Raw genomic sequence first — 57,671 nt, forward strand, 5'->3', positions numbered from 1 at the left:
TTCATCTTCCAGGCGTTCAACCTGCTGCCGACACTGAACGCGATCGAGAACATCACCCTGCCCATGGACATCGCGGGCCGCAAGCCCGACAAGGAGTGGCTGACCCGGGTCGTGGAGACCGTCGGGCTCGCCGACCGTCTCAAGCACCGGCCCACCCAGCTCTCCGGCGGCCAGCAGCAGCGCGTCGCCGTGGCGCGGGCCCTCGCCGCCCGGCCCGAGATCATCTTCGGCGACGAGCCGACCGGAAACCTCGACTCCCGCGCCGGCGCCGAGGTCCTGGGCTTCCTGCGCCGGTCCGTCGACGAACTGGGCCAGACCATCGTGATGGTCACCCACGACCCGGTGGCCGCCAGCTACGCGGACCGGGTGCTGTACCTCGCCGACGGCCGCATCGTCGACGAGATGTTCAAGCCGACCGCGGAAGCCGTCCTCGACCGCATGAAGGACTTCGACGCCCGGGGGCGCACGTCATGACCGTCATGAAGACCTCGATGCGCAACTTCCTCGCGCACAAGGGGCGGATGGCGCTCTCCGCGATCGCCGTCCTGCTGTCGGTCGCCTTCGTCTGCGGCACACTCGTCTTCACCGACACCATGTCGACCACGTTCGACAAGCTCTTCGCGGCCACCTCCTCCGACGTGACGGTGAGCGCCAAGGGCGCCTCCGACAGCGGTGAGACGACCGCGGACAACGGCAAGCCCCCGGTCATGCCGGCCTCCGTGCTGGGCGAGGTCCGCAAGGCACAGGGCGTGAAGTCCGCCGAGGGCACGGTGTTCTCCACCTCGGTGACGGTCGTCGACGGCGACAAGGACAACCTGTCGCCCTCCAGCGGCGCCCCGACCGTCGTGGGCAGCTGGAACGGCAACGACGCCCGCACCATGAAGATCACCTCCGGCGCGGCGCCCAAGGGTCCCGAGCAGATCATGGTCGACGCCGACACCGCCGACAAGCACGACCTGAAGCTCGGCGACGAGCTCGGCGTGATCAGCGCCATCGGCACCCACACCGCGAAGATCTCCGGCATCGCCGACTTCACCGTCACCAACCCCGGCGCCGCGATCTTCTACCTCGACACCAGGACCGCCCAGCAGACCCTGGTCGGCGAGAGCGACGTCTACACCAACGTCAACGTCACCGCCTCCGCCGGCGTCAGCGACGCACAGCTGAAGAAGAACGTCACGGCCGAACTCGGCGGCGACTTCCAGGTGAAGACGGCCAAGGAGACCGCCGACGCCAACCAGAAGGACGTCGCGAGCTTCATGAACGTCATGAAGTACGCGATGCTCGGCTTCGCCGGGATCGCCTTCCTCGTCGGCATCTTCCTGATCATCAACACCTTCTCCATGCTGGTCGCCCAGCGCACCCGGGAGATCGGCCTGATGCGGGCCATCGGCTCCTCCCGCAAGCAGGTCAACCGCTCCGTGCTGGCCGAGGCCCTGCTGCTCGGTGTCGTCGGCTCTGTGCTCGGCGTCGGCGCGGGCGTCGGCCTCGCCGTCGGCCTGATGAAGCTCATGGGCCAGATGGGCATGGAACTGTCCACCGACGACCTCACGGTGGCCTGGACGACCCCGGTGGTCGGCCTCGTCCTCGGCGTGATCGTCACCGTGCTGGCCGCCTACCTGCCCGCCCGGCGCGCCGGCAAGATCTCCCCGATGGCCGCCCTGCGCGACGCCGGAGCCCCCGCGGACGCCAAGGCCGGCTGGATCCGCGCCGCGATCGGCACGGTCCTCACCGGCACCGGCGGCTTCGCCCTCTACCTCGCGTCGGAGGCCGACAAGGCCAAGGACGGCTCCCTGTGGCTCGGCCTCGGCATCGTGCTGTCACTGATCGGCTTCGTCGTCATCGGCCCGCTGCTTGCCGGCGCCGTGGTCCGTGTCCTGGGCGCCGTACTGCTCCGCATGTTCGGCCCCGTCGGCCGCATGGCCGAACGCAACGCCCTGCGCAACCCGCGCCGCACCGGCGCGACCGGCGCCGCGCTGATGATCGGCCTCGCCCTGGTGGCGTGCCTGTCCGTGGTCGGCTCCTCCATGGTGGCGTCCGCCTCCGACCAGCTCGACAAGACCGTCGGCACGGACTTCATCATCCAGTCCGACAGCGGCCAGCTGATCACCCCGCAGGCCGTCAAGGCCGCCAAGTCGGCGCCGGACGTCGAGCGGGTCACCGAGTACAAGTGGACCAAGGCCGACTTCACCACCCCGGACGGCAAGACGCTCAAGGACACGGCGATCACGGCCGCCGACCCGTCGTACGCGACCGACCTGCGCACCGAGACCGTCGCCGGCAAGCTCCCCGACGCCTACAAGCCCGACTCGATGTCGGTCCACGAGAAGTTCGCCAAGGACCACGGCATCACCCTCGGGTCCAAGATCAAGGTCGCCTTCAAGGACGGCTCCGCGGCCGACCTGACGGTCCGGGCGATCACCAGCAGCGACGTCGTGATCGACGCGGGGGCGATGTACACCTCCATCGCGACGATGGCCAAGTACGTCCCGGCCGACAAGATGCCGCTGGACTCGCTGGTCTTCGCCAGCGCCAAGGAGGGGCAGCAGGACGCCGCCTACAAGTCCCTGAAGTCGGCGCTGCACGACTACCCGCAGTACATCGTGCGCGACCAGACCGACTACAAGGACGCCCTGAAGGACCAGATCGGCCAGCTGCTCAACATGATCTACGGCCTGCTGGCCCTGGCGATCATCGTCGCCATCCTGGGCGTCGTGAACACCCTGGCCCTGTCGGTGGTGGAACGCACCCGGGAGATCGGCCTGATGCGGGCCATCGGCCTCTCGCGCCGCCAGCTGCGCCGCATGATCCGCATGGAGTCGGTCGTCATCGCCCTCTTCGGTGCCCTGCTGGGCCTCGGACTGGGCATGGGCTGGGGCGCCACGGCACAGCAGCTGCTCGCCCTGGAGGGCCTGGTGGTCCTGGACATCCCCTGGCCGACGATCATCGGCGTCTTCATCGGCTCGGCGTTCGTGGGCCTGTTCGCCGCCCTGATCCCGGCGTTCCGGGCAGGCCGGATGAACGTCCTCAACGCGATCGCCACCGAGTAGCCGGCGCCGCCCGAGACCACCGCACACGGGGGTTGCGGGGGATGGGCCCGCCCCGGAGGTCTCCGCCTCCGGGGCGGGCCCGACGGCTTGCCGGGCGGGGCGCGTGCGCCGCGGGCCGCATCGGCGGGTCGCTCAGGCGCCGGGCCCGCTCCGCGGTGGATGCGGCGCCCCCGACGCGTCAGACCCCGGCCGTCGCCGTACGGCGCTCCAGAACCACGTACCCGGCCGCCTCGCCCGCGACCGCGTACGCGGCGAGGGGGTGCAGGGTCCGGGCGTAGCCCACGGGGTCGCGGTACCTGCCGTCGATGTTCTCCAGGGCGATGTACTCGGGGAGGACGCCCCGGGTGTCGCCGAGCCAGAAGACCCGGCAGCGCGTGGTGAGGCGGCTGATCGGGCCGATGTTGGCCTCGACCGTGGCGTCGTCGGGAATCCGCGCCAGCAGCCGTTCCACGTCGGACACCGCGGCCGGCCTGCGATAGACCTCGGCCTCGGTGAGCTGCGCCAGCGGCAGGGACGTGGTCAGCGCCAGTGCCGCCGCGGCGACGGCGGCCGGCAGGTGAGCGGCGTAGGAACGCAGCCACGCGCGCGTGCAGCGGCGAACGGCCGGGAGCGCGTCGGCGAGGGCGAGGAGGACGACCGGCATCAGCACCGCGCTGTAGTGCCAGTCGGTGCCCCAGTAGTGCTCGTCGCCGGAGAGGAACCGCCAGCCGAGCGTCGGCAGCGCGACCAGCAGCAGTGGGGAGCGCAGGGCGAGCAGGCCCGAGGTCGGGATCAGCAGCCAGGCGAGCGTGCGCAGCTTGCTGCCCGCGCCGTCGAAGGGACTGCCCGCACCGCTGACCTTGCTCCAGTAGTCGTAGCCGCCGTCGGTGTTGAACGCCGGGACGACCACCGTCAGGACGAGCACGGTCGCCGCCACGCCGAACATCGCCACGCCGAGCGCGTACCGGACCGTTCGCGGTGAGAGACCGCGCGCCCGCCAGGCGACGACGAGCGCGATCGCGGTCAGCGTCAGCCCCAGGTCCTCCTTCACCAGCACCAGGGGGAGCGCCCACCCCAGGGCCGCGCGCAGGCGCCCTGCGAGGAGGGCCTCCAGGGAGAAGGCGATCAGCGGGACGGCGAAGCAGATCTCGTGGAAGTCGAAGTCGACGGCGCGCTGGACGCCCCACGACAGCCCGTACGCGAGACCGAGGGCGAGCCCCTGCCGCCGGCCCAGGATCCGGGTGGCGGCCCGCGTCACCGGCACGGCGGACAGCGCGAAGAGCGCGGCCTGCGCGACCAGCAGCGTGACCGGCGAGGGGAAGAGCCGGTACAGGGGCGCGAGCAGGGCGGTCACAGGGCTGAAGTGGTCACCGAGGATGTCGAATCCCGGCCCTTTGAGGTCGGCCACCGGCGCCCGCAGCCACGCGTAGGAGCGCACGACCTGCTCGAAGATGCCCAGGTCCCAGGAGAGGGTGGCCATGTGCCGGTAGCGGCCGACGGAGACGACGGTGTAGGCGGCGAAGAGGGCCGCCGCGAGGACCCAGGGCTCACCTCGCGCGCGGCCTGGGTGCCGGTCGCTCCGGGGAAGGGCGACCGGCGCCGTTATGCGGGGCTGTGAGACCTGGACGGGAGGGGCAGGCATGCCGTGCCTTAGGGGTGCGGTGAACGGCCGGAAGGGCGTCCGACCGATCATGCCCGGGCGACATCAACGGGTGGGGATGATGCTGTGAAGGTTGGGCGGCCGAATCCCCACGCGGGCGGCAGCGTGCCGTGGGGCTGTGGGCCGTGGGGGCGTGGGCTGCGGGGCCGGGCTTCTTTCCGGCCGGTGCGCCCTCCCCGAGCCCCGCCGGACAGGACGGGTGTTCACCCCGGGGAGAACGGGCGTTATCCACAGGCCCGCCGCGCGGGCGCGCATCGTCGTACGCTGGAGACCCCCCGGCCCGCGGCGCGCGTCAGGCCCGTCGTCTTGCCCACCCTCTGCCCTCGACCAGCCCACCCCCGCCCGTCGACTGTTGCCCACCCCCCTGGACGGAAAGCCCCGAATGAGCCTGCACGGTCTGCTCGACGCCGTAGTGAAGGACGCCGCCCTCGCGGAAGCGATCAGGGCGGCCGCAGACGGCAACCGCATGCACGTCGACATGGTCGGCCCCCCTGCGGCCCGGCCCTTCGCCGTCGCCGCACTGGCCCGTGAGACAGGCCGCCCGGTGCTGGCGGTCACGGCGACGGGCCGCGAGGCGGAGGACCTGGCCGCGGCCCTGCGTTCCCTCCTCCCCGCCGAGGGAGTCGTGGAGTACCCGTCCTGGGAGACGCTCCCGCACGAGCGGCTCAGCCCCCGCAGCGACACCGTCGGCCGTCGCCTGGCCGTGCTGCGCCGCCTGGCCCACCCCCGCCCCGACGACCCCGAGACCGGCCCCGTCTCGGTCGTCGTGGCGCCCGTCCGGTCCGTGCTCCAGCCGCAGGTCAAGGGCCTGGGCGACCTGGAGCCGGTCTCCCTGAGGCCGGGCCGGAGCGCCGACCTGGGCGAGATCGTCGAAGCGCTCGCGGCAGCGGCGTACGCGCGCGTGGAGCTCGTCGAGAAGCGCGGCGAGTTCGCCGTGCGCGGCGGCATCCTCGACGTGTTCCCGCCCACCGAGGAGCACCCCCTGCGCGTCGAGTTCTGGGGCGACGACGTCGAGGAGATCCGCTACTTCAAGGTCGCCGACCAGCGCTCCCTCGAAGTCGCCGAACACGGCCTGTGGGCGCCGCCCTGCCGCGAACTGCTGCTCACCGACGACGTTCGCACGCGCGCGGCCGCCCTCGCCGAACAGCACCCCGAACTGGGCGAACTGCTCGGCAAGATCGCCGAAGGCATCGCCGTGGAGGGCATGGAGTCCCTCGCGCCGGTCCTCGTCGACGACATGGAGCTGCTGCTCGACGTGCTGCCCAAGGGCGCCATGGCCGTGGTGTGCGACCCGGAGCGGGTCCGCACGCGCGCGTCGGACCTCGTGGCCACCTCACAGGAGTTCCTTCAGGCCTCCTGGGCGGCCACCGCCGGTGGCGGCGAGGCGCCCATCGACGTCGGCGCGGCCTCCCTGTGGTCCATCGCGGACGTCCGGGACCGGGCCCGCGAGCTGGACATGATGTGGTGGTCGGTGTCCCCGTTCGCCGCCGACGAGGAACTGGACGGGGACACCCTCAAGCTCGGCATGCACGCCCCGGAGACCTACCGCGGCGACACAGCCAAGGCCCTCGCCGACACCAAGGGCTGGCTCGCCGACGGCTGGCGCGCGGTGTTCGTCACCGAGGGCCACGGCCCGGCGGCCCGCACGGTCGAGGTGCTGGGGAGCGAGGGCATCGCCGCCCGCCTGGACGGGGACCTCGCCGAGGTCTCCCCCTCCGTCGTGCACGTGGCGTGCGGCTCGATCGAGCACGGCTTCGTCGACGACACCCTCAGACTCGCCGTCCTCACCGAGACGGACCTGTCGGGCCAGAAAGCGTCCGGCCGCGAGGGCGCCCGCATGCCGGCCCGCCGCCGCAAGACCATCGATCCGCTCACCCTGGAGCCGGGTGACTACATCGTCCACGAGCAGCACGGCGTGGGCCGCTACATCGAGATGGTGCAGCGCACCGTGCAGGGCGCCACCCGCGAGTACCTGGTCGTCGAGTACGCCCCGGCCAAGCGCGGCCAGCCCGGCGACCGCCTCTACATCCCCACCGACCAGTTGGAGCAGATCACCAAGTACGTCGGCGGCGAGGCCCCCACCCTGCACCGTCTCGGCGGTGCCGACTGGACGAAGACGAAGGCCCGCGCCAAGAAGGCCGTCAAGGAGATCGCGGCCGACCTCATCAAGCTGTACAGCGCGCGCATGGCCGCCCCCGGCCACGCCTTCGGGGCGGACACCCCCTGGCAGCGAGAACTGGAGGACGCCTTCCCCTACGCGGAGACGCCCGACCAGCTCACCACCATCGCCGAGGTCAAGGAAGACATGGAGAAGACGGTCCCGATGGACCGCCTGATCTGCGGCGACGTCGGCTACGGCAAGACCGAGATCGCGGTCCGGGCCGCCTTCAAGGCCGTCCAGGACGGCAAGCAGGTGGCCGTCCTGGTGCCCACGACCCTGCTGGTGCAGCAGCACTTCGGGACGTTCAGCGAGCGGTACGCCCAGTTCCCGGTGAACGTGAAGGCCCTCTCGCGCTTCCAGACCGACACCGAGGCCAAGGCCGTCCTGGAGGGGCTGCGCGAGGGCTCGGTCGACATCGTCATCGGCACCCACCGGCTGTTCTCGTCCGAGACGAAGTTCAAGGACCTGGGCCTGGTCATCGTCGACGAGGAGCAGCGCTTCGGCGTCGAGCACAAGGAGCAGCTGAAGAAGCTCCGGGCGAACGTCGACGTGCTGACGATGTCCGCGACCCCGATCCCCAGGACCCTGGAGATGGCGGTCACCGGCATCCGCGAGATGTCGACGATCACCACACCGCCGGAGGAGCGCCACCCGGTGCTCACCTTCGTCGGCCCCTACGAGGAGAAGCAGATCGGCGCCGCGATCCGCCGTGAGCTGCTGCGCGAGGGCCAGGTCTTCTACATCCACAACCGCGTCGAGTCGATCGACCGCGCGGCGGCCCGGCTGCGCGAGATCGTCCCCGAGGCGCGCATCGCCACCGCCCACGGGCAGATGTCGGAGTCCACCCTGGAACAGGTCGTCGTCGACTTCTGGGAGAAGAAGTTCGACGTGCTGGTCTCCACGACGATCGTGGAGTCCGGCATCGACATCTCCAACGCCAACACCCTGATCGTGGAGCGCGGCGACAACTTCGGCCTGTCCCAGCTGCACCAGCTGCGCGGCCGGGTGGGCCGGGGCCGCGAGCGCGGCTACGCCTACTTCCTGTACCCGCCGGAGAAGCCGCTGACCGAGACCGCGCACGAACGGCTCGCGACCATCGCCCAGCACACCGAGATGGGCGCCGGCATGTACGTGGCCATGAAGGACCTGGAGATCCGCGGCGCGGGCAACCTCCTCGGCGGCGAGCAGTCCGGCCACATCGCGGGTGTCGGCTTCGACCTGTACGTGCGGATGGTCGGCGAGGCCGTCGCGGACTACCGGCGCCAGCTGGAGACCGGCGAGATCGAGGAGGAGCAGCCGCTCGAGGTCAAGATCGAGCTGCCCGTCGACGCGCACGTCCCGCACGACTACGCGCCCGGCGAGCGCCTCCGTCTCCAGGCCTACCGCGCCATCGCCTCCGCCAACTCCGAGGAGGACATCAAGGCGGTCCGCGAGGAACTCGTCGACCGCTACGGCAAGCTGCCCGAGCCGGTGGAGAACCTGCTGCTCGTCGCCGGCCTGCGCATGTTCGCGCGCGCGTGCGGCGTCGGCGAGATCGTGTTGCAGGGCAACAACATCCGGTTCGCGCCGGTGGAGTTGCGCGAGTCGCAGGAGCTGCGGGTCAAGCGGCTGTACCCCGGAGTCGTCCTCAAACCGGCGGTGCACCAGGTGCTGGTGCCGCGCCCGAAGACGGCGAAGGTGGGCGGAAAGCCGCTGGTCGGCAGGGAACTGCTGGCGTGGGTGGGGGAGTTCCTGACGTCGGTGCTGGGGTCCTGAGTCCGGGTGCTGGTCCCCGGGGCCCCGGGCCGGAGGTGACGCCCGAGGGACGGCGGTGCCGACGCCCGAACGGATGCCGCGCCGGTCACACGCGCCGGTCACACGCGCCGGACGCCGCACCGGTCGCCCGCGCCGGACGCCCGCGCCGGACGTCACGGCCCGGCCGGCGAGGTCCGATTGGCGAATTCCGGACATGGGAAGCCGCCCGCAGGAGACACGTCCGGGTCTCCGCGGACGGCCCCGGCCCCGGAACCGGCGGCCTGACGGGGGCCTGCCTGGGACCTGACTGTCGGAGGCCTTACTGCTGTTCGGGCCGGTCGCGGTCGCGGTCCATGCCCAGCGAGCCCTCGACGCGCTGCTGGCCGGAGTCGACCTGGTCCTCGTACTTGCCGCCGGTCCTCTCGTTGATCCGCTGTTCCGCGGTGTCAGAGCCTTGCTTGCCCTTGTTCCGCGCCTGGCTCTTGAACTTGTCGAAGATGCCCATGCAAAGCTCCCTCCGGAGGTGACTCAGAACCGACGATACGCGTGAGATGCGAAGTATGCGCATTGAGGCCCGATGTGGTCTGAACCTCTTCCTCGCTACCGTGGGACCCGGCACGGGCCACCCGTGCCGGAGCGGAACAGGCAGACAGAGGAGGGGCGCACGGTGACGCGTCTGAGGGGCGGGGCGGCACTGGCTGTCGCGATGGTGTTCACCGGTTCGGCGCTGGCCGGCTGCGAGGGCCTGGCCCCGCCCGTGGACGGCGGCGGAGCCTCCGCTTCCGGCGCCCCGGCCGCCGGCGACGGGCGGGCCGCGAACCCGCTGGACAACCCGGACGGCACCAAACCGGGGCTGGCGGCGATCACTTCCGGCGCCGACAAGAAGCGGGCGCGTGCCCTCATCGAGAAGGTGGCGACAAAGGGCCGCGGTCCCAGGACGGGCTACGAACGGGACAAGTTCGGCTACGCCTGGATGGATTCGGCCCCGCGCGACGTCCCCTTCTCCCGCAACGGCTGCGACACGCGGAACGACCTCCTGAAGCGGGACGGGGAGAAACTGCGCTTCCGGTCGGGATCGGACTGCGTCGTCACCTCGCTGACGCTGCACGACCCGTACACCGGGGAGGTCATCGAGTGGACCAAGTCCCACGCCATCAAGGTCCAGATAGACCACGTCATGCCGCTGTCGTACGACTGGCAGATGGGCGCCTCGCGCTGGACGGAGGACAAGCGGGAGTCCATCGCCAACGACCCGCTGAACCTCGTCCCGGTGGACGGACCGACCAACGGCTCGAAGGGGGACTCGGGACCGGCCTCCTGGCTGCCCCCGAACAAGCGGATCCGCTGCTCCTACTCCGTGCGCTTCGCCCAGGTGTCTCTGAAGTACGGGCTTCCCGTGACGGCGGCCGACAAGGACATGATGCTGAAGCAGTGCGGCGGGTAGGAACCTGCCCGCCGCCGCAGGGTGGTTGCCGCTCAGCGAGCCGGAGCTCACCGGGCCGCGGACAGCGTGCCCGCCCGGTCAGCCGGTTCCGGGCGGTCGCCCCCGTACCTACCCTGATCAGATGCAGCCGAAGATGCAGCCGAAGATATCGAGTCTCGCCGACCGCCCCGACATGCTGGAGCGGGTCGTCGAGATGGCGGACAGCTGGCCGGAGTTCGTGATCCAGGACCTCGTCGGCGCCGCCCACTTCCCGCGGATCGCCACCGAACTCCCGGAGTACGTCCTGTTCGCCGAGGACAAGCAGGGCGAGGTCGTGGCGAACGCCTACAGCGTGCCGTTCGCCCTCGGCACCGAGAGCCGCGGCGGCCGGCTGCCGGCCAACGGCTGGGACGCGACGCTGGTGTGGGCCTTCTCCGATCTGCGGAGAGGGGTCCGGCCCGACACGGTCAGCGCCGTTTCGGTCTCCATCGCCCCGCAGGCACAGGGGCGCGGCCTGTCCGCGCTGATGCTCTCGGCCATGCGCGACAACGCCCGGGCTCGTGGGTTCCGTGAGGTCGTCGCCCCGGTCCGCCCCAACGCCAAACACCTGGAGCCCCGTACGCCGATGGAGGACTACGCCCACCGCGTCCGCCCCGACGGCCTGCCCCAGGACCCGTGGCTGCGCGTCCACGCCCGCGCCGGAGCCACCATCGACTCGGTGGCACCGGCGTCCATGACGGTGTCCGCCCCGCTCGCCGACTGGCGCCGCTGGACGGGCCTGCCCTTCGACACCGACGGCGACATCGAGGTGCCGGGCGCCCTGGTGCCGGTGCGCTGCGAGACGGAGCGCGGGTACGCGGTGTACGTCGAGCCCAACGTGTGGATGCGGCACCCCCTGTAGAGCGCGCCGGGCGGTACGGCCCCACGTCCGCCCCACGTCCGCCCCACGACAGCCCTACGACAGCCCCACGACGAGCTGTTCACGCGAAGTGATCAGCATGACAACGGTTCGGTACAACCCGTGACCGGTGGTCCGTGTCGGGCTATACGCTCGGATTCCCCACCAGGGTCTGTCACTCGCACGTCCGTCCTCATCGGCCACCGGTCCAGGAGCAGTCATGTACGGCCACGGCGCGGCGCCGCCTCCCCGCAGCGCGGCAACGGTCATCTCCCTGCGCGTACTGTTCGCAGCAGCCGGTTTCCTCACGTGCGGCGTGCTGGCCTGCGTACCGCTGTTCCGGGTGGCCGTCCTGCGCGGCCGGGCCCTGGACTGGACGCTGGCCTGGGTGAGCCTGCCGCTGGCCATCGCCTGCTTCGCCGTGATCGGCGCGCTGCCGGAGGACGACTACCGGACCGACATCGCGCTGGCCATGATCCTGCTCCTCGGAGCGGGCGCCGCCATCTACTTCCTCGTCGTGGACATCGGCCACCACGGCGAGCAGCGCAGGCTCGCCGGCTACGCGTCGCCCCACGCGCAGACCGTCACGCACACCCCGTACGGCTACCCGCACCCCGCGCCGCCGTACTCCCCGGCGTCCACGCCCGTCCCGCAGCCTCCCGCACCTCACACGCCCGCACCTCACACGCCCGCCCCCCAGGACGCCACGCCCCGGACTCCCGGCCCGATCCAGCCGCCCCCCTCCCCCCAGCGCCCGGCCCCGGCCCGTATCGACCAGGTCCGCGCCGAACTCGACGAGCTCAGCGACTACCTGCGCCGGCACGAGAGCGAAGGCCACCGGGACGGCAACCACGAGGACGGAAGGTGACCGCGGCGGCAGGACGAGTCGTCGCCGGCCGCTACGAACTGTCCGCCGTCCTCGGGCAGGGCGGCATGGGCCAGGTCTGGACGGCGTACGACCAGAGGCTCGACCGGCGCGTGGCGGTGAAGCTGCTGCGCCCCGACAAGGTGGCAGGCCAGGACGTGGAGGAACTGCGCCGCCGTTTCGTGCGCGAGTGCCGGGTGACCGCGCAGGTCGACCACCCCGGCCTCGTCACCGTGCACGACGCGGGCAGTGAGGGCGAGGAGCTCTTCCTCGTCATGCAGTACATCGACGGGGCCGACCTCGCCGGCCACCTCGCCGAGCACACCCCGTACCCCTGGCAGTGGGCGGTCGCGGTCGCCGCGCAGTTGTGCGCCGTGCTGAGCGCCGTGCACGCCGTGCCGATCGTCCACCGCGACCTCAAGCCGCGCAACGTGATGATGAAGCAGGACGGCACGGTCGCCGTCCTCGATCTCGGCGTCGCCTCCGTCATGGACGCGGACACCACCCGCCTCACCCACACCGGCACCCCCATCGGCTCGCCCGCGTACATGGCCCCGGAACAGGCCATGGGCGGCGCGGTCGGCCCCTACACCGACCTGTACGCGCTCGGCGTGGTCCTGTACGAACTGCTCAGCGGCGACGTGCCCTTCTCCGGCTCCACGGCCCTCGGCGTCCTGCACCGGCACCTGTACGAGCCCCCGCTGCCCGTACGCCGGATCCGGCCCGAAGTCCCCGAGGCCCTGGAGGCCCTCGTCCTGCGCCTCCTCGCCAAGGACCCGCAGCACCGGCCCGCCTCCGCGCAGGAGGTCTACGAGCACCTGGAACCGCTCCTGCCCGCGCGCGGGACGCCCACCGGAGCGGCCCTGGATCCCACCCGCCCGTTCCTGCGCCCGCACGCCCCCTGGCCGGACCGTGCGCGTACCCCCGCTCCCCAGCCCACTCCGGCGACACCCGTCACCGAGACGCCGGGGCATACGGACATCGTCCGCGCCGTCGACGAGGTCAAACGGCTCCTCGGCGAAGGCCGCGTCACCCAGGCCGTCGACATCCTCGGGGCGATCCTGCCCGTCGCGGCCGAACAGCACGGCGCGCACTCCCCTGTCGTCCGCACCCTGCGCAAGCAGTACGCGGCCACGCTCCTGGACGACGGCCAGTACCGGCGCGCCCTGCCCGAGCTGCGCCGCCTCGCCGACGAACGCGCCGCCGAGGCGGGCCAGGCCGACCCGCAGGCCCTGCGCTACCGCTACGAGGCCGCCCAGTGCCTCGAACAGCTGGGCGAACCGGCCGCGGCGCTCGCCGAGTACCGGGCCGTGCTGCCGTACTACGAGAACCAGTACGTCGCGGCCGGCGGCCCGGAGCTCGCGCACGACGTCCGCCGCCGTATCGGACACCTCCTGCTCGCCCTCGGTGACCGGGGCGCAGCCCACGACACCCTGGCCCGGCTGCTGCACGACGTCGAACGCACCCACGGTCACGGCCATCCGCTCGGGGCGGAGATCCGCAGGACGCTCCAGTGGCTGGGGCAGGTCCGGGGCTGAGGACCGGTCCGGGGGCGGCGCGGCGGTGCCGGAAGTCCCGGTGAATCGTTGGTCGAATGGGTTGGCCAGAGCTTGCCCACTGCCTACCATCGATCACCGCAAGACCTTGTGCACCGCCGCACAATCTCCAACGGGAGGTCTCCTTGCACCGCCGCCGTCGCACCGCGCTCGTCCTCACCGCCGCGATCGCCGCCGCGGCGCCCCTGCTCACCGCCTGCGGAGACGAGGCGCATCCCGGCGCGGCAGCCGTGGTGGGCGGCGAGCGCATCACCGTCTCCCAGCTCGACGAGCGGGTCGGGGAGGTGCGCGCGGCCCAGCGGGCGGCCGTGCCGGACGAGACCCAGTACCAGCAGGTCATCGCCAGAACGGGCACCCTCACGCGCGACACCCTGCAGACCATGGTCCTGGACCGGGTGCTGCACCGCGCCGCCGAGGACGCCGGCGTGACCGTCTCCCGCAAGGAGATCCAGGCGATGCGGTCCGGCCTGGAACAGCAGGCCGGCGGCGCCAAGGCGCTGGAGAGGACCTGGCTCCAGCAGTACGGCATCCCTCCGCAGCGCCTCGACGAGAACCTCCGCCTCCAGCTGGAGGCCCAGAAGCTGGCCGAGAAGCTCGGCACGGACACCGGCCGCCCCGAGTTCTGGAAGGCTCTCTCCGACGCCTCCAAGGACCTGAACATCGACCTGAACCCCCGTTACGGCACCTGGGACGTCCAGAAGAGCAGCCGCGCGGACGCCAAGACGCCGTGGGTGCGGGACGTCACGGCGGCCCAGACCCAGCAGGGCATGTAGAACCCTCCGGGCCCGGCGCCCCTCCGGGCCCTGGCCCCTGTGGATGACTTCGGGCGCTGGCGGCGGCGTGGGATAGCTTCGAACCGTGAACGCCAACAGCCCCGAAGCCACCCCGGGCCCCGAGCGGACGGCTCCCGACGCGGCCGCCGCCCCCGGCCGCATCGTCCTGCTCACCACCAGCCACCGCGTCGCCCCCGGTCTGCTCTCCTGGCCCGCCTGGCAGGCACTGCACGCGGCGGACCGGGTGCTGTGCGCGGACGGCGCCCACCCGCAGCTGCCGTATCTGCGCGAAGCGGGGATCACCGTCGCGGAGGCGTCCCCGACCGCCCGGGAACTGGTCGACTCCTGCGCCGGCGGACACACGGTGGTCGTGGTGGCGACGGGCGAGGGCGAACCGGTCCTGACGGACGGCCTGGCCCGCCTCGCCGGCACCGGCCGTGTCGCCATGCCCGAGCTGGAGCTGCTGCCCGCCTCCTACGACCTCCCCGGCGCCCGGCTCCTCGACCTCGTCCAGGTCATGGACCGCATCCGCGCCGAATGCCCCTGGTCCTCCCGGCAGACGCACGAGGGTCTGGCCAAGTACGGCATCGAGGAGGCGTACGAACTCGTCGAGGCGATCGAGGAGGGCGACCGCGACGAACTGCGCGAGGAGCTCGGCGACGTCCTGCTCCAGGTCGTCTTCCACGCCCGCATCGCCGAGGAGGGCCGCCCGGAGGACGGCGAGGAGCCCTTCTCCATCGACGACGTGGCGGGGGGCATCGTCGCCAAGCTGATCCACCGCCACCCGCACGTCTTCGGTGACGCGACGGCCACGACCCCCGAGGAGGTCAAGGAGCACTGGCTGCGCACCAAGGCGGTCGAGAAGCAGCGCACCTCGGTCACCGAGGGCATACCCCTCGGCCAGCCGGGCCTGGCCCTCGCCGCCAAGCTGGCCTCCCGCACCCGCACGGCGAACCTGGACGTGCCGCTCCCACCCGTCGAGGGCATCGGCTACGACCTCCTGGCCCTGGCGGTCCGCGCCGAGTCGGAGGGCGTCGACCCGGAGGCGGCCCTGCGAGCGGCGGCCCGCGCGTACCGGGACGCGATCAGGGAGGCCGAGGGCTGAGCAAGCCCGGGGACCAGGACGGGGGCTCCCGCCGGCCGGATACGGTCGAGGCGTGACCGACCAGCCCCCGCCCAGCACACCCGAGACCGCTCCCGACCTCTTCACCTGGGAGTTCGCGAGCGACCCCTACCCCGCCTACGCCTGGCTCCGTGAGCACAGCCCCGTCCACAGGACGCGGCTCCCCAGCGGTGTGGAGGCCTGGCTGGTCACGCGGTACGCCGACGCCAAGCAGACCCTCGCCGACAGCCGGCTCTCCAAGAACCCCGCACATCACGTCGAACCGGCGCACGCCAAGGGCAAGACCGGCATCCCGGGAGAGCGCAAGGCCGAGCTGATGACGCATCTGCTCAACATCGACCCGCCGGACCACACCCGGCTGCGCCGGCTGGTGTCCAAGGCGTTCACCCCGCGCCGGGTCGCCGAGTTCGCGCCACGGGTGCAGGAGCTCACCGACACCCTCATCGACGGGTTCGCGCGGAAGGGATCAGCCGACCTGATCCACGAGTTCGCCTTCCCGCTGCCCATCTACGCCATCTGCGAGCTGCTCGGCGTCCCGCGCGAGGACCAGGACGACTTCCGCGACTGGGCGGGCATGATGATCCGCCACCAGGGCGGGCCGCGGGGCGGCGTGGCGCGGTCGGTGAAGAAGATGCGCGGTTACCTCGCCGACCTCATCCACCGCAAGCGCGAGGCGCTGCCCGCCGAGCCCGCCCCCGGAGAGGACCTCATCTCCGGTCTCATCCGCGCCTCCGACCACGGCGAGCACCTCACGGAGAACGAGGCGGCGGCCATGGCCTTCATCCTGCTGTTCGCCGGTTTCGAGACGACCGTGAACCTGATCGGCAACGGCACCTACGCGCTGCTCACCCACCCCGGGCAGCGTGCCCGGCTCCAGGCGTCCCTCGTCGCGGGGGAGACCGGCCTGCTGGAGACCGGCGTCGAGGAACTCCTCCGCTATGACGGCCCCGTGGAGCTCGCCACCTGGCGCTTCGCCACGCAGCCCCTCTCCCTCGGTGGGCAGCGCATCGAGGCGGGCGACCCCGTCCTCGTGGTCCTGGCCGCCGCGGACCGTGACCCGGAGCGGTTCGCCGATCCGGACGTGCTGGACCTCTCCCGCCGCGACAACCAGCACCTCGGGTACGGCCACGGCATCCACTACTGCCTCGGAGCCCCGCTCGCCCGGCTGGAGGGCCAGACCGCGCTCGCCACGCTCCTGACCCGCCTCCCGGACCTGCGGCTCGCGGCGGATCCGGCCGAGCTGAGATGGCGTGGCGGCCTCATCATGCGGGGGCTGCGCACCCTGCCGGTGGAGTTCGCACCCACCGGACGTGACGAAACATCAGACTTGTGATCTTCACGTGATCTACGCGGCATGAACTTGTGACAAGTGATCGACTGCCGATACGTTCACCCATCAACGCGGCGGGGAATCGCACCGCCTCGGTCACTGCTGTCTCGCGAAAGGTCTCCGTATGCTCTCCGGGAACGGTCGGCACCGCCGCCCCCGCCAGGCTCCGGCTCTCCTCGTGGCGGCCGGGGTGACCGGCTCCGCCATCGCGATCCCGCTCCTCGGGGCCTCCGGTGCCAGTGCGGCCGACGGCACGACCTGGGACCGGGTCGCGGACTGCGAGAGCGGTGGCGCCTGGAGCCAGAACAGCGGCAACGGCTACTACGGCGGCCTCCAGTTGTCCCAGGACGACTGGGAGAAGCACGGCGGCCTCGACTACGCCGCGAGCGCCGACCTGGCCAGCCGCTCCCAGCAGATAGCCGTGGCCGAGAGAATCCTCGCCGACCAGGGGGTCGGCGCATGGCGCACCTGTGGACTGCTCTCGGGGCTCCAGCAGGACAAGGGGTCGGAATCACCCGACTCGTCCGCATCATCCGGTGAGGTGGACTCGCCCGGATTGCTCGATTCGCTGGGTTCGTCCCCTTCTGAAAGCCCCTCCTCGTCTCCGTCGCCTGACGCGTCGTCGTCTTCGAAGGACGAAACCGCCAAAACCGATAGATCAGGCGAATCCGACGGCTCGTCGCGGGACGAGCAGCCGGGCGGCTCTCCGTCGGCCACTCCCGAGGGCGGCAAGTCCGGCAACGCGCGGCAGGGCGACGACTCCTCGGCGTCGTCCGAGACCGGCTCCGGCCGCCATCGCGGTCCCAGTGCCGACGAAACCCGTGCGCCCGAGAGCGGCGGTGCGGAGAAGTCCACGGGGCGTCACTCCGCGCCCGCCGACGAGAGTTCCGCCGACGCGTCCGAGGGTGCCTACATCGTCGGCGTCGGCGACAGCCTCTGGTCCATCGCCGACGCCCTTCGTGTCAGCGGCGGATGGCACGCGCTCTACGACAGCAACGAGAAGGCGGTCGGCGACGACCCCGACCTCATCCATCCCGGTCAGGCGCTCGCGGTCGAGGGCGAAGCGGACGAGAAGTAGCTGTTCGGGCAGTGCGGAAACGACGGTCGAAGTCCCCCCTAAACCGGGTGAGTTCACGTCACGTTTTCATACTGAATGTCCCGTATAAGGCCGGTGAGAGATAGATCTCAGAAGCCTTGATCGTCTTTGAAATTCGGTGGGCGGCGTGCCTACGGTCGTGACCGCTCGTCACCGCGAGCCCCGGCTGCCGCAACGCCGAATCCTGCCAGCGGCCGTACGGGAACAGTCGTCGCGTCAAGCGCCGTAGGCAGGAGCGGGGGACCCAAGGTAGGTGCCCGACCGGCCGGTTGTGCCGGAAGGGCTTGGGGTGAAGCCGTGTCCCGGGAGGGGCGCGGCCGGGCAACTCAACCGGCCCGAACCCGACAGCTCACCTCGCAGGCGTCGGTGAGGGGATCTCTCCATGCTGTTTTCCAGCAAGGGCAAGCACCGTCGTCCGTCCAAGGCCACTCGCGTCGTCGCGCTCGCCGGCGTCACCGGTGCCGCCGTCGCCGCCCCGCTGATGGCGGCCGGCAACGCCTCCGCCGCCACCGCCTCCGAGTGGGACGCGGTCGCCCAGTGCGAGTCCGGCGGCAACTGGTCCATCAACACCGGCAACGGCTACTACGGCGGCCTGCAGTTCTCCGCCTCCACCTGGGCCGGCTACGGCGGCACCAAGTACGCCTCCACCGCCGACCAGGCCACCAAGGCCCAGCAGATCGAGATCGCCGAGAAGGTCCTCGCGGGCCAGGGCAAGGGCGCCTGGCCGGTCTGCGGCAAGGGCCTGTCGAGCGCCGGCTACACCGGTGGCGGTTCCGCCGACGACTCCGGCAGCTCCTCGCAGAGCCAGCAGGGCACCGAGACCCGCGAGACCCAGGAGCAGCCGGCCTCCCGCTCCGACGAGCGCCCGGCGGCCAAGAAGACCGTGACCACCCCGACCGGCAAGAAGGTCAAGAAGGGTGACGGCGAGTACAAGGTCGTCAAGGGCGACACCCTGAGCTCGATCGCGGCCGAGGAGAAGGTCAAGGGCGGCTGGGAGAAGCTGTACCAGCTGAACAAGGACATCATCACCGATGCCAACCTCATCTACCCCGGCCAGCAGCTGCACCTGAAGTAAGCAGCGGCCCACCCGGGCCCGCCCAGGGCCCACCAGCTCCCCGCTCCGGCGCGTCATCCCCCGTACGCACCGGAGCGGGGTTTTTTCTGCCGTACTTCGCGAACCGGCTTTGTTCCGTTCGGAAACAATTTACTCTCGGTTCTGTCCATGGGGTGGGCGACCCGGTGGCCGATCGCCCGGAGCCGGTTAGGCTCATGTCGCGAGCCACCGCGGCCCGCACCCCGCCGGGTCCACGCGACCCGCATCACCGCGTCACACCAAGAAGGAGATGCTCGTGCCGTCCATCGACGTCGTCGTAGCCCGGGAAATCCTGGACTCCCGAGGCAACCCCACGGTCGAGGTCGAGGTCGGCCTCGACGACGGCAGCACGGGTCGTGCCGCCGTCCCGTCCGGCGCCTCCACGGGCGCCTTCGAGGCCATCGAGCTCCGCGACGGCGACTCGAACCGCTACCTCGGCAAGGGTGTGGAGAAAGCCGTCCTCGCGGTCATCGAGCAGATCGGCCCGGAGCTGGTCGGCTACGACGCCACCGAGCAGCGCCTGATCGACCAGGCCATGTTCGACCTGGACGCCACCGACAACAAGGGCTCCCTCGGCGCCAACGCCATCCTCGGCGTCTCGCTCGCCGTCGCCCACGCCGCCTCCGAGGCCAGCGACCTGCCGCTGTTCCGCTACCTGGGCGGCCCCAACGCGCACCTGCTGCCGGTGCCGATGATGAACATCCTGAACGGCGGCTCGCACGCCGACTCCAACGTGGACATCCAGGAGTTCATGATCGCCCCGATCGGCGCGGAGTCCTTCTCCGAGGCCCTGCGCTGGGGCGCCGAGGTCTACCACACGCTGAAGAAGGTCCTGAAGAGCAAGGGCCTGGCCACCGGCCTCGGCGACGAGGGCGGCTTCGCCCCGAACCTCGGCTCCAACCGCGAGGCCCTCGACCTCATCCTGGAAGCGATCAAGGAAGCCGGTTACACCCCCGGCGAGCAGATCGCCCTGGCGCTCGACGTCGCCGCCTCCGAGTTCTACAAGGACGGCGTCTACACCTTCGAGGGCAAGGAGCGCTCGGCGGCCGAGATGACCGAGTACTACGCGGAGCTCGTCGACGCGTACCCGCTCGTCTCCATCGAGGACCCGCTGTTCGAGGACGACTGGGAGGGCTGGAAGACCATCACCGCCAAGCTCGGTGACAAGGTCCAGCTCGTCGGTGACGACCTGTTCGTCACCAACCCCGAGCGCCTCGCCCGCGGCATCGAGGAGGGCGCCGCCAACGCCCTGCTGGTGAAGGTGAACCAGATCGGTTCGCTCACCGAGACCCTGGACGCCGTCGAGCTGGCCCAGCGCAACGGCTTCAAGTGCATGATGTCCCACCGCTCCGGCGAGACCGAGGACGTCACCATCGCCGACCTGGCCGTCGCCACCAACTGCGGCCAGATCAAGACCGGCGCCCCGGCCCGCTCCGAGCGCGTCGCCAAGTACAACCAGCTGCTGCGCATCGAGGAGATCCTCGACGACGCCGCGGTGTACGCCGGCCGCAGCGCCTTCCCGCGCTTCAAGGGCTGATCGCCGAAAGGCCCGACCCGTAAGAGGCAGCGTCGTACGTACGTCCCCGTACCCGGTCCCGTACCGTGTCCGGGGACGTACGCGCGTATGACGGTGGAGCGGGAGGCGGACTGACATGGCCGTGAAGGACCGGGACCGGTTCTCCACCGCGACCAGGATCCGGTTGCTCGGCGAGCAGACCGCGGCCCGGGTCTACCGCTCCCAGACCAAACGCCAGGCCCGCCGCTCGCGGCTGACCGGCCGGGCCGCGCTGCTCGCCCTGGTGATGTGCTCGCTGATCGTGGCCCTGGCCTACCCGATGCGCGAGTACGTCTCGCAGCGCGCGGAGATCGACGACCTCCAGCGCGAACAGCGGCAGGCCCGCGAGCGTGTCGAACGGCTGCGCGACATGAAGGCGCGCTGGCAGGATGACGCATACGCCGAGCAGCAGATCCGGAAGCGGTTGCACTACGTCATGCCGGGGGAGACGGGATTCATCGTCATCGACCCGCACGCGGCGAAGCAGTCGCGCACCGACCTGGGGGCGGCGGACCGCCCTTGGTACTCCAACGTCTGGGACGGCGTCGACAAGTCCGACGCCTCCGGCCAGTGACCTGGCCTCCCAGCCGGCGATCAGAGAAAGACAGCCTGAAGACAGTCATGGAAACGCCCCCGCCGACCACCCCGCGCACCGAGCCCACCGACGCGGACGTCGAGGCCTTCAAGCAGCAGCTCGGCCGGCCCCCGCGCGGTCTGCGCGCGATCGCCCATCGCTGCCCGTGCGGACAGCCGGACGTCGTCGAGACGGCCCCGCGGCTGCCGGACGGGACGCCGTTCCCCACGCTGTACTACCTGACGTGCCCGCGCGCCGCCTCCGCGATCGGCACGCTGGAGGCCAACGGCGTGATGAAGGAGATGACCGAGCGGCTGGCCTCGGACCCGGAGCTGGCGGCGGCGTACCGGGCCGCGCACGAGGACTACGTCCGGCGGCGCGACGAGATCGAGGAGCTGAAGAACTTCCCGAGCGCGGGCGGCATGCCGGACCGGGTGAAGTGCCTGCACGTGCTGGTGGGCCACTCGCTGGCCGCGGGCCCCGGGGTCAACCCGCTCGGCGACGAGGCGATCGCGATGCTGCCCGAGTGGTGGCGCAAGGGCCCGTGTGTGACGCCCCTGGAGGAGGACGCCCAGTGACCCGTGTCGCCGCCGTGGACTGCGGTACGAACTCCATCCGCCTCCTGGTCGCCGACGCCGACCCGGCCACCGGCGAGCTGGTGGACCTGGACCGCCGGATGACGATCGTGCGGCTCGGGCAGGGCGTCGACCGTACCGGCCGGCTCGCCCCCGAGGCATTGCAGCGGACCTTCGCGGCCTGCCGCGAGTACGCCGGGATCATCAAGGAGCACGGGGCGGAGCGGCTGCGGTTCGTGGCGACCTCCGCCTCCCGGGACGCCGAGAACCGGGACGAGTTCGTGCGCGGTGTGCTGGACATCCTGGGTGTCGAGCCCGAGGTGATCACCGGCGACCAGGAGGCCGAGTTCTCCTTCACCGGCGCCACCAGGGAGCTCGCCGGGAGCGACCACCTGCCCAAGCCCTACCTGGTCGTGGACATCGGCGGCGGCTCCACCGAGTTCGTCGTGGGCGACGACCGGGTCCGCGCGGCGCGCTCGGTGGACATCGGCTGTGTCCGCATGACCGAGCGGCACCTGGTCCGGGAGGGTGAGGTGAGCGACCCGCCGGCCGAGGAGCAGATCGCGGCGATGCGGGCCGACATCGAGGCCGCCCTCGACCTCGCCGAGCAGACGGTCCCGCTGCGCGAGGCCCGCACGCTGGTCGGCCTGGCCGGTTCGGTGACGACCGTGTCGGCGATCGCCCAGGAGCTGCCCGAGTACGACTCGCAGGCCATCCACCACTCCCGCGTCTCCCACGACCGGGTCCGCGAGATCACCGAGTGGCTGCTGCGTTCCACCCACGCCGAGCGCGCGGCCGTGCCGTCCATGCACCCCGGCCGGGTCGACGTCATCGGGGCGGGTGCCCTCGTCCTCCTGTCGATCATGGAGCGGATCGGTGCCCAGGAGGTCGTCGTGAGCGAGCACGACATCCTCGACGGCATCGCGTGGTCGGTCGCGTAGTCCGCTTCTGAGCAGGCATGGATCACGAATGAGCGTCTCCCGGGGGTCCGGACGACCCCCGGGAGACAGCCCGCCGGAAAAGTTCGTGAAGTTCTTCACAAGGAATTCGGCCCTCCCGGGCGAAGTGAGGGGTCCCGTTGACCCGTCCGGGGGCTGAACAGGCCTTTGAACATGTTCAGAAGCATGGTATGGAGGTGTCCGTGGAGAGGTTCACGGTGGCGCTCCGAAGGTCCTCACGGCGACTCTTCCGGCACAGAGAGGCAGCTCACGCGCCATTGACAACCCTCTGCGGTGCATAAAGCGGCCCGGTTGTCACCATGACATGGATCACGCGGGCCGCGGAGGATAGCACACACCCCACCCAAGCTTGTGAAGGGGCGCACGAGCCACCCCCCTGAGTCGGGTGGATACTCGATGGCATGAGCACCACGGAGCGTCCCAGGATCCTCGTAGTAGGCGGTGGGTACGTAGGCCTGTACGCAGCTCGGCGCATCCAGAAGAAGATGCGCTACGGCGAGGCGACCGTCACGGTCGTCGACCCCCGGTCGTACATGACCTACCAGCCCTTCCTCCCCGAAGCCGCCGCCGGCAACATCTCCCCGCGCCACGTCGTCGTCCCGCTGCGACGCGTGCTGCCCAAGGCGGAGGTTCTCACCGGCCGGGTCACCACCATCGACCAGGACCGCAAGGTCGCCACGGTCTCCCCGCTGGTCGGCGAGGCCTACGAGCTGCCCTTCGACTACCTGGTGATCGCGCTCGGCGCGGTCTCCCGCACCTTCCCGATCCCCGGCCTCGCCGAACAGGGCATCGGTATGAAGGGCGTCGAGGAGGCCATCGGCCTGCGCAACCACGTCCTGGAGCAGCTGGACAAGGCCGACTCCACCACCGACGAGGAGATCCGCCGCAAGGCGCTCACCTTCGTCTTCGTGGGCGGCGGCTTCGCCGGTGCGGAGACCATCGGCGAGGTCGAGGACATGGCCCGCGACGCGTCGAAGTACTACAAGAACGTGTCCCGTGAGGACATGCGCTTCATCCTGGTCGACGCCGCCGACAAGATCCTCCCCGAGGTCGGCCCCAAGCTCGGCAAGTACGGCAAGGAGCACCTCGAAGGCCGCGGTGTCGAGGTCTACCTGTCCACCTCCATGGACTCCTGCGTCGACGGCCACGTCGTGCTGAAGAACGGCCTGGAGGTCGACTCCAGCACCATCGTCTGGACCGCCGGCGTCAAGCCCAACCCGGCGCTGGCCCGCTACGGCCTGCCGCTGGGCCCCCGCGGTCACGTCGACTGCGAGCCGACCCTCCAGGTCAAGGGCACCGACTACATCTGGGCCGCCGGCGACAACGCCCAGGTCCCGGACCTCGTCGGCCGCAAGGCGGGCAACGAGAACGCCTGGTGCCCGCCCAACGCCCAGCACGCGCTGCGCCAGGCCAAGGTCCTCGGCGACAACGTCGTGTCCGGCATGCGGGGCTTCCCGCAGAAGGACTACGCCCACGCCAACAAGGGCGCGGTGGCCGGGCTCGGCCTCCACAAGGGCGTCGCGATGATCGTCATGGGCAAGATGAAGATCAAGCTCAAGGGCCGTCTCGCCTGGTACATGCACCGTGGCTACCACGGTCTGGCGATGCCGACCTGGAACCGCAAGATCCGCGTCTTCGCCGACTGGACCCTGGCGATGTTCCTCAAGCGCGAGGTCGTCTCCCTCGGCGCGATGGAGACGCCGCGCGAGGAGTTCTACGAGGCCGCCAAGCCGGCCCCGGTCGCCGCCGCGCCCAAGGAGAAGACCGAGGAGAAGGCCAAGGCCTCCTGACCTCCGGTCAACCGTCTGACGAAGGGCCTCCCGCCATCCGTGGTGCGGGAGGCCCTTCGGCGTGTTTTGCCCAGACGTGACGCGTGCCGGGGACTGCGCCGAAGCCCCGCAGGTGTTTACGTGGTGTCGGACATTCCGGGATTCCTTGTCACGGAGGTGTACACCATGGCAGACGCCGCGCCGCGGCTGCAGGGCCTCTTCACACAGTTGCTGGGAGCGCCGCTCCCGGTGGGCATCCGCGCCTGGGACGGTTCGCAGGCCGGCCCGCCGGGTGCGCCGACCCTGGTCGTACGCAACCGCCGCGCCCTGCGTCGCCTGCTGTGGAAACCGGGCGAACTGGGCCTGGCCCGCGCCTGGGTGGCGGGGGACCTCGACATCGAGGGCGACCTGTACGCGACCCTCGATCTGCTGGCGGGCCTCATCTGGGAGCGCGGGGAGGATGCCCGCACCCTCGCCCAGGCGCTGCGCGATCCCGAGGTCCGCGCCGCCGTCCGCGGACTGGTCAAGCTCGCCGGACCCCCGCTGCCGCCCGCGCCGCCCCGCGAAGAGGCCCGCAGCCCCCGCCGCCACCTGCACACCAAGCGCACCGACCGCCGCGCCATCAGCCACCACTACGACGTCGGCAACGACTTCTACGAGATCGTCCTCGGCCCGTCCATGGTGTACTCCTGCGCCTACTGGCCCGCCCCGGACAACACCCTCGAACAGGCCCAGCGGGACAAGCTCGAACTCGTCTGCCGCAAGCTCGGTCTGAGACCCGGCCTGCGGCTGCTCGACGTCGGCTGCGGCTGGGGCTCCATGGCCATCCACGCCGCCCGTGAGCACGGAGTGGGCGTCGTCGGCGTCACGCTCTCCCAGGAGCAGGCCGCCTACGCCCGCAAGCGCGTCGCCGACGAGGGCCTCACCGACAAGGTCGAGATCCGCGTCCAGGACTACCGCGACGTCCGCGACGGACCCTACGACGCGATCTCCTCCATCGGCATGGCCGAACACGTCGGCGCCGAGCGGTACCTGGAGTACGCCGACGACCTGTACAGCCTGCTCAAGCCCGGCGGACGGCTCCTGAACCACCAGATCGCCCGCCGCCCGCAGCGCGACGAATCGACGTACAGCGTCGACGCGTTCATCGACTCCTACGTCTTCCCCGACGGCGAGCTCCAGCCGGTCGGCAGCACCGTGGCCCAGCTGGAGCGCGCCGGGTTCGAGGTGCGCGACGTCGAGGCCATCCGCGAGCACTACGCCCTCACCCTGCGCCGGTGGGTGTCCCGTCTGGAGGCCGACTGGCGGCGTGCCGTCCAGCTGGCCGGCCCCGGACGCGCCCGCGTCTGGCGCCTGTACATGGCGGCCTCCGCCCTGGCCTTCGAACGCAACCGCATCGGCGTCAACCAGGTCCTGGCCGTCCGGACCCCGGAGTCGGGCGCCTCCGGGATGCCGTTGCGGGCCCGCACCTGGGGTGCGCCCGGCCGCGATTGACCCGTAACAACGGCAAGGGCCGGCTCCCCGCAGCGGGGGAGCCGGCCCTTCGGTGTGCCGCGGCGCGGCCGGGTCACTCGGCCTTGATGGCGTTCAGCATGTTCAGCCTCGCGGCATTGCGGGCCGGCCACAGCGCCGCCAGGACGCCCACCAGGCCGGCCAGCACCAGGAAGATGCCGATCCGGTCCCAGGGCAGGACCAGCGCGTAGCCCGGGATCGAGTTCGCGATGGTCTCGCCGATCGCCCAGCCGAGGAACGAGCCGAGACCGATGCCGATCACCGCGCCGAAGACCGAGATGACCACGGCCTCCAGCCGGACCATCCGCTTCACCCGGCGCCGGTCGAGACCGATCGCGCGCAGCATGCCGATCTCCTGCTGCCGTTCGAAGACCGACATCGCCAGGGTGTTGACGACGCCCAGCACGGCGATGATCAGGGCCATCGCCAGCAGGCCGTACATGATGTTCAGCATCGTGTTGATGACGCCGCCGAACTCGTTGCGGATGTCCTGCCGGTCCATGACCGTGATCGCGGGATTGTCGCCCAGCGCGTCGATGAGGACCTTCTCGTTCGCCGCGGACTGGCCGCCGCCCACCTTCACGAAGATCTGCTGGATGGACGGCTTCACCTCGTGCGGGTTCGCGACCTTCGTGTCCATGAGGACGGGGGAGAGGAACTCGCTGCCCTTGAAGACGGCGCCGACCTCCAGCGTGTCCTTCTTCTTGTCGTCGAAGGTGACGGGGACGGTGTCGCCGAGCTTCCAGCCCTTGCTCCTGGCCGTCTTCTCGGCGACCGCGATCCGCCCCTCGGCGAGCGAGCCGATGTCGCCGCTGACGACGTCGACGTTCAGGACCTTCTCGATGTCTCCCGGGGTGACCGCCGAAGCGGACACGTAGTCCTTGTCACCGTCCTGGAAGTAGACGCTCTGCTGCGGCGAGACCGCCGAGACGCCCTTGGCCTTCTCCAGTGCCGCCAGCGCGGACTGGTCGAGGGGCCCGCCGTTCGCCATCGAGACCATGTAGTCGGCCTTGATGTTGTCCGTGGTCATCTTGTCGATGGCCGTGCCCACCGTGACACCGAGCACCGACAGGCCGGTCACCAGCGTCAGCCCGATCGCCAGCGCCGAGGCGGTGGCCCCGGTACGGCGCGGGTTGCGGACCGCGTTCTGGCCGGCCAGCTTGCCGGACACCCCGAACGGGCCGACGAGCAGCGGGCGGACGAGTGCGATCACGGGCCGGGACAGCAGCGGGATCAGGATGATCACACCGATCAGCGCGAAGAACGCGCCCGCCGCGATGTACATCCGGCCGTCGTCACCGCCGGACGAGGCACCCAGCACGATGCCGGTCGCGCCGAGGGCGGTGACGGCCGCCCCGATGGAGTTGCGCAGCACCAGCGACTTGGTGGTGGCCACCGCGTGCACGCTGTTCATGGCCGCCACGGGCGGAATCTTCGCGGCCCGGCGGCCGGGCAGCCAGGCGGCGAGCACCGTGATCAGCACACCCACACCGAGGGCGGCGAGCACCGGTGTGGCGGACACGATCAGCGGGCCGCCCGGGAGCTTCATGTCGAACGCGGCCATCCCGGACCGCAGTCCGACCGCGAGGCCGATGCCGAGGACGAAGCCGATCACCGAGGCGACCAGGCCCACCACCGCGGCCTCGGCGAGCACCGAGCGGGTGATCTGCCGGCGTGAGGCACCGACGGCGCGCATCAGCGCGATCTCCTTGGTGCGCTGGGAGACCAGCATCGTGAAGGTGTTGGAGATCAGGAAGACGCCGACGAACAGCGCGATGCCCGCGAAGCCGAGGAGCACCTGCTTGAGCGAGCCCAGCCCCTCCTCGATCTGCCGGGCCTGCTCGTCCGCGAGCGCCTGGCCGGTCTGGGCCTCGGCGCTGTCCGGCAGCAGCGGCTCGACCGCCTTCAGGATCTTCGCGTCGTCGGCGCCGGGAGCGGCCGTGACGGTGGCGCTCGCGAAGTAGCCCGGCTTGAGGTACTGCTTCTGGGCGACCGCGGTGTCGAAGAGGACGAGGCTGCCGCCGGCGTTCACGGCGCCGTCCTCGGTGGTGAACACACCGCTGAGGGTGTACTCCTTCACCGGCCCGTTGGTGGCGACCCGGACCCGGTCGCCGACCTTGTACTCACCCTTGGCCGCGGACTCCTTGTCCAGCGCGATCTGGTCGTCCTTCACCGGGCCCGAACCGTCGGTGAACGCGTAGGCGGGGTCCTTGCCGTCCTTGCCGGGGGCGTAGTTGGCGCCCTTGTTGGACCAGCCGACGCCGATCAGCTTCCCGTCGGGGTCGGCGACCCCGGCGAAGCCGTCGACGCGGCCGTACGCGGCGTCGACACCGTCCACCGCGGCGATCTTGTCGAGTGTCTTCCGGGAGAGACCGTAGGCGTCCTGGGCGTCGTCGGGGTCGGCGTAGGAGGTGATGGCGACGGCGACGTCGTCGTAGCTCTTCGCCGACTGGTTGCGGAAGGCGTTGGAGAGGGTGTCGGCGAAGACCAGGGTCCCGGAGACGAAGGCCACGCCGAGCATCACGGCGAGCACGGTCATCAGGAGCCGGGCCTTGTGCGCGAGCACGTTGCGCAAGGCGGTACGGAACATGGGTTCTTCTTCTCAGTCCTGTCGGTCCTGACGGGGGATCAGCTGGTGCGGCCCTTGGCGTCGAACGCCTTCATGCGGTCGAGCACCGAGTCGGCCGTCGGCCCGTGCATCTCGTCGACGATCCGGCCGTCCGCCAGGAAGATCACCCGGTCCGCGTAGGCCGCGGCCACCGGGTCGTGCGTCACCATCACCACCGTCTGGCCCAGTTCGCGCACGGAGTTGCGCAGGAAGCCCAGCACCTCGGCGCCGGAGCGCGAGTCGAGGTTTCCGGTGGGCTCGTCGCCGAAGATGATCTCGGGCCGGGAGGCCAGCGCCCGGGCCACGGCGACGCGTTGCTGCTGGCCGCCGGAGAGCTGGGACGGGCGGTGGCCGAGCCGGTCCGCCAGGCCGACCATCCGGATGACGGAGTCCAGCCACTGCTTGTCCGGCTTGCGTCCCGCGATGTCCATCGGAAGGGTGATGTTCTCCAGGGCCGTCAGGGTCGGCAGCAGGTTGAACGCCTGGAAGATGAAACCGATCTTGTCCCGGCGCAGCTTCGTCAGCTGCTTGTCCTTCAGGGAGCCGAGCTCGGTGTCGCCTATGCGCACCGACCCGGAGGAGAAGGAGTCCAGGCCCGCCACGCAGTGCATCAGCGTGGACTTGCCGGAGCCGGAGGGGCCCATGATCGCGGTGAACTCCGCCTGCCGGAAGTCCACCGAGACCCGGTCCAGGGCGACCACCTGGGTCTCACCCTGCCCGTAGATCTTGGACAGCTCCGTGGCGCGCGCGGCCGCGGTGGTGGCCCGGTCGGTGAGGGGTGCGGTGGTCACGGGATGGTTCTCCTGTCGGACGGCTGGAGTCGGGGAGGGACGTGTTCCATCGTCCGGGTCCCGCGCCGCCGTGTAGTCACCCGTTGCTCCGGTTCCGGGGGCCGACTGCGGTCTGACCGCGCGGGGCGGTGTCATACCTGGGGATGACGAACGCCCCTGAGGGGCCCCGGTGTCGGGAACCGATGCGTCCGGGTGTCGAGAACAGGTGGAGTGCCCTCGTTCAGGCGGTGAAATTCCGTCATTCCGCATGCGCGGCCGACCGTCGCACGCAAGGCTATTGGCAAGTGCGGACGGCGCGTTCCGTGTGCTGATGCACCCTCAGACGTCAATAAAATAAGACAACATCGGTCCACGCTTCCGCTGTTCGGGGGACCCGTCCGGATAGTCTCGGAACCTCGATGCGGAGCCCACGGCCTGCCCGGATGGTGGAATGCAGACACGGCGAGCTTAAACCTCGCTGCCCCTTCGCGGGCGTGCCGGTTCAAGTCCGGCTCCGGGCACCTTCCGATCCCTGCGTGGTCCATTGAAGAGTTCACGGCGTGCCCGTTGACAGCGGTCGCATGCCGTCGGAGACTCGCAGGAACGTGGTGAAGAAAATTTCACCTGACGAACGCTGATCGATGAGAAGGGGACGCCCGATGCGTACCACCGTCGGCATCATCGGAGCGGGCCCGGCCGGCCTTCTCCTCGCCCGGCTGCTCCACAACGCCGGCATCGACTCCGTCGTCCTGGAGAGCCGCGACCGCGCCTACGTGGAGCGGCGGCAGCGGGCCGGGATCCTGGAGCAGGGCACGGCGGACGTGCTGCGCGCGGCCGGGGCCGGGGAGCGCATGGACCGCGAGGGGCTGCGCCACGACGGCATCGAGCTGCGCTTCGACCGCACGCGCCACCGCGTCGACTTCCGCGCGCTCACCGGCGGCCGGTCCGTGATGGTCTACGCCCAGACCGAGGTGTGCAAGGACCTCATCGCCCTCCAGTTGCGCGAGGGCGGACCCCTGCTCTTCGAGGCGGAGGCGCTGGCCGTGGAGGACGCCGGCACCGACAGCCCGCGCATCCGCTTCCGGCACGAGGGCCGCGAGGACGTCCTGGAATGCTCCTACGTCGTCGGCTGCGACGGCTTCTGGGGCGTGGCCCGCAAGGCGATCCCCGCCGGACTGGCCCAGGTCTTCGAGCGGACGTACCCCTTCGGCTGGCTCGGCATCCTCGCCGACGTGCCGCCCTCGCACGACGAGCTCGTCTACGCCCGCCACGAGCGCGGCTTCGCCCTGCTCTCCATGCGCTCGCCCGCCGTTTCCCGCCTCTACCTCCAGGTGCCCGACGGCACCGACGCCGGGGCTTGGGACGACGAGGAGATCTGGGACGAGCTGGAGCGCCGGTTCGAGACCGCCGACGACTGGTACCTCCAGCGCGGCCCGATCACCCAGAAGACGGTCACCCCCATGCGCTCCTACGTCCACGAGCCCATGCGCCACGGCCGCCTCTTCCTCGCCGGCGACGCCGCGCACATCGTGCCGCCGACCGGCGCGAAGGGGCTGAACCTCGCCGCCGGCGACGTCGTCACCTTCGCCCGGGCCCTCGTCCACCAGCAGGAGACCGGATCACCCGAGCTGCTCGACGCCTACTCGCGGACCTGCCTGCGCCGTGTCTGGCAGGCCGAGCGGTTCTCCTACGACATGACGACGCTGCTGCACCGCGCGCCCGGCGCGACGGCCTTCGAGGACCGGCTCCAGCTCGCCCGGCTGGAGCGGATCGCCTCCTCCCGCGCCGCCGAGACGGACCTGGCGGAGGCGTACACGGGCTTCCCCTTCGGGCCAGCCGGTGAATGACCCCCTCCGGTGAGGGGAATCACGAAGCCACGTAGCGTGTTGCGCAGCATGACGAGGGAAAGATCCTCCCCAAGCAGTAGGGTCATTCCTTTGCCTACCTATTACTCTTGAGCCAAGGCCACGCCTGGTGGCCATGGAGGAGTGAAATGAGGAGCAGAAACCCGGTCTTCTCGCGACGGGGGTTCAGCCGCGACAACGGCTACGCGGGCTTCAACACCGCGCCGCAGGCCGGGGGTCCCGCTGTCGCCACGCAGGGCAACCCGTACGCCCAGCCGACGGGCAACCCGTACGCGCAGAACCCGTACGCGCAGAACCCTTACGCCCAGCAGGACCAGCAGTACGGCGCGCCGCCGCAGGCACCGGCCACCACCGGCCGGATGACCATCGACGACGTCGTCCTGCGCACGGCGAGCACGCTCGGTGTGCTCATCGTCACCGCGGCGCTCTCCTGGGCGCTGCTGCCGGTCGACGACGCCAACATCAGCCGCAGCTACGGCATCGGCATCGGTGCCGCGCTGATCGGCATGGTCCTGGCGTTCGTGCAGTCCTTCAAGCGCAAGGCCTCGCCCGCGCTGATCCTGACGTACGCCGCCTTCGAGGGTGTCTTCCTCGGCGTCATCTCCAACATCGTCGACAACCGCATCGCCGACGGCGCGGCCATGCAGGCCGTGATCGGCACCATGGCGGTCTTCGCCGGTGTGCTGATCGCCTACAAGGCCGGCTGGATCCGCGTCAACCGCCGCTTCTACGGCTTCGTGATGGCGGCCGCGCTCGGCTTCATCCTGCTGATGACCGTGAACCTGCTGTTCGCGGTGTTCGGCGGCGGTGACGGCCTCGGCTTCCGCAGTGGTGCGCTCGGCGTCGTCTTCGGCGTCATCGGCATCATCCTCGGCGCCTGCTTCCTCGCCCTGGACTTCAAGCAGGTCGAGGACGGCGTCGCCTACGGCGCCCCGCGCGAGGAGGCCTGGCTCGCGGCCTTCGGCCTCACGCTGACGCTGGTGTGGATCTACCTGGAGTTCCTGAGGCTCATCTCGATCCTCAACAGCAACGACTAGTTTCCGACGGTCGTAGCGCGAAGGGCCCCGGCTCCGGCCGGGGCCCTTCGTCGTCCAGGCGCACGGGCCCGGAGCGGTGCGCGCCTAGAGCAGTTTGCGCGCGGCCCTCCTCAGGTCGTACTCGTGGATGATCGCCTTGGCGTGGCCGTACGCGAGGTTGTGTTCGTGCCGGAGCCAGCTGACTTTTTCCTCGAAGCGGAAGAGCGACGGGCCGTCCTCGACGGTGCGCAACCAGTCGGAGATCTCACGACCGGTGCAGTGCGGGATGCGGGCGAGCATGTTGCGATGGGTCTCTTCGGAGAAGACTTGGGACATCGGCGCCTCCGGACGCTGGGATGTAAGCCGGTCCTTCAGGTCACCGTGCCTGAGTGTTCGCCCGTTGGCAACAGTCCCGGTGCGACGCGTACGCTCGCGGCGTGGTTGATACGACGCCTCTGACCCGTGCGGTGGAGCATTTCGCCGATCGATTGAGGGCCGCGCCCCAGAGCCGGTTGCAGCGGAGCGCTGCCGCTGAGGCTTTGGAGCTGGCCAGGGAGCTGGCCCGGAGGGCGCAGGTCCTCGAAGGCGTGGAGCCTCGGGAGATGCCGGATGCGGGGATGTTTGCAGCGGCAGATCAGATCACCGTGGCCGGACATGATCTGGCGGTGGTGATTCCCACCGACTCCGACGTCGATGACGCGGTGCGCCTGGTGGAGGAAGCGCAGAAGCGGGCGGGGGTCTGAGGGACGTGTGCGGGTGCGGGTCGGGTGTGGTCGCTCGCGCAGTTCCCCGCGCCTGACTAGAGGGACGCGATCACTCGGTCCGCCAGGATGTACACGTTCTCCTCGCCGCACTCGAACGTCAGGGTGTAGGCGCCGGAGATGCCGGAGCCGCCCAGGAGGACCGGGGTCTTGCCCGTGCGCAGGGCCGCGGCGAGGTGTTCGGCCGTCTCGCGGTGGCCCGGGGTCATGCACAGGGTCGTGCCGTCGGCGAACACGTAGACGTCCAGGGTGCCCAGCGGGCCGGGGCGGACGTCCGTCAGCTCGACGCGGGACGAGGCCAGCTCCTCCAGGGTGGCGACGGTGCGCTCGTGGTCGTTGACGACCGGCGACTGCGTCGGCACGAAGTCCGGGTGGGAGGGGTGGCGGCGGCGGGCCGCGGCCAGCTCCGGGGACTCGGCGGCCGGCTCCTCGGCCTCCGCCCCGGGCTCGGACACCGGCTCCAGACCCGCGAAATCGGCCTGCCGGGGCAGGAACAGATCGACCTCGGGCAGGCCCAGCAGGGAGGGCGCGTCGGAGGCGTCACGAGCCTCCTGGGCGGCCCAGAACGCCCGCGCCTCGGCCAGCTCCCGCTCCCGCTCCTCGGCGAGCGCGGCGGCCACGGCGGCACGTATCTCATCGGTGTCGGCAGTGGTACGAGCGGCGGGCAGCAGCGCACGGGTGGTGGCGGCGCGGCTCTCGGCCAGCGCGGTGTGCAGGGCCGCGACCTGTCGGCGCAGCTTCAGGACGGTGCGCAGGACGGCGACGCCCACGGCGCCCGTGGCGGCCGTGGTGACCAGCAACGCGATCGGCATGGCGCTCACTGACGTACTCCCGGTTCAAAGTCGACCCCCGACTTCCTACATCAGCTTGAAGGGCGGACTAACCAGCTGTCAGTGCGTAAGGTCACGAAACGGACAGGGCTTCGGTGCCGGGGGAGGGGGTGGGGCTGCTGTGACCTGGGGTTCTCCCCTGGCGGAGGGAGATAGGTCACATCCTGGGGGAGATTGGATCACAAAACGGCCCAGAACCCTGGTGTTTCCAGGGTTCTGGGCCGTGGGCTCACAGCGGGTGCTATAGCGGCTACGGTGCGCCGCTCAGCTGAGGCGCTCGATGACCATGGCCATGCCCTGGCCGCCGCCGACGCACATCGTCTCCAGGCCGAACTGCTTGTCGTGGAACTGGAGGGAGTTGATCAGCGTGGTGGTGATGCGGGCGCCGGTCATGCCGAAGGGGTGGCCGACGGCGATGGCGCCGCCGTTGACGTTCAGCTTCTCCAACGGGATGCCCAGGTCACGGTAGGAGGGGATCACCTGGGCGGCGAACGCCTCGTTGATCTCGACCAGGTCGATGTCGTCGATGGTCAGCCCGGCGCGCCGCAGGGCCTGCTTGCTGGCCTCCACGGGGCCGAGGCCCATGATCTCGGGCGACAGGCCGGAGACGCCGGTCGACACGATCCGGGCGAGCGGGGTGAGGCCGAGCTCGCGGGCCTTGGTGTCGGACATGATCACGAGGGCCGCGGCGCCGTCGTTCAGCGGGCAGCAGTTGGCGGCGGTGACCATGCCGTCGGGGCGGAAGACCGGCTTGAGGCCCTGCACCCCCTCCAGGGTGACGCCGGCGCGGGGGCCGTCGTCCTTGGAGACGACCGTGCCGTCGGGGAGGGTCACCGGGGTGATCTCGCGCTCCCAGAAGCCGTTCTTGATGGCCTCTTCGGCGAGGTTCTGCGAGCGGACACCGAACTCGTCCATGTCCTGGCGGGTGACGCCCTTGGCGCGGGCCAGGTTCTCGGCGGTCTGGCCCATCGCGATGTACGGGTCGGGCAGCAGGCCGTCCTCGCGCGGGTCGTGCCAGGTCGAGCCCTCGGACTGGGCGGTCGCGACCGTGCGCGCCTCGGCGTCGGCGAAGAGCGGGTTGTGCGTGTCGGGCAGGCCGTCGGAGCTGCCCTTGGCGTAGCGGGAGACGGTCTCCACGCCCGCGGAGATGAACACGTCGCCCTCGCCGGCCTTGATGGCGTGCAGGGCCATGCGGGAGGTCTGCAGGGAGGAGGAGCAGTACCGGGTGATGGTGCAGCCCGGCAGGTGGTCCATGCCCATCTGCACGGCGACGATCCGGCCGAGGTTGTGGCCCTGCTCGCCGCCGGGCAGGCCGCAGCCGAGCATCAGGTCGTCGATGTCCTTCGGGTCCAGCTCGGGGACCTTGGCCAGGGCGGCCTGGACGATCGTGGCGGTCAGGTCGTCCGGGCGGAGGTCCTTGAGGGAGCCCTTGACGGCGCGGCCGATGGGGGAGCGGGCGGCTGAGACGATCACGGCTTCGGGCATCACGGCTCCATTGACGTACCGGGTGGTCTGCTTGGGCTGTCTGGGAAGTTACCCGTACGTATGGGCTGGGTCACTGGTGTCGCGGTGTGACCCTGGCCGCAGTTTTCTAAGCGCTTGCTTTTCCCTGTCCGGCAGGTCGGGTCAGTTCGACGGTGTGGCCGGTGCCGGCTCCTGCTCGGGTACCCGCCGGCGCCGCCTTCGCTTCAGCAGCGCCCACGGTCCGCGCGGCCCGCTCGGCATCGCCGCCGCGACCTCCGTGCCCGCCTCCGAGGCGGCCTCCGCCGCCGCCCGCGCCACCGGCAGGAAGCCCTCGCGGCGGGAGGCGTCCGGACGCTCCTCATCCGCGGGCCACAGGCCCAGGGACGCGCAGACGGTCGGCAGGACCGCCATCGCCGCCGTCGCGTAGCCCTCGGCGGAGGGGTGGTAGCTGTCCGGGCCGAACAGTTCGCGCGGGTTCTCGGCGAACTCGGGTCCCAGCAGGTCGCCCAGCGACACGGTGCGGCCGCCCTGTTCGACGACTCCGATCGTCTGGGCGGCCGCCAGCTGGCGTGAGGCCCGCCGGGCCAGCCAGCGCAAGGGCTGCCGCACCGGCTCGATCGTGCCTAGGTCGGGGCAGGTGCCGACCACGACCTCCGCACCGGCCGTGCGCAGCCGGCGAACCGCCGAGGCCAGATGGCGGACCGAGCGCGTCGGGGGCATGCGGTGGGTGACGTCGTTCGCGCCGACCATGATCACGCAGATGTCGGGCACGGGATCGGGGTCGGCCAGCACCAGGGCCACCTGCCGGTCCAGGTCGTCCGAGCAGGCCCCCGGCGTCGCCACCGTGCGCAGCTCCACCGGGCGCTCGGCCAGCGCCGCGAGCCCCGACGCCAGAAGCGCCCCCGGCGTCTGCCCGCCGCGGTGCACGCCCTGGCCCGCGGCCGTGGAGTCGCCCAGCATCGTCAGCCTCAGCGGTGCCTCGGCCGGACCGGCGTACAGCCGGCCGTACAGCCCGTCCGCGTGCGGCACGTGCGGTGACGTGCCGTTGCTCACCCGGCGCCGCGCCAGCTGCACCTCCGCCAGCACCAGCCCCACGGTGGCCGCTCCGGCCAGACCGATCCCGCCGCCGCCATAAGCCGCGCCGGCCGCGATCCGCCGGGCCACCCTCGCCCTCGACATGCTCGTCATGCGTCGCCGCCACCTCCTCGAACCCGTACACCCAGTGCTTGCCCCGTACAGCCCGTCGCCCAATCTCAACGGGGAGTGAACGACCGTCACGGGCGACGGCGAAGTCATAGGCTGGCGGCACCACTACGACCGAAACTTTTGCGGCATCCGGAGACAACGGTGCAATTTCACGACTCGATGATCAGCCTCGTCGGCAACACCCCGCTGGTGAAGCTCAACAGCGTGACCAAGGGCATCAGGGCGACCGTCCTGGCCAAGGTGGAGTACTTCAACCCCGGCGGCTCGGTGAAGGACCGCATCGCCCTGCGCATGATCGAGGCCGCGGAGGAGAGCGGCGCCCTCAAGCCCGGCGGCACGATCGTCGAGCCGACCAGCGGCAACACCGGCGTCGGGCTCGCCATCGTCGCTCAGCAGAAGGGGTACAAGTGCATCTTCGTGTGCCCCGACAAGGTGAGCACGGACAAGATCAACGTGCTGCGCGCGTACGGCGCCGAGGTCGTGGTGTGCCCGACCGCCGTCGACCCCGAGCACCCGGACTCCTACTACAACGTCTCCGACCGGCTGGTCCGTGAGACGCCCGGAGCCTGGAAGCCCGACCAGTACTCCAACCCCAACAACCCGCTCTCCCACTACCACTCGACCGGCCCCGAGCTGTGGGAGCAGACGGAGGGGAAGATCACCCACTTCGTGACGGGCGTGGGTACCGGCGGCACCATCTCCGGGACCGGGCGCTACCTCAAGGAGGCCAGTGACGGCAAGGTGAAGGTCATCGGCGCGGACCCCGAGGGCTCGGTCTACTCCGGCGGCTCCGGCCGGCCCTACCTCGTCGAGGGCGTCGGCGAGGACTTCTGGCCGACCGCCTACGACCGGACCGTCGCGGACGAGATCGTCGCCGTGTCCGACAAGGACTCCTTCCAGATGACCCGCCGCCTGGCCAAGGAGGAGGGCCTGCTGGTCGGCGGCTCCTGCGGCATGGCCGTCGTGGCCGCGCTGGAGGTCGCCGCGCGGCTCGGCGAGGACGACGTCGTGGTGGTGCTGCTGCCGGACAGCGGCCGCGGCTACCTCAGCAAGATCTTCAACGACGAGTGGATGGCCGACTACGGCTTTCTGGAGGACACGGGCCCGAGCGCCCGCGTCGCTGACGTCCTCGCCGACAAGGAGGGCGACCGCATGCCCTCCCTCGTGCACATGCACCCGGAGGAGACGGTCGGTCAGGCCATCGACGTGCTGCGCGAGTACGGCGTCTCGCAGATGCCGGTGGTCAAGCCGGGCGCCGGCCACCCCGACGTGATGGCGGCCGAGGTCGTCGGCTCCGTCGTCGAACGCGAGCTGCTGGACGCGCTGTTCAGCAAGAGCGCCTCGCTGGAGGACCCGCTGGAGAAGCACATGTCCGGCCCGCTGCCCCAGGTCGGCTCCGGCGAACCCGTCGCCGACCTGATGGCCGTGCTGGGCAAGGCGGACGCGGCGATCGTCCTCGTCGAGGGCAAGCCGACCGGTGTGGTCAGCCGGCAGGACCTGCTGTCCTTCCTCGCCCGCACGGGTAAGTGACGGCCAACCTGCGGTGAACCGCCCGTGAACCGGGTGAACTTGCGGCGTCCGTGATCTTCGCGGACGCCGCGGAACCGGTACGCGGGTGTCACGTTCGCGCAGCACCCGCTTAACACGCGTCCTGCACATTGGTGGATGTCGGCAGGGCGGGAGCGGCTCCCCGCCCCGGCCGGCGCCGAACGGCGTCACAGGACCTCCGGAGCGGCTCCCGGACCTCCACGGACGCCATGGACGCGCACGCCCGGCCCTGACCGGGCCCGCGTCCTTCGCGGGGACCGCCGTCGTCCCGCCCCCCGGTCACGGGGGTGCGGCGGTCCCCGCGCATTCTTCTTCCCGATCCTCCGGCTGCCGGGTTGTCGGTGGCGGATGGCAGGATCCCCGCATGCCACTGCCTCAGCCCCACGACCTGACCACGCTCGTGCTGCGCACCGACTTCGGCGACGACGAGGCGTGGGATGCGCTGTGCGCCGCTCTCGACGGGGCCGACGAGCATCCGTGCGCCACCCGCGTCAGCGATCCCCGGTTCGCAGGCGCCGGCATTCAGGCACTGCTCGCCGAGGAGTCGGCCGCCGGGGAGGACGAGCGGATCTGCGAGGTCTTCCTCGCCGACGCGACGGCCCTGGCCGGACCGGAGCACCCGCTCCTGGCCGTCGACCTCTTCACGGAGCCGGGGCGGACCTTCCGGGTCCCGGTCCGCTGGTACCCGGAGATGTCCGCCAACCTGAGCATCGCCAACATGGACTTCGCGGAGTACGCCGACGCCGCGGACCCCTCAGGCACGTTCCGGGGCTTCGGGGACGGCTGAGGACCAGCTCCCCAGCAGCGCCAGGCGCTCCGCCGTCTCCGAGCCCGGCTCGGGCGTGTAGGCCACGATCGTCTGGTCCGGGGCCGCCGGGATCGTGAGGGTCTCGTAGGGGAGGGTCAGCAGGCCCGCGACCGGGTGGCGCAGGAGCTTCACGCCGTGGTCGCAGGGCTTGACCAGGTGGTCGGCCCACAGGCACCGGAACTCCTCGCTGGCGCGGGTGAGTCCGGCGACGAGTTCGCCCGTGACGGGGTCCCCGGGATGGTGGCCCGCCTGGAGGCGCAGGTGCGCGACCGTCTGGGCGGCGATCGCGGACCAGTCCGGATAGAGCGCGCGCGAGGCGGGGTCGAGGAAGAGCCGGCGCGGCAGGCTGAGGTCGCCCGGGCCGCTGAAGCCGAGCACGGCGTCGGCGAGGTCGTTCCAGGCGAGGACCTCCATGCGGTGGTCCAGAACGTAGGCGGGGTTGCGGTCCATGCCGTCCAGGAGCAGCCGGACACCCGGGCGGACCCGGGACGCGGCGGATCCGGGCCCGTCCTGCCGGCGCGGCCGTGCCACCGCCCGCAGATACGCGTGCTCGGCATCGTCCAGCCGCAGCACCCGGGCGATCGCGTCCAGCACGGCGTCCGAGACGCCCCCGGACTTGGTCCGGCCGGGGTCCCCGGGCCCCCTGCCCTGTTCGAGGCGGACGTAGTAGTCGACGCTCACCCCGGCCAGCTGCGCCACCTCCTCGCGGCGCAGACCCGGGACGCGGCGGCGGCCGTACGAGGGCAGCCCCACCTCTTCCGGCCGGATCCGGGCGCGGCGCGAGCGCAGGAAGTCTCCCAGTTCTCCGTCCATGGGTACGAGCCTAGGCCGCCCGGGCCCGGCGAACCTGGTACTGCCGGACCCAGGATGAGCGCAGCCCTGGGTGGCGCGGCCGGAGCCGCCGAGGGTGGTGGCCGAGGCCGGGGACACGCCCCGGCCGCCACACAGGGAGTACCCCATGTCGTACGACAACCTGGCCGGCCGTACCGCCGTCGTCACCGGAGCCGCGAGCGGGATCGGCGAGGCCGTCGCCGTGCTGCTGGCCGCGCACGGGGCCCGGGTGGCCCTGCTGGCCCGGCGGGCGGACCGGCTGACGGCGATCGCCGGAAAGATCCGGGCCGAGGGCGGGCAGGCCCTGGCCGTCGCCGCGGACGTCACCGACGAGACGTCCGTGGCCGAAGCGGCCGACCGCGTCCACGCGGAGTACGGGACCGTCGACCTGGTCGTGAACTGCGCCGGCGTCATGCTGCCCCACCCCGTGGACGCCCGGCGCGCCGACGAGTGGCAGCGGATGCTCGACACCAACGTCGCCGGGGTGCTGCGGGTGACCGGAGCCTTCACCGGCGACCTGGTGAGCGCCGCAGCGGACGGCCGTACCGCCGACGTCGTGAACATCTCGTCCGTCGCCGCGCACGTCAGTTTCCCGAACTACGCGGTGTACGGCGCGACCAAGGCGGCCGTCACCTACCTGTCGGAAGCCCTGCGCAAGGAGTTCGGGCCGCGGGACGTCCGGATGACCAACATCGAGCCCGGCTTCGTCGAGAGCGAGCTGCGCACCCACATCTCCGACGCCGAACTCTCCCGGCAGGTGGAAGACATGTTCGACGTGGTGGGCGCTCTGTCCGCGGAGGAGCTGGCCGACCTGGTGGCCTACGCGACGAGCCGGCCGCGGCGGGTCAACCTGCGGCAGATCGTCGCGCTGCCGACGCGGCAGGTCTGAACGGCGTGTGCGCGCTCAGTCCTCCCAGTCACTGTCCTGGGAGGACCTGCGGCGGTGCCCGAAGAGGTTCGGGTTGGTGCGGAGCGCCTGGACGACGTTGACGCCGACGATGCCCGCCCAGGCTACGAGCAGTCCGGGCAGACGGGCCGTGCCCGCGCCGATCGCCGACAGCGGCACCGCGAGGACCAGGGAGACGATCCCGAAGCCGAACCGCTCGCCCCACGAGTCCGTGACCTTCGGGGACCGGGAGTCCCGGGCCGTCTGCATCTGCTGCTCGGCGAGCTGCCGGCGCACCCGGCGCTCCACCGCGCCGTCGATCCGCTGGTCGACCTTCTCCAGGAACGAGTCGACCAGCGCCGACTCGTACTCCTCGCCCAGATCCCTGCGTGCGTGCAGGGTGGCGTCCAGTTCCCTCTTGAGGTCGGTGTCCCGCGCGTCCATTCCCGTCATGCCGTCCACGGTAGAAAGCGGCGACGCCGGGCGCACTGGGGTTAGCCCCCCGGTTCCGTGGGGGGCTACCGGTCACCCCGCTGAAGCAACTCCCTTGCAGAACCCCATCTCGGACAGACGGCGAACAGCCGGTCGCGGTTGTCCGACTCCAGCACTATCCGCCCCAACTCCCGGTACTCCCGCAGTGGGAGAGGAACACGGCCCTGTGGAGGGATCAATCCGCGTCATGCGCGCGGCAGGGTGGATGCGTCCCCCACGCATCGACTCAAGGACCCAACTCCCTTGCGCAACAGCCGAATAGCCCTCGTACTCGCGGTCGGCGCCGTCACCCCCTTGGTCCCCGTGCTGACCCCTGCCACCGCGGCCGCCGCGGAGAATCCCCTGCGCCCTTACCTCCAGCAGAAACCGGCCTGGCACCGCTGCGACAGGGAACTGCCCGCCTCTTTGCAGTGCGCCACGATCAAAGTGCCGCTCGACTACGGCAGACCGGGCGCCAAGAAGCTCGACCTCGCGATATCCAGGATGAAGACGAGCACCAAGAGGGAACGGCGCGGTGTGCTTCTGCTCAACCCGGGTGGCCCGGGCGGACCGGGCGTCGACATGCCGCAGTACATGGCCGACGAGCTTCCCAAGGCCGTGAAGAACAAGTACGACCTCATCGGCTTCGACCCGCGCGGCATCGGCCGGAGTTCCCCCGTCGGCTGTGGCCTGACGGCCGACGAACGGAACTGGGAACGGCCGTACAGAGCCGAGACGTTCACCAAGGACGTGAAGTGGGCCCGGACCGTCGCGGAGAAGTGCGACAGGAAGCAGGGTGACAAGCTGCGCCACGTCACCACCCGCAACACCGCCCGGGACATGGACGTCATCCGCGCGGTGCTGGGCGAGAAGAAGATCTCCTACCTCGGATACTCCTACGGCACCTACCTCGGCGCCGTGTACACGCAGATGTTCCCCAGGCGCTCCGACCGTTTCGTGCTGGACAGCGCCGTCGACCCGGCCCGCATCTGGCGCGGGATGATCCAGGTCTGGGCGGAGGGCGCCGAGCCCGCCTTCACCCGATGGGCCGAGTGGACCGCCGCGCGGCATGCCACCTACAAGCTGGGCCGGACTCCCGAGGCGGTCCGGGGGACCTTCTACGGCCTGGTCGCCCAGGCCGACCGCAAGCCGATCGACCTCGACGGCACGCTGCTGAGCGGCGACGACATCCGCGGAGGCTTCCGGGGCATGTTCTTCGGCACACGCGACGCCGCCGAAGCGGTCGCCGCATTGAAGAAGGCCGCCGACGGAGCTCCCCGGTCCGCCGACCGGGAACTCAGGACGCCCGAGCCCGTTCCGCCGTCCTTCGGCCGGACCGTGCCCGAGGACAACGGCGACGCCGGCTTCTGGGCCGTCGTCTGCGCCGACACCCGCGCCTGGCCGCGTGATCCGGAGCAGTACCGCAAGGACGCGATCCGGGACAAGGCCAGGTACCCGCTGTACGGCGACTTCGCCTCCCACATCAAGCCCTGCGCCTTCTGGAAGAAGACCGGCAGCGAGCCCGCCACCAGGATCGCCAACAAGGTCGGCGCGCTGATCCTCCAGAACGAGTGGGATTCCCAGACGCCGCTGACCAGCGGCCAGGGCCTGCGCCGCGCCATGAAGGGCTCGAAGATGGTCACGGTCGCCGGAGGTGTCGGACACGGCATCTACGGCAACAAGTCGTGCGCCGACAAGACGGCCACCACCTACCTGACCACCGGCAAACTTCCCGCGAAGGACGTGACCTGCAAGGCCGCTCCGGCCGCGGACGAACGCCGCATCCCCAATCGGCTGCCGCTCCCGACACCGCCGGGCGTCCCGGGGATGGCCGGCCGCTTCTGATCGCGGGGACCGGCGCCTGACCGGTGCGGCGGGGACGAGGCCTGACGGCTTCCGGGGCCGGCACGGCCTACCTGCCGGCTTGCCGCTCTGCATATGCTCATGCAGAATCCTCAGCTACTGAATAGGCGAGGGGGAGCACGTCATGAGCGTGACCGACAGCCCTGCCGCGCGGCTCCAGGCGCTCTTCGAGGGCCACCGGCTGACGCCGACCCAGCGGCGCATCGCACACAGCATGGTGCGGCGCGCGGCCGAGGTGCCGTTCCTGTCGAGTGTGGAGCTCGCCGAGCTGGCCGGGGTCAGCCAGCCCTCCGTGACCCGCTTCGCCGTCGCCCTCGGCTTCGACGGCTACCCCGCCCTGCGCCGCCATCTGCGCGAGGTCGCCCCGGCCGAACCCGCCGCCGAGGCCGGGGCGCACAACGAGTACCAGCAGGCCGTCGAGGCCGAGATCGAGAACCTGCGGCACCTGGCGGAGGCACTGGCCGATCCCGCGCCCGTCCAGCGCGCGGGGCAGATCCTCGCGGCCTCCCGCCCGCTGCTCGTCCTCGGCCTGCGGGCGGCCGCCGCACAGGCGCACGGCTTCGCCTACTTCGCCGCCAAGGTCCACCCCGACGTACGGCTGCTCGGCGAGGGCGGCACGATGCTCCAGGACCGCATCGACGCCGCCGTCCGGGCCGGCGCGAGCGCACTGCTCTGTTTCGCGCTGCCCCGGCACCCGCGCGAGGTCGTCGACACCCTCGCCTACGCCAAGGAGGCCGGGCTGACCGTCGTCACGGTCGCCGACTCCGCGTTCGCACCCGTCGCCAAGGTGTCCGACCTGCTGCTGCCCGCCGCGGTCGGCACCGGCCTCGCCTTCGACACGGCCTGCGCGCCGATGCTGCTCGGCCGGGTCCTGCTGGAGGCCATGTGCGACGACCTGCCCCAGGCCCAGTCGCGCCTGGAGGAGTTCGACACGAAGGCGGCGGCGCGGGGCCTGTTCGTCGACTGACGGCACATGCGGATTTTAAGACTCGTCTCACGTGGCGTCGCTACCGTACGTCTCCCCGAGGCTTCGAAGACCGGACGGAGGCTGGACGTGACGCGCGGAGGACAGGGACTGGCCCGGGTGGCCGTCGTCGTACGGGCGGGGGCGGCCCCGCTGTGGTGGCTGGGCGTACTCGCGGCGGGCATCGGCCTGGCGGCGCCGGGCCTGACCGGACGCCGCATCGGCGTCCTGGCCGGAGCGGCCCTCTTCGTCGTGGCGACGGCCGTCGCGGCCTGCACTCGCCGCAAGCGCTACGTGGCCCTGGCCGCCTCGGCGTCCCGGGCCGGCAAGCACGACGTACTCCAGGACCGCGCCGTCACGGTACGCAACTGGCGCCGAGGACACCGCTGGTGGCTCCTGCTCGCCTTCCTCGCCGCCCTCGGCAGCGCGTTCGCGGCCCCGGCCGCCGGGGGCATGCTGCTGGCCGGCTGCGGGGCGGGCCTGTGGCTGAAGTCGGCCTGGCTGGGCCGCCGGGAGCAGGCCGGTGAAGCGCTGCTGTGGGTCCGCGTGGACTGGCTGCGCGGGGGAGCGGCCCATCCGGCCGGCAAGCAGGTGCGCGCGTACCGCAGCACGGGCATCGCGGCGGGCGACGCGGCCCCGGGAGGCGCGCGGAGGAAGTCACCGGCGTTGGTGTGACGGCCGTTTCCGGGGCGCGGGGCCGTGCGATGTGCGGCCCCGCCGCGTGGGCGCGACAAGCCGCGACGCTCCCGGGGCCGGCGGCCGGGCCCAACCCCCTGCGCCGGCGTGATCGGCAGTGGTTGGCCCACCCAGGGGCGCGGGGAACGCCGCGCCGCGCCACGCCGCGCCCGCGGCCGGGGTCCTACGGAACCCTCCACCCCGCTCGCGTCAACGCGTCCACCTGCGCCCCGCCCGACTCGGCGACGACCTCCTCCACGGTCTGCGCCCGGCGCACCACCGCGAAGCGACCGCCCGGCCCGAACCCGTACACCCCGGGCCGCACCAGCGAGTTGTAGCCGTAGTGGTGCGCGAAGTAGTACGCCCCGGTGTCCAGCGCCACCGCGTAGTCCCCCTGTTCCAGCAACGGCATGGACCGCCCCTCGGCCAGCAGGTCTCCCGCGAAACAGGCCGGCCCCGCGACGTCCTGCACCACCGCCGGCCCCTCCTTCGGCCGCCCCTTCGCGTCGTACGCGCCGATGCGCAACGGCCAGCTTCCCGGCACGTACACCGTCCGCGCGGCCACCTGCACCCCGGCATGCGTCACCGCCACGGCCCGCCCGCCGGAGGTCTTCGTGTACTCGACGCGCGCCACCACCGTCCCGTGCTTCGCCAGCAGCGACCGCCCGAACTCGGTGACCAGTCGGTACCGCCCGTCGAGCAGCCCCGGTACCTCCCGGGCCAGCAGCCGCGCGTACTGCGCGTACGTCGGGGTCGTCGCGTCCGACGCGAAGTTCACCGGCAGGCCGCCGCCGATGTCGAGCGTGTCGACCTGACGCCGCCCGGCCCGCCGGTTGATCTCCTCCGCCAGCGCGTACGTCTCCGCCACGCCCCGTGCCATCAGGGTGAGCGGGACGCCCTGGGAGCCGGTGTGAGCGTGCAGGCGGGTCAGCCACGGCCGGTCCAGATACGCCTGGACGACCCATTCCCGGGCCCCCTCGTCGCGCAGCGCGACGCCGAACTTCGAGGTGGCCGTCGCCGTGGACAACGCCTCGATGGAACCGCCGCCGACCTGCGGGTTCACCCGGATTCCGAGAGGGGAGCGGCCGGCCCCCGACCGCATCAGGGTGTCGATGCGGTCCAGCTCCTGCGGATTGTCGGCGTTGACGGCGATGCCCAGCGACAGCGCCTCGCGCAGCTCGGCCGGCGTCTTCGCGGGCGAGTCGAGCACCGTCGTCTCCACCGGCATGCCCGCCGCCCGCGCCAGGGCCAGCTCACCGGGGCTCGCGACCTCCGCGCCGACCCCCTCCTCCCGCAGCAGCCGCAGCACCGGCACCAGCGGGGTCGCCTTCACCGCGAAGGCGTGCAGTACGGGCGTGCCCGGCGCCACCACCGCGGCGAACGCCGCCCGCAGCTCCGCCGCCGACTCCCGGATACCGGTGACGTCCAGCAGCCCGACGATGGGGCTGTCGGGCCCGAGCAGTCCTTGCTCCACGGCCGCCCGCACCGCCTCGTCCCGCCGGGCCGCCCGCCCGGCCCCGTCGTCGCCCGCGTCGTCCGCCTCGATGTGTGCGCCCATGCATCCAGCCAAACACCCACCGCACCGCCGCGCCGACACCTCAGGCGTATTGACTAGCCCTATTCATAAGGCCAGGATGTGAATAGAGTCAGCAACATTCCGCCGGGAGCACCCACCAGGAGGCAGCCCATGTCAGGACCCCGCCCCGTCCGAGCACCGCGCGGCACGGAACCGAGCGCCCTGGGATGGCAGCAGGAAGCCGCCCTGCGGATGCTGCAGAACAACCTCGACCCGGAGGTCGCCGAGCACCCCGACAAGCTCGTCGTCTACGGCGGCACCGGCAAGGCCGCCCGCGACTGGCGCTCCTTCGACGCCATGGTGCGCACCCTGAAGGGGCTGAAGCAGGACGAGACCATGCTGGTCCAGTCCGGCCGCCCCGTCGGTGTCATGCAGACCCACGAGTGGGCCCCGCGCGTCCTCATCGCCAACTCCAACCTCGTCGGCGACTGGGCCAACTGGGAGGAGTTCCGTCGCCTCGAACAGCTCGGCCTGACCATGTACGGGCAGATGACCGCCGGCTCCTGGATCTACATCGGCACCCAGGGCATCCTCCAGGGCACCTACGAGACCTTCGCCGCCGTCGCCGCGAAGAAGTTCCGCGGCACCCTGGCCGGGACCATCACCCTGACCGCCGGCCTCGGCGGCATGGGCGGCGCCCAGCCGCTCGCCGTGACCATGAACGACGGTGTCGCGATCTGCATCGACTGCGACCCCCGTGCCATCGACCGGCGCATCGAGCACCGCTACCTCGACGTGAAGGCCGACTCCCTGGACCACGCGCTCCGGCTGGCGACCGAGGCGCGTGACGCCCGCCGCCCCCTCTCCATCGGCGTCCTCGGCAACGCGGCCGAGCTGGTGCCGCAGCTCCTCGCCATGGGCGCCCCCATCGACATCGTGACCGACCAGACCTCGGCCCACGACCCGCTGGCCTACCTGCCGCTGGGCACCGCCTTCGAGGACATGGCCGACGCCGCGGCCAAGGACCCGGCCGGCTTCACCACCCGGGCCCGCGAGTCCATGGCCCGGCACGTCGAGGCGATGGTCGGCTTCATGGACGCCGGCGCCGAGGTCTTCGACTACGGCAACTCCATCCGCGGCGAGGCCCAGCTCGCCGGATACGACCGGGCCTTCGCCTTCCCCGGCTTCGTCCCCGCCTACATCCGCCCCCTGTTCTGCGAGGGCAAGGGCCCCTTCCGCTGGGCCGCCCTGTCCGGCGAGGCCTCCGACATCGCCAAGACCGACAAGGCGATCCTCGACCTCTTCCCGGAGAACGAGTCCCTGGCCCGCTGGATCAAGATGGCCGGCGAACGCGTCCACTTCCAGGGCCTGCCCGCCCGGATCTGCTGGCTCGGCTACGGCGAGCGCGACAAGGCCGGCGAGCGGTTCAACGACATGGTCGCGAGCGGGGAGCTGGCCGCGCCGGTCGTCATCGGCCGCGACCACCTCGACTGCGGTTCCGTCGCGTCCCCCTACCGCGAGACCGAGGCCATGCTCGACGGCTCCGACGCCATCGCCGACTGGCCACTGCTGAACGCCATGGTGAACGTCGCCTCCGGGGCGTCCTGGGTGTCGATCCACCACGGCGGCGGTGTCGGCATGGGCCGGTCGATCCACGCCGGCCAGGTGACGGTGGCCGACGGCACGCCGCTCGCGGGCGAGAAGATCCGCAGGGTGCTCACCAACGACCCCGGCATGGGCGTCATCCGCCATGTCGACGCCGGCTACGACATCGCGGAGTCGGTGGCGGGGGAGCGGGGCGTGCGCGTCCCGATGCGCGAGGGTGACGGCGCGTGAGTTTCCACAGCATGTGGGCGGAGCTGCTGCCGGTCGGCCGCAGCTCCGCGTCCGGTGGCTACCGCCGCTTCGCCTGGACGGACGCCGACGCCGACTGCCGCGCCTGGTTCGAGGACCAGGCCCGCGCGCGGGGCCTCACCCACGAGGTCGACCGGAACGGCAACCAGTGGGCCTGGCTGGGCGACCCCGTCGAGGGGGACGCCGTCGTCACCGGCTCGCACCTGGACTCCGTGCCGGACGGCGGCGCCTTCGACGGGCCCCTCGGAGTCGTGTCCGCCTTCGCCGCTCTGGACGAACTGCGCGGCAGGGACGCCCGCTTCACCCGCCCCTTCGGCATCGTGAACTTCGGCGACGAGGAGGGCGCCCGGTTCGGGCTCGCCTGCGTCGGTTCCCGGCTCACCGCCGGGCAGCTCACCCGCGAGCAGGCGCACCGCCTCACCGACGGCGACGGCGTGACACTGCCCCGGGCCATGGAAGCGGCCGGCTACGATCCCGACGCCCTCGGGCCGGACCCCGAACGGCTCGCCCGCATCGGCGCCTTCGTCGAACTGCACGTCGAACAGGGCCGGGCCCTGGACCTGTCCGGCGACCGGGTCGGCATCGCCAGCGCCATCTGGCCGCACGGCCGGTGGCGGTTCGACTTCCGCGGCGAGGCCAACCACGCCGGCACCACCCGCCTCGCCGACCGGCGCGACCCCATGCTGTCCTACGCCGAGACCGTCCTCGCCGCCCGGCGCGAGGCCGAACTCGCCGGAGCGGTCGCCACCTTCGGCAAGATCGCCGTCGAGCCCAACGGCGTCAACGCCATCCCCTCCCTGGTGCGCGGCTGGCTCGACTCCCGTGCCGAGGACCAGACGCGCCTCGACACCGTGGTCGGCGGCATCGAGAAAGCGGCCCGGAGCTACGCGGACGCGCACGGCATCGACCTCGACGTCGTCCGCGAGTCCTTCACCCCCGTCGTCGAGTTCGACCACGGCCTGCGCGACGAACTCGCCCGCATCCTCGGCACGGACACCGGCCTCACCGTCCCCGTCCTCGGCACCGGCGCCGGACACGACGCCGGGATCCTGTCCGGGAGCATCCCGACCGCCATGCTGTTCGTGCGCAACCCCACCGGCGTCTCCCACTCCCCGGCCGAGTCCGCGAGCGAGGACGACTGCGTGGCCGGGGTACTCGCACTCGCCGACGTACTGGAAGGACTGGCGTGCAGGTGACGACAGCAGCCGCGCGGACGTACTGGCTGGAGCACGCCTGGCTCGGAGCTCACGTGGAGCCGGGTGTCGCCCTGGAGGTCGCGGACGGCCGCATCACCGCCGTCCGCACCGGCACCCCCGCCCCGCCGCCCGGCGCCGAGGTCCTGCGCGGGCTCACCCTGCCCGGCCTGGCCAACGCGCACAGCCACGCCTTCCACCGCGCCCTGCGCGGCACCGTCCAGGTCGGCTCCGGAACCTTCTGGACCTGGCGCGAGGTCATGTACGCCACGGCCGCCCGGCTCACCCCGGACCGCTACCACGCCCTCGCCCGCGCCGTGTACGCCGAGATGGCCCTGGCCGGCATCACGGCCGTCGGCGAGTTCCACTACGTCCACCACGCCGTCGGCGGCACCCCCTACACCGATCCCAACGCCATGGGCGAGGCCCTCATCGCGGCCGCCGCCGAAGCCGGGATCCGCATCACCCTCCTCGACACCGCCTATCTCTCCTCCGGCTTCGGGCAGCCGCCCACCGCCCACCAGCTCCGCTTCTCCGACGGCGACGCCGAGGCCTGGGCCGCACGCTCTTCACTTCTCAAGGAACGGGACCACGCACGGATCGGCGCGGCGATCCACTCCGTACGGGCCGTGCCCGCCGAGCAGTTGGAGACCGTCGCACGGTGGGCCGGGGAGCGGCGGGCCCCGCTCCATGTGCACCTGTCCGAGCAGACTGCCGAGAACGAGGCGTGCCGGGAGGTCCACGGCTGCACCCCGACCCAGCTCCTCGCGCTGCACGGCGTCCTCGGACCGCGCACCACCGGCGTCCACAACACCCACCTCACCGCCGAGGACATCTCCCTCATCGGCGGCAGCGGCACCGGCACCTGCATGTGCCCGACCACCGAGCGGGACCTCGCCGACGGCATCGGGCCGGCCGTCGCCCTCCAGAACGAAGGCTCACCCCTCTCCCTCGGCTCCGACAGCCACGCCGTGATCGACCTGCTCGAAGAGGCGCGGGCCATGGAGCTCAACGAGCGGCTGCGCACCCGCACCCGAGGTCACTGGACGGCGGCGGCCCTGCTGCGGGCGGCCTCCGCCGACGGCCACGCGGCCCTCGGCTGGGAGGACGCGGGCGCCCTGGAGGCCGGCGCGCTCGCCGACTTCACCACCATCGCCCTCGACTCGGTCAGGACGGCAGGGCCGCTTCCGCGGCTCGGGGCCGAGACGGCCGTATTCGCCGCGTCGGCAGCGGACGTGTCGCATACGGTCGTGGCAGGACGGCACGTCGTACGGGACGGGGTCCACTCCCTCGTACCGGATGTGCCGAAAGCCCTCGCGGACGCCGTCGCAGCCCTGCGCGGATGAAGCCGAAGAAACCGGGCAGCGAACCCGCCCCCACCGCCGACCAGGCCACCAAGGACGCCATGAGCAACGCGACGACCGTCAGCCCCGCCCACTCCGCGAGCACCGCAAGCACGCTCATCACGAACATCGCAAGCCTGGTCACCAACGACCCCTCCCTCGGTGACGGATCCCCCCTCGGACTGATCCAGGACGCGGCCGTCGTCATCGAGGGCGACCGCATCGCGTGGACCGGTGATCACAGGAAAGCACCCGCCACTGACAATCGGGTCGACGCCGGCGGCCGGGCGGTCCTGCCCGGCTTCGTCGACTCCCACTCCCACCTCGTCTTCGCCGGCGACCGGACGCAGGAGTTCAACGCCCGCATGTCCGGGCGCCCCTACAGCGCGGGCGGCATCCGCACCACCGTCGCGGCCACCCGGGCGGCGGGCGACGAGGAACTCGAAGCCAACGTCACCCGTTACCTCGCCGAAGCCCTCCGCCAGGGCACCACCACCTTCGAGACCAAGTCCGGCTACGGCCTGACCGTCGAGGACGAGGCCCGTGCCCTGCGCATCGCCGCCGCCCACACCGACGAGGTCACCTACCTCGGCGCGCACATCGTCCCGCCGGACCACGCCGAGGACCCGGCCGGCTATGTCGCCCTGGTCACCGGCGAGATGCTCGACGCCTGCGCCCCGCACGCCCGCTGGATCGACGTGTTCTGCGAGAAGGGCGCCTTCGACGGCGACCAGGCCCGCGCGATCCTGACCGCCGGCATGGCAAAGGGCCTGCATCCCCGCATCCACGCCAACCAGCTCTCCTACGGCCCCGGCGTGCAGCTCGCGGTCGAACTGGACGCGGCCAGCGCCGACCACTGCACCCACCTCACGGACGCGGACGTGGACGCCCTGGCGAACAGCCGTACGGTCGCGACGCTGCTGCCCGGTGCCGAGTTCTCCACACGGGCCGCATGGCCGGACGCCCGGCGGCTGCTGGACGCCGGTGTCACGGTCGCGCTGTCCACGGACTGCAACCCCGGCTCGTCCTTCACCTCGTCCGTCCCGTTCTGCGTCGCCCTGGCGGTACGGGACATGGGGATGACGCCCGACGAGGCGCTGTGGTCGGCCACGGCGGGCGGCGCCGCGGCCCTGCGGCGCACCGACATCGGCCGCCTCACCCCGGGCGCGTACGCCGATCTGACGCTCCTCGACGCCCCGAGCCACGTCCACCTGGCCTACCGCCCCGGCGTCCCCCTGGTCAGCGGGGTGTGGCGGCGCGGACAGCGGGTGGTGTGATCACCGGACAGGTGACCACGCGGTGGTGCGCCGGCGGACGGCGGGCAGCACCGGAGGGCGGAGACGGATGGCGAAGCACTGGTCAGTACCACTCGTGGTGAACCTGCTGCTGGGGATACCGGGCGTGGTGCCGTTCTGGCTGCTGTGGTACTTCGCGGCGAACGGGCCGCTCGCCGCGGCAGGCCTGACCACGCGGGAACCGACCGAGGACGACGGCATGGCCCTCTGGCTCGTGATCGTGATCCCCGTCGTCACGCTGTACGGCCTGATCTGGTGGCTCGCCAACCAGCCGCTCCGGCGCAGCACGACGCTCGCTCCGCTCACCTACTGGCTGCTGAGCCTGACGGCCCCGCTGCTCCCCACGGCCGCGCTGTTCCTCAACTCCTGAGCCGCCCCGGAACCTCCCGGAGGCCGTCGGGACACGCGCCCGGGGGCGGGCCGTGCGGCCCGCCCCCGAAGGACACGTTCACCGGGGTCGAGGATCACTCCTCGACGGTCAGCCCCTTGCGCAGCCGCACCAGCGTCCGCGACAGCAGACGCGAGACGTGCATCTGCGAGATGCCGAGTTCTTCGCCGATCTCCGACTGGGTCATGCCGGCCACGAACCGCAGGGACAGGATCTTGCGGTCGCGCGGCGGCAGTTCGGCTATCAGCGGCTTCAAGGACTCGACGTACTCGATGCCTTCGAGTCCGTGGTCCTCGTAGCCGATGCGGTCCGCGAGCGCGCCCTCGGAGTCGTCCTCCTCCGGCTGGGCGTCCAGCGAGGAGGCGGTGTAGGCGTTCGAGGCGGCCATGCCCTCGACGACCTCGTCGTTGGAGAGACCGAGGCGTTCGGCCAGCTCGGCCACCGTGGGGGCGCGGTCGAGCTTCTGGGCCAGTTCGTCACCGGCCTTGGCCAGGTCGAGCCGCAGCTCCTGGAGCCGCCGCGGAACGCGCACGGACCACGAGGTGTCGCGGAAGAAGCGCTTGATCTCGCCGACGATCGTCGGCATCGCGAACGTGGGGAACTCCACACCGCGGGACAGCTCGAAGCGGTCGATCGCCTTGATCAGGCCGATGGTGCCGACCTGGATGATGTCCTCCATCGGCTCGCTGCGGGAGCGGAACCGGGAGGCCGCGAACTTGACCAGCGCGAGGTTCAGTTCGACGAGCGTGTTGCGGACGTACGAGTACTCGTGGGTCCCTTCCTCCAGCGTCTCCAGACGCTCGAAGAGGGTCTTGGACAGGGCCCGGGCGTCGACCGCGTCGACTTCCTCGTACGGGGGGATGTCCGGAAGTCCGGCGAGAAGACCGTCCTGTGTGACGAGCATCTCGTCCTGCTCGATGGGATCCAGATGTTCCGGAGGGGGTGTCGACGTCGCTTTCTGGGTACGCGATGCGTCGAGCCGGGGTGACATGATGTCCTCCATCGTTCTCGGCATATGGCTGCCGGAGCCGTTAGGTGCACTGCGGTGTGCGGCGCCTCCAAAGCCGGCCGTGGTCGGGTACGTGTCCTTACTAGGCCTACCCGCTTTCCCGAGCCCACCGCAAGTGCGTTCTGTGGGCATATGTCCGTTTGTGTGTAGTTGTTCGGGTGTCGAAGCGTGCTGGGAAGGCGTAGTGTTCGAGGGCGTCAGCAACCACCTCGACGTCGGGAGAGAGAGACGGCATGGACCGCGGGACGGTCGGCAGCGCACAGTCTGGCCGGCTTCTGGTGGAGGTGCGGGAAGAGGGCTCTAGTGCCGTCGTGACCCCGGCGGGTGAGTTGGATCACCACACCGCCGATCTGTTGCGTGAGCCACTCGAGGACTGCCTCGCCAAGGGATTCAAGCGCCTGGTCATCGATTGCGCGCGCCTGGAGTTCTGCGACTCCACGGGGCTCAACGTGCTCCTCGGGGCGCGGCTGAAGGCGGAGGCCGCCGGTGGCGGCGTCTCGCTCGCCGGCATGCAGCCGGTGGTGGCACGCGTATTCGAGATCACGGGCGCGGATGCGGTCTTCAGCGTCCATGACTCGCTCGAGGTGGCCCTGGCCGACGAGTCGGGCTGACCGGCGGTGTGTCGGTGCGCGGCGCCTCGGACATCCCCCTGTGACCGGTGTGTCGGCCCTGTCACGTCATTCGTGCGGAATACATGGGTGTTCCACTCGCCCGCCAGGGCAGGAGACATCCTGAACCTGTCGGTCGCCGGGGTGGCGGGGGTGCCGCGAAACCGCCGCGCCGCGCGCTGCGTGACCGACCGTGCAATGGACTTTTTGAATCGTGAACTGGTGAATCGGTGAGGTGAAGCGCTGATGAGCACCACCCGGCCTTACTCGCCGGGCGACCGCGGGTCGGAGCCCGGCGGCGCTTCCGGGGCGTCCGAGGGCGGCGTAGCGGCGGCCGGTGCGTCCGGCGAGGGCGTGGGTGCGTCGCCCGGGGCCGTGGCGCCGCCGGGCGGCCCGCAGGTGCGCCGGCTGAGCTTCGGCGACGAGAGCGGCGTCGTTCCGATGGCCCGCGACTTCACCCGCCAGGCGCTGTACGCGTGGGGCTGGCTGCCCGCCGCCTCCGCCGATCAGCGGGCCGCCGCCGAGGACGTGCTGCTGGTCGTCTCCGAGCTGGTCACCAACGCCTGCCTGCACGCCGAGGGGCCGGACGAGCTGCTCATCACCTGCGACAACAAGGTGATCCGCGTCGAGGTCGCGGACCGGGGCACCGGCCAGCCGGCCCCCCGCACCCCGCACCGCGCGGGTCGCCCGGGCGGTCATGGCATGTTCATCGTGCAGCGGCTGTGCCTGGACTGGGGGGTCGTCCGTACGCCGGGAGTCTCCGGCAAGACGGTGTGGGCGGAACTGGGCGCACCTGCCTGATATCGGGCAGATCTCGCCCTTCAGGGTCCACTTTTCTGACTCCGGACACATCGGCGCGATTCGTGCATACCTGTCTGTTCCTGTGCGCAGCTGTCGGATTTCCGGCCGGTGCGGGAGCCCGCCGTGCGGCCGAACGGGTGACCGTGCCGCCGTGGATCCGGCGTGCGCTGTGTCTTCCTTCCTCAAGGCCCCGGGCGTACCTTGACGGCCCTATCTGATGCGCCGTCAGGAACAGGAAGGGGAGCGGCACCGTGTCGTACCGGAAACGAACCGCCGTGCTCGCGTCCGCCGCGGCCCTGGCCGGCTCGGCGGTGTGGATGGCCGCCCCCGTCGCCCGGGCCGAGGTCGTCGACGTCAACTACCAGTGCAAGACCCCGATCGGCGACAAGAGCGCCGTCTCGCCCATCGACATCAAGGGCGTCAAGCAGGGCGACGGCTACCGGATCACCATGTCCTGGCAGAAGGGCGTCTCCTCCAGCCCGGTCGAACTGGGCAAGGGCGCGATGACGCCCAGCGCCACCATCGCACTGGGCGGCGCGGACAGCGGCACCCTGTCGGTGACCGGCCCCGCCAACGACGCCGCGATCCCGGCCAACACCCCCATCAAGATCAGCGACCTGAGCGGCACGTACACGCCGGAGAAGAGCGGCGAGGTCACCTTCACGGCCGCTGTGCTCACCATCAAGGCGCTCGGCACGACGACCACGTGCACCCCGACGAACGACCCGGGCCCGTCCCTCACCCTCGACGTCACGGCCGCCGGCGGCGGGGGCACCACCGGCTCCGCCCAGGGCGGCGGCTCCGGCCCGGACAGCGGTGCCGGACTACCGCGGACCGGTCCCGCGGACTCGGCCGTCGCCCTCGGTACCCTCGGCGGCACGGTCCTGCTCGCCGGAGCGGCAGGTGCCTTGTGGCTGACCCGGCGTCACCGGGAGGCAGGGGCGGGCCGTTGAGCGCCGCACACCCTCGCCGGCAGGTGTACCGCTGAGCGCAACGACCGCTGGAGCCGCCGATGCCGCCCGCCGTCCGTTCCACGTATGGGTCACTGCCGGTTCTGCTCGTGCTGCTGCTGGTCCTGGCGGGTGCCGGGCCCGCAGGGGCGGCGGAGCGGCCCGTGGTCGAACTGTCCGCGTCCCAGGCCGGGGCGGGCGGTTCCGTCACCGTCAGCGGCAGCGGCTGGCGGCCCCGTGCCCTGCTGACGCTGCTCGTGTGCGGGCAGGCCGAGCCGAAGCGGGGGGTGACGGGCGGCACCAACTCCTGCGCCAACGCCGACGGCCGGGCCGTCACCACCGACGCCGAGGGGCGCTTCCGCCGTGAGCTGCCCGTCGTCGAACCGCCGGTGCCGTGCCCCTGCGTGGTGCACGTGGCGACCGTGACGGGGGCGGCGGCCGAGGCCGACGCGGCCCTCCAGGTCGCCGGGCACGCCGTCGAACCGCTGCCGGCGGACGCGGCCGGGGGGCGGCTGTCCCTGCTCGCGGACACGAGGCTGCGGGGCTCCGGCGGTCTGCTCACCTGGTTCGGCTCTCCGCCCGCCCGGACCCTCGTGGTCACCGTCGGCAACGTCGGCACGTCCCCCGTGCGCGACCCGGTCTTCCAGGTCGGCACCGCGCACGGCGTGTTCGCCCCCGAGTGGCAGGACCAGCGGTGGCGGGGCACGATCCGGCCCGGCGGCAAGGCCCGTGTCGAGCTGCCCGTGGAGCTCGCGCCCGGCGCGCACGGCGACTACACCGTGACGCTGAAGTACGGCGGCAAGGTGCTCGCCGAACACCCCTGGGGCGTGGGCCGCCCCTGGGGCGTGACGCTGTTCTGGATCCTCGTCCTGCTGGTCGTCCCCGCGGCGCTCTTCCGGGCCGCACTGGCCGTGGTCGACCGGGTGCACCCGCGCCGCCCCGGTCACGCGGCCCGGCCGCCGAGCCGTCTGCGGCTGCCCGCCGCCCGCAGGTCCGCGGCCCCGCCCTGGTTCGCCCCGGAAGCCGACCGGTCCGAGGCGCGCAACCCATGACGAAGGGCCGCCGCACCCCGGGTGCGGCGGCCCTCGGCCGGAATCAGATGACCGGCGTCAGCGGACGTCGCCCATCATGGCCCTGACCTTCTTGCGGTACATGTACACCGCGAAGCCCGCGACCACGGCCAGCGCCGCCTCCAGCGCCACGAAGCCCGTCCGGTCGAGGTTGATCCCGCCGACGGCCGGGTTGGACAGCAGCGCGGTGACGGAGTCACCCGCGGTGACCGCGAGGAACCAGACGCCCATCATCTGCGAGGCGTACTTCGCCGGTGCCATCTTCGTCGTCACGGACAGGCCCACCGGCGACAGGGTCAGCTCACCGACGGTCTGCACGAAGTAGATCGCGACCAGCCACATCGCCGCGGCCTTGTGACCGCCCTCCGCGATCGACAGCGGGGCGAGGAACAGGAAGAAGGACGCACCCACCAGCACCAGGCCGGAGGCGAACTTCACGATGGTGCTCGGCTCCTTGCCACGCCGGTTCAGCCACAGCCACAGCCAGGCGAAGACGGGCGCCAGCGCCATGATCAGGACCGGGTTGACCGACTGGTACCAGGAGACCGGGAACTCCCAGCCGAAGACCGTGTTGTCGGCCTTGTCGCTGGCGAAGAGCGACAGGGTCGAGCCGCCCTGGTCGTAGATCATCCAGAAGACGGCGGCGGCGACGAAGAACCAGATGTACGCCGACACCTTGGAGCGCTCGCCGGAGTCCAGGTCCTTGTCGCGCAGGATGCGGGTGATGACCAGGATCGGCACGATCAGGCCGAGCAGCGTCAGCGGGATGAGCGCCCAGTTCAGGGTGAAGTGGCCGGTGCCGCCGACCAGACCGTAGAAGACCACGGCGACGGCCAGCCAGATCAGGCCCTTGCGCAGGGTGGACGCCTTCTCGGCGGGCGACAGCGGGGTCGGGACCTCGCTGCTCTTCGCGTCCAGGTGACGGCCGCCGAGCAGGAACTGCACGAGGCCCAGCGCCATGCCGAGCGCGGCCAGCGCGAAGCCCAGGTGCCAGTCGACGCTCTCGCCGACGGTGCCGATGACCAGCGGCGCGATGAAGGCGCCGAGGTTGATGCCGATGTAGAAGACCGTGAAGCCACCGTCGCGGCGCGGGTCCTCCGGGCCGTCGTAGAGGTGGCCGACCATCGTGGAGATGTTGGCCTTCAGCAGACCGGAACCGACGGCGACCAGGCCCAGGCCGACGTAGAAGCTCGCGGCGGCGGGCAGCGCCAGGCACAGGTGGCCGAGCATGATGACCACGCCCGCGACGGCGACCGTCTTGCGGGGGCCGAGCACACGGTCGGCGAACCAGCCGCCGGGCAGGGTGAGCAGGTACACCAGCGACAGGTACACGGCGTAGATCGCCGTCGCCGTGCCCGCGCTGAGGTGCAGGCCACCCGGGGCGACCAGGTAC

49 protein-coding genes, 1 tRNA gene and 1 riboswitch (1 of these 51 running past the window's edge) are annotated in these 57,671 nt (G+C 71.4%); of the genes, 37 read left to right on the forward strand and 13 right to left on the reverse strand.

The features are described 5' to 3' along the window. The coding region (locus tag GTY56_RS09230) for an ABC transporter ATP-binding protein (RefSeq protein WP_161364322.1) at nt 1-474 on the forward strand (474 nt) is incomplete at its 5' end. Further along, nucleotides 471-3,050: an ABC transporter permease gene (locus tag GTY56_RS09235; protein ID WP_161364324.1), complete on the forward strand. Its 2,580-nt coding sequence runs from the start codon at nt 471-473 to the stop codon at nt 3,048-3,050. The genes GTY56_RS09230 and GTY56_RS09235, both read left to right, overlap by 4 nt. 178 nt (nt 3,051-3,228) lie before the next feature. Here GTY56_RS09235 and GTY56_RS09240 read toward each other — a convergent pair whose 3' ends face one another. Then, a complete protein-coding gene (locus GTY56_RS09240; RefSeq protein ID WP_161364326.1) occupies nt 3,229-4,671 on the reverse strand; it encodes a DUF2079 domain-containing protein in 1,443 nt (480 codons plus the stop codon). A gap of 400 nt (nt 4,672-5,071) precedes the next feature. Between GTY56_RS09240 and mfd the strand changes: the two genes are divergently transcribed. Then, complete coding sequence (mfd, locus tag GTY56_RS09245; RefSeq protein WP_161364328.1) at nt 5,072-8,605, forward strand: transcription-repair coupling factor; 3,534 nt, start codon at nt 5,072-5,074, stop codon at nt 8,603-8,605. 298 nt (nt 8,606-8,903) lie between these two features. Here mfd and GTY56_RS09250 read toward each other — a convergent pair whose 3' ends face one another. Further along, nucleotides 8,904-9,089, reverse strand: a complete 186-nt coding sequence (locus GTY56_RS09250; protein WP_033312056.1) for an antitoxin — start codon at nt 9,087-9,089, stop codon at nt 8,904-8,906. Between the two features lie 162 nt (nt 9,090-9,251). Between GTY56_RS09250 and GTY56_RS09255 the strand changes: the two genes are divergently transcribed. The 15 genes from GTY56_RS09255 (at nt 9,252) to GTY56_RS09325 (ending at nt 25,667) form a co-directional block, all read left to right on the forward strand. Then, nucleotides 9,252-10,028 (forward strand): HNH endonuclease family protein, encoded by a 777-nt coding sequence (locus GTY56_RS09255; protein ID WP_346345447.1) that lies wholly within the window; start codon nt 9,252-9,254, stop codon nt 10,026-10,028. 133 nt (nt 10,029-10,161) lie between these two features. Then, a complete protein-coding gene (locus GTY56_RS09260) occupies nt 10,162-10,908 on the forward strand; it encodes a GNAT family N-acetyltransferase (RefSeq protein ID WP_161364425.1) in 747 nt (248 codons plus the stop codon). Nucleotides 10,909-11,125: 217 nt separating this feature from the next. Then, nucleotides 11,126-11,773 (forward strand): hypothetical protein, encoded by a 648-nt coding sequence (locus tag GTY56_RS09265; protein WP_161364330.1) that lies wholly within the window; start codon nt 11,126-11,128, stop codon nt 11,771-11,773. A gap of 38 nt (nt 11,774-11,811) precedes the next feature. Next, on the forward strand, nt 11,812-13,308 hold the full coding sequence (locus tag GTY56_RS09270) for a serine/threonine-protein kinase (RefSeq protein ID WP_202509944.1): 1,497 nt from the start codon (nt 11,812-11,814) through the stop codon (nt 13,306-13,308). A 143-nt stretch (nt 13,309-13,451) separates the two neighbouring features. Next, nucleotides 13,452-14,099: a SurA N-terminal domain-containing protein gene (locus GTY56_RS09275; RefSeq protein ID WP_161364333.1), complete on the forward strand. Its 648-nt coding sequence runs from the start codon at nt 13,452-13,454 to the stop codon at nt 14,097-14,099. Between the two features lie 85 nt (nt 14,100-14,184). Beyond that, a complete protein-coding gene (locus GTY56_RS09280; RefSeq protein ID WP_161364336.1) occupies nt 14,185-15,204 on the forward strand; it encodes a nucleoside triphosphate pyrophosphohydrolase in 1,020 nt (339 codons plus the stop codon). A gap of 52 nt (nt 15,205-15,256) precedes the next feature. Next, on the forward strand, nt 15,257-16,555 hold the full coding sequence (locus GTY56_RS09285) for a cytochrome P450 (protein WP_161364338.1): 1,299 nt from the start codon (nt 15,257-15,259) through the stop codon (nt 16,553-16,555). A gap of 121 nt (nt 16,556-16,676) precedes the next feature. After that, nucleotides 16,677-17,630 carry a LysM peptidoglycan-binding domain-containing protein gene (locus GTY56_RS09290; RefSeq protein WP_161364340.1) on the forward strand — a complete coding sequence of 318 codons (954 nt, stop codon included), beginning with the start codon at nt 16,677-16,679 and terminating at the stop codon, nt 17,628-17,630. 229 nt (nt 17,631-17,859) lie between these two features. Then, nucleotides 17,860-18,026, forward strand: a riboswitch (cyclic di-AMP (ydaO/yuaA leader). A gap of 4 nt (nt 18,027-18,030) precedes the next feature. Then, on the forward strand, nt 18,031-18,723 hold the full coding sequence (locus GTY56_RS09295; protein ID WP_161364342.1) for a transglycosylase family protein: 693 nt from the start codon (nt 18,031-18,033) through the stop codon (nt 18,721-18,723). Between the two features lie 274 nt (nt 18,724-18,997). Then, nucleotides 18,998-20,278 (forward strand): phosphopyruvate hydratase, encoded by a 1,281-nt coding sequence (gene eno / locus GTY56_RS09300; protein WP_106974449.1) that lies wholly within the window; start codon nt 18,998-19,000, stop codon nt 20,276-20,278. A gap of 115 nt (nt 20,279-20,393) precedes the next feature. Next, nucleotides 20,394-20,870, forward strand: coding sequence for an FtsB family cell division protein (locus GTY56_RS09305; RefSeq protein WP_161364345.1), 477 nt, complete (start codon nt 20,394-20,396; stop codon nt 20,868-20,870). Between the two features lie 47 nt (nt 20,871-20,917). Then, nucleotides 20,918-21,448 carry a DUF501 domain-containing protein gene (locus tag GTY56_RS09310; protein WP_161364347.1) on the forward strand — a complete coding sequence of 177 codons (531 nt, stop codon included), beginning with the start codon at nt 20,918-20,920 and terminating at the stop codon, nt 21,446-21,448. After that, nucleotides 21,445-22,386, forward strand: a complete 942-nt coding sequence (locus tag GTY56_RS09315) for a Ppx/GppA phosphatase family protein (RefSeq protein WP_161364349.1) — start codon at nt 21,445-21,447, stop codon at nt 22,384-22,386. Before GTY56_RS09310 ends, GTY56_RS09315 begins: the two co-directional genes overlap by 4 nt. A 419-nt stretch (nt 22,387-22,805) precedes the next feature. Then, on the forward strand, nt 22,806-24,194 hold the full coding sequence (locus GTY56_RS09320; RefSeq protein WP_161364351.1) for an NAD(P)/FAD-dependent oxidoreductase: 1,389 nt from the start codon (nt 22,806-22,808) through the stop codon (nt 24,192-24,194). Between the two features lie 165 nt (nt 24,195-24,359). Next, the gene (locus GTY56_RS09325) at nt 24,360-25,667 is read left to right on the forward strand and encodes an SAM-dependent methyltransferase (RefSeq protein WP_161364353.1); all 1,308 of its coding nucleotides are present in this window, start codon (nt 24,360-24,362) and stop codon (nt 25,665-25,667) included. A gap of 73 nt (nt 25,668-25,740) precedes the next feature. Here GTY56_RS09325 and GTY56_RS09330 read toward each other — a convergent pair whose 3' ends face one another. Both GTY56_RS09330 and GTY56_RS09335 read right to left on the reverse strand, forming a co-directional pair. Further along, on the reverse strand, nt 25,741-28,275 hold the full coding sequence (locus GTY56_RS09330) for an ABC transporter permease (RefSeq protein ID WP_161364355.1): 2,535 nt from the start codon (nt 28,273-28,275) through the stop codon (nt 25,741-25,743). A gap of 38 nt (nt 28,276-28,313) precedes the next feature. Then, a complete protein-coding gene (locus tag GTY56_RS09335; RefSeq protein ID WP_161364357.1) occupies nt 28,314-29,084 on the reverse strand; it encodes an ATP-binding cassette domain-containing protein in 771 nt (256 codons plus the stop codon). Between the two features lie 416 nt (nt 29,085-29,500). Here GTY56_RS09335 and GTY56_RS09340 point away from each other — a divergent pair. The 3 genes from GTY56_RS09340 to GTY56_RS09350 all read left to right on the forward strand — a co-directional run bounded on the left by GTY56_RS09340 (nt 29,501) and on the right by GTY56_RS09350 (nt 31,965). After that, nucleotides 29,501-29,584 (forward strand) — tRNA-Leu (locus GTY56_RS09340). Nucleotides 29,585-29,722: 138 nt separating this feature from the next. Next, nucleotides 29,723-30,910, forward strand: coding sequence for a 4-hydroxybenzoate 3-monooxygenase (locus GTY56_RS09345; protein ID WP_161364359.1), 1,188 nt, complete (start codon nt 29,723-29,725; stop codon nt 30,908-30,910). A 146-nt stretch (nt 30,911-31,056) separates the two neighbouring features. Beyond that, entirely contained in the window at nt 31,057-31,965 is a 909-nt protein-coding gene (locus GTY56_RS09350) for a Bax inhibitor-1/YccA family protein (protein ID WP_161364361.1), read from the forward strand. An 84-nt stretch (nt 31,966-32,049) separates the two neighbouring features. Here the strand turns inward: GTY56_RS09350 and GTY56_RS09355 are convergent, their stop codons facing one another. Further along, on the reverse strand, nt 32,050-32,280 hold the full coding sequence (locus tag GTY56_RS09355) for a DUF4287 domain-containing protein (protein WP_033312036.1): 231 nt from the start codon (nt 32,278-32,280) through the stop codon (nt 32,050-32,052). Between the two features lie 101 nt (nt 32,281-32,381). Between GTY56_RS09355 and GTY56_RS09360 the strand changes: the two genes are divergently transcribed. Continuing rightward, nucleotides 32,382-32,687 carry a hypothetical protein gene (locus tag GTY56_RS09360; protein WP_161364362.1) on the forward strand — a complete coding sequence of 102 codons (306 nt, stop codon included), beginning with the start codon at nt 32,382-32,384 and terminating at the stop codon, nt 32,685-32,687. Nucleotides 32,688-32,743: 56 nt separating this feature from the next. On the opposite strand, the gene GTY56_RS09365 is transcribed toward GTY56_RS09360, so the two are convergent. From GTY56_RS09365 to GTY56_RS09375, 3 genes are all read right to left on the reverse strand, one after another. Further along, complete coding sequence (locus GTY56_RS09365) at nt 32,744-33,526, reverse strand: hypothetical protein (protein WP_161364364.1); 783 nt, start codon at nt 33,524-33,526, stop codon at nt 32,744-32,746. A gap of 273 nt (nt 33,527-33,799) precedes the next feature. Then, nucleotides 33,800-35,020, reverse strand: a complete 1,221-nt coding sequence (locus GTY56_RS09370; RefSeq protein WP_161364366.1) for an acetyl-CoA C-acetyltransferase — start codon at nt 35,018-35,020, stop codon at nt 33,800-33,802. Nucleotides 35,021-35,161: 141 nt separating this feature from the next. After that, on the reverse strand, nt 35,162-36,187 hold the full coding sequence (locus GTY56_RS09375; RefSeq protein WP_161364369.1) for an SGNH/GDSL hydrolase family protein: 1,026 nt from the start codon (nt 36,185-36,187) through the stop codon (nt 35,162-35,164). A gap of 159 nt (nt 36,188-36,346) precedes the next feature. Here GTY56_RS09375 and GTY56_RS09380 point away from each other — a divergent pair, with 159 nt between their 5' ends. After that, on the forward strand, nt 36,347-37,735 hold the full coding sequence (locus GTY56_RS09380) for a cystathionine beta-synthase (RefSeq protein WP_107457106.1): 1,389 nt from the start codon (nt 36,347-36,349) through the stop codon (nt 37,733-37,735). A 382-nt stretch (nt 37,736-38,117) separates the two neighbouring features. Next, a complete protein-coding gene (locus GTY56_RS09385; protein WP_161364371.1) occupies nt 38,118-38,540 on the forward strand; it encodes a DUF6924 domain-containing protein in 423 nt (140 codons plus the stop codon). On the opposite strand, the gene GTY56_RS09390 is transcribed toward GTY56_RS09385, so the two are convergent. Beyond that, nucleotides 38,508-39,374 (reverse strand): helix-turn-helix transcriptional regulator, encoded by an 867-nt coding sequence (locus GTY56_RS09390; protein ID WP_161364373.1) that lies wholly within the window; start codon nt 39,372-39,374, stop codon nt 38,508-38,510. The genes GTY56_RS09385 and GTY56_RS09390 overlap by 33 nt on opposite strands. A gap of 145 nt (nt 39,375-39,519) precedes the next feature. On the opposite strand from GTY56_RS09390, the gene GTY56_RS09395 reads away from it, so the two are divergent. Further along, complete coding sequence (locus tag GTY56_RS09395; protein WP_161364375.1) at nt 39,520-40,281, forward strand: SDR family oxidoreductase; 762 nt, start codon at nt 39,520-39,522, stop codon at nt 40,279-40,281. Between the two features lie 15 nt (nt 40,282-40,296). On the opposite strand, the gene GTY56_RS09400 is transcribed toward GTY56_RS09395, so the two are convergent. After that, the gene (locus GTY56_RS09400) at nt 40,297-40,722 is read right to left on the reverse strand and encodes a hypothetical protein (RefSeq protein WP_161364426.1); all 426 of its coding nucleotides are present in this window, start codon (nt 40,720-40,722) and stop codon (nt 40,297-40,299) included. A gap of 291 nt (nt 40,723-41,013) precedes the next feature. On the opposite strand from GTY56_RS09400, the gene GTY56_RS09405 reads away from it, so the two are divergent. The 3 genes from GTY56_RS09405 (at nt 41,014) to GTY56_RS09415 (ending at nt 44,251) form a co-directional block, all read left to right on the forward strand. After that, complete coding sequence (locus GTY56_RS09405; protein ID WP_161364377.1) at nt 41,014-42,594, forward strand: alpha/beta hydrolase; 1,581 nt, start codon at nt 41,014-41,016, stop codon at nt 42,592-42,594. A 142-nt stretch (nt 42,595-42,736) separates the two neighbouring features. After that, nucleotides 42,737-43,579: a MurR/RpiR family transcriptional regulator gene (locus GTY56_RS09410; protein WP_161364378.1), complete on the forward strand. Its 843-nt coding sequence runs from the start codon at nt 42,737-42,739 to the stop codon at nt 43,577-43,579. 87 nt (nt 43,580-43,666) lie between these two features. Beyond that, the gene (locus tag GTY56_RS09415) at nt 43,667-44,251 is read left to right on the forward strand and encodes a hypothetical protein (RefSeq protein WP_161364380.1); all 585 of its coding nucleotides are present in this window, start codon (nt 43,667-43,669) and stop codon (nt 44,249-44,251) included. Between the two features lie 184 nt (nt 44,252-44,435). Here the strand turns inward: GTY56_RS09415 and GTY56_RS09420 are convergent, their stop codons facing one another. After that, on the reverse strand, nt 44,436-45,809 hold the full coding sequence (locus GTY56_RS09420; protein WP_161364382.1) for a type III PLP-dependent enzyme domain-containing protein: 1,374 nt from the start codon (nt 45,807-45,809) through the stop codon (nt 44,436-44,438). Between the two features lie 129 nt (nt 45,810-45,938). On the opposite strand from GTY56_RS09420, the gene hutU reads away from it, so the two are divergent. The 5 genes from hutU to GTY56_RS09445 all read left to right on the forward strand — a co-directional run bounded on the left by hutU (nt 45,939) and on the right by GTY56_RS09445 (nt 51,822). Next, nucleotides 45,939-47,603: a urocanate hydratase gene (hutU, locus tag GTY56_RS09425; RefSeq protein WP_161364384.1), complete on the forward strand. Its 1,665-nt coding sequence runs from the start codon at nt 45,939-45,941 to the stop codon at nt 47,601-47,603. After that, nucleotides 47,600-48,817: an allantoate amidohydrolase gene (locus GTY56_RS09430; RefSeq protein ID WP_161364385.1), complete on the forward strand. Its 1,218-nt coding sequence runs from the start codon at nt 47,600-47,602 to the stop codon at nt 48,815-48,817. The genes hutU and GTY56_RS09430 overlap by 4 nt, the downstream gene beginning before the upstream one ends. Continuing rightward, nucleotides 48,808-50,160: a formimidoylglutamate deiminase gene (locus tag GTY56_RS09435; protein WP_161364387.1), complete on the forward strand. Its 1,353-nt coding sequence runs from the start codon at nt 48,808-48,810 to the stop codon at nt 50,158-50,160. The genes GTY56_RS09430 and GTY56_RS09435 overlap by 10 nt, the downstream gene beginning before the upstream one ends. Continuing rightward, on the forward strand, nt 50,157-51,434 hold the full coding sequence (hutI, locus tag GTY56_RS09440) for an imidazolonepropionase (protein ID WP_161364389.1): 1,278 nt from the start codon (nt 50,157-50,159) through the stop codon (nt 51,432-51,434). Before GTY56_RS09435 ends, hutI begins: the two co-directional genes overlap by 4 nt. A 67-nt stretch (nt 51,435-51,501) precedes the next feature. Beyond that, nucleotides 51,502-51,822 (forward strand): hypothetical protein, encoded by a 321-nt coding sequence (locus GTY56_RS09445; protein ID WP_161364391.1) that lies wholly within the window; start codon nt 51,502-51,504, stop codon nt 51,820-51,822. Nucleotides 51,823-51,916: 94 nt separating this feature from the next. Here the strand turns inward: GTY56_RS09445 and GTY56_RS09450 are convergent, their stop codons facing one another. Next, nucleotides 51,917-52,843, reverse strand: coding sequence for an RNA polymerase sigma factor SigF (locus tag GTY56_RS09450; RefSeq protein WP_033312019.1), 927 nt, complete (start codon nt 52,841-52,843; stop codon nt 51,917-51,919). Nucleotides 52,844-53,082: 239 nt separating this feature from the next. Between GTY56_RS09450 and GTY56_RS09455 the strand changes: the two genes are divergently transcribed. The 4 genes from GTY56_RS09455 to GTY56_RS09470 all read left to right on the forward strand — a co-directional run bounded on the left by GTY56_RS09455 (nt 53,083) and on the right by GTY56_RS09470 (nt 56,260). Then, nucleotides 53,083-53,460, forward strand: a complete 378-nt coding sequence (locus GTY56_RS09455; protein WP_161364393.1) for an STAS domain-containing protein — start codon at nt 53,083-53,085, stop codon at nt 53,458-53,460. A 243-nt stretch (nt 53,461-53,703) separates the two neighbouring features. Further along, nucleotides 53,704-54,258, forward strand: coding sequence for an ATP-binding protein (locus tag GTY56_RS09460; protein WP_161364395.1), 555 nt, complete (start codon nt 53,704-53,706; stop codon nt 54,256-54,258). Between the two features lie 251 nt (nt 54,259-54,509). Then, the gene (locus GTY56_RS09465) at nt 54,510-55,211 is read left to right on the forward strand and encodes an LPXTG cell wall anchor domain-containing protein (protein ID WP_161364397.1); all 702 of its coding nucleotides are present in this window, start codon (nt 54,510-54,512) and stop codon (nt 55,209-55,211) included. 59 nt (nt 55,212-55,270) lie between these two features. Next, nucleotides 55,271-56,260 carry a hypothetical protein gene (locus GTY56_RS09470; RefSeq protein WP_161364398.1) on the forward strand — a complete coding sequence of 330 codons (990 nt, stop codon included), beginning with the start codon at nt 55,271-55,273 and terminating at the stop codon, nt 56,258-56,260. A gap of 57 nt (nt 56,261-56,317) precedes the next feature. On the opposite strand, the gene GTY56_RS09475 is transcribed toward GTY56_RS09470, so the two are convergent. Continuing rightward, a protein-coding gene (locus GTY56_RS09475; RefSeq protein WP_161364400.1) for a peptide MFS transporter crosses the window boundary here: on the reverse strand, nt 56,318-57,671 show its 3' portion. It continues 152 nt past the right edge of the window; only the last 1,354 of its 1,506 coding nucleotides appear in the window; its start codon lies beyond the right edge, outside the window; it ends in the stop codon at nt 56,318-56,320.

The sequence above is a fragment of the Streptomyces sp. SID5643 genome, assembly GCF_009872555.1.
GTDB classification, from domain to species: Bacteria; Actinomycetota; Actinomycetes; order Streptomycetales; family Streptomycetaceae; genus Streptomyces; species Streptomyces iakyrus.

Excerpts from the sequence above, each read along its gene's own strand:
- GTY56_RS09235 (WP_161364324.1), top strand. The coding sequence starts at position 471 with ATGACCGTCATGAAGACCTCGATGCGCAACTTCCTCGCGCACAAGGGG.
- GTY56_RS09240 (WP_161364326.1), bottom strand. The coding sequence starts at position 4,671 with ATGCCTGCCCCTCCCGTCCAGGTCTCACAGCCCCGCATAACGGCGCCG.
- mfd (WP_161364328.1), top strand. The coding sequence starts at position 5,072 with ATGAGCCTGCACGGTCTGCTCGACGCCGTAGTGAAGGACGCCGCCCTC.
- GTY56_RS09250 (WP_033312056.1), bottom strand. The coding sequence starts at position 9,089 with ATGGGCATCTTCGACAAGTTCAAGAGCCAGGCGCGGAACAAGGGCAAG.
- GTY56_RS09260 (WP_161364425.1), top strand. The coding sequence starts at position 10,162 with ATGCAGCCGAAGATATCGAGTCTCGCCGACCGCCCCGACATGCTGGAG.
- GTY56_RS09265 (WP_161364330.1), top strand. The coding sequence starts at position 11,126 with ATGTACGGCCACGGCGCGGCGCCGCCTCCCCGCAGCGCGGCAACGGTC.
- GTY56_RS09290 (WP_161364340.1), top strand. The coding sequence starts at position 16,677 with ATGCTCTCCGGGAACGGTCGGCACCGCCGCCCCCGCCAGGCTCCGGCT.
- GTY56_RS09295 (WP_161364342.1), top strand. The coding sequence starts at position 18,031 with ATGCTGTTTTCCAGCAAGGGCAAGCACCGTCGTCCGTCCAAGGCCACT.
- GTY56_RS09305 (WP_161364345.1), top strand. The coding sequence starts at position 20,394 with ATGGCCGTGAAGGACCGGGACCGGTTCTCCACCGCGACCAGGATCCGG.
- GTY56_RS09310 (WP_161364347.1), top strand. The coding sequence starts at position 20,918 with ATGGAAACGCCCCCGCCGACCACCCCGCGCACCGAGCCCACCGACGCG.
- GTY56_RS09320 (WP_161364351.1), top strand. The coding sequence starts at position 22,806 with ATGAGCACCACGGAGCGTCCCAGGATCCTCGTAGTAGGCGGTGGGTAC.
- GTY56_RS09325 (WP_161364353.1), top strand. The coding sequence starts at position 24,360 with ATGGCAGACGCCGCGCCGCGGCTGCAGGGCCTCTTCACACAGTTGCTG.
- GTY56_RS09330 (WP_161364355.1), bottom strand. The coding sequence starts at position 28,275 with ATGTTCCGTACCGCCTTGCGCAACGTGCTCGCGCACAAGGCCCGGCTC.
- GTY56_RS09345 (WP_161364359.1), top strand. The coding sequence starts at position 29,723 with ATGCGTACCACCGTCGGCATCATCGGAGCGGGCCCGGCCGGCCTTCTC.
- GTY56_RS09350 (WP_161364361.1), top strand. The coding sequence starts at position 31,057 with ATGAGGAGCAGAAACCCGGTCTTCTCGCGACGGGGGTTCAGCCGCGAC.
- GTY56_RS09355 (WP_033312036.1), bottom strand. The coding sequence starts at position 32,280 with ATGTCCCAAGTCTTCTCCGAAGAGACCCATCGCAACATGCTCGCCCGC.
- GTY56_RS09370 (WP_161364366.1), bottom strand. The coding sequence starts at position 35,020 with ATGCCCGAAGCCGTGATCGTCTCAGCCGCCCGCTCCCCCATCGGCCGC.
- GTY56_RS09375 (WP_161364369.1), bottom strand. The coding sequence starts at position 36,187 with ATGACGAGCATGTCGAGGGCGAGGGTGGCCCGGCGGATCGCGGCCGGC.
- GTY56_RS09385 (WP_161364371.1), top strand. The coding sequence starts at position 38,118 with ATGCCACTGCCTCAGCCCCACGACCTGACCACGCTCGTGCTGCGCACC.
- GTY56_RS09390 (WP_161364373.1), bottom strand. The coding sequence starts at position 39,374 with ATGGACGGAGAACTGGGAGACTTCCTGCGCTCGCGCCGCGCCCGGATC.
- GTY56_RS09395 (WP_161364375.1), top strand. The coding sequence starts at position 39,520 with ATGTCGTACGACAACCTGGCCGGCCGTACCGCCGTCGTCACCGGAGCC.
- GTY56_RS09400 (WP_161364426.1), bottom strand. The coding sequence starts at position 40,722 with ATGGACGCGCGGGACACCGACCTCAAGAGGGAACTGGACGCCACCCTG.
- GTY56_RS09410 (WP_161364378.1), top strand. The coding sequence starts at position 42,737 with ATGAGCGTGACCGACAGCCCTGCCGCGCGGCTCCAGGCGCTCTTCGAG.
- GTY56_RS09420 (WP_161364382.1), bottom strand. The coding sequence starts at position 45,809 with ATGGGCGCACACATCGAGGCGGACGACGCGGGCGACGACGGGGCCGGG.
- hutU (WP_161364384.1), top strand. The coding sequence starts at position 45,939 with ATGTCAGGACCCCGCCCCGTCCGAGCACCGCGCGGCACGGAACCGAGC.
- hutI (WP_161364389.1), top strand. The coding sequence starts at position 50,157 with ATGAAGCCGAAGAAACCGGGCAGCGAACCCGCCCCCACCGCCGACCAG.
- GTY56_RS09445 (WP_161364391.1), top strand. The coding sequence starts at position 51,502 with ATGGCGAAGCACTGGTCAGTACCACTCGTGGTGAACCTGCTGCTGGGG.
- GTY56_RS09450 (WP_033312019.1), bottom strand. The coding sequence starts at position 52,843 with ATGGAGGACATCATGTCACCCCGGCTCGACGCATCGCGTACCCAGAAA.
- GTY56_RS09455 (WP_161364393.1), top strand. The coding sequence starts at position 53,083 with ATGGACCGCGGGACGGTCGGCAGCGCACAGTCTGGCCGGCTTCTGGTG.
- GTY56_RS09460 (WP_161364395.1), top strand. The coding sequence starts at position 53,704 with ATGAGCACCACCCGGCCTTACTCGCCGGGCGACCGCGGGTCGGAGCCC.
- GTY56_RS09470 (WP_161364398.1), top strand. The coding sequence starts at position 55,271 with ATGCCGCCCGCCGTCCGTTCCACGTATGGGTCACTGCCGGTTCTGCTC.